The organism is Kitasatospora sp. NBC_01287, from assembly GCF_026340565.1.
GTDB lineage: Bacteria > Actinomycetota > Actinomycetes > Streptomycetales > Streptomycetaceae > Kitasatospora.
The window spans coordinates 4,416,209-4,473,879 of the sequence record NZ_JAPEPB010000001.1 but is presented as its reverse complement, the minus strand read 5'-3'; the positions used below and the strand labels follow the sequence as shown (position 1 = coordinate 4,473,879).

Genomic DNA, 57,671 nt, shown 5'->3' with positions numbered 1-57,671 from the left:
CAGGACGAGGGCGGCGGTCAGCGCGTGGATGCCGAGCGCGGTGGCCAGGGTGCCGCCGTGGGTCAGCACGATGGTCGCGTCGCCGAGCGGGGTGAACGCCTCGGCGAGCAGCGCCCAGCCCAGGGCACGGCGCTGACGGGTGATCAGCAGGGCGATCGCGACCAGGCCCGAGGCGATGTCGCGCACCCCCTTGACGTCGTAGAAGCCGGTTCCGGCGCCCTGCGGGCCGGGGATGCCGAAGCCGGCCGCGGCGCCGTGCGGGTCGAGGACGAAGCGCACCCCGACGACGATGATGAAGGCGCTGAGCAGGCCCGTGAGGCCGGTGGTGAGGCGCTTGGACGTCATGGGATCCCCCGATGATGAAGTGGTGAGCGCTGCTCGTTTTCCTAGCGGCGCTAGAACATGTGCTGACGCTAGCACTGCCCTCGCTCGGAAATCTAGCATCGCTAGACTTTCAGTGCTCGAAGTTCTAGCGCTGCTAGGATCAGAGCATGCCGACCCAGCCACGCAGAGAACGCGACCGCGCCGAACGCCACTCCCTCATCCTTCGGGCCGCCCGCGAGCTGGCCGAGACCGAGGGCTGGGATGCGGTCACCACCCGCCGCCTGGCCGAGCGGATCGAGTACAGCCAGCCGGTGCTGTACACCCACTTCGCGAACAAGGGCGCGATCATGGACGCGGTGGCCCTGGAGGGCTTCGGCGAACTGGCCGCCGTGCTGGAGCGGGCCCCGGCTGGCCTGGCGGCCCCGGCCGACCGGCTCTTCGCCGCCGCCCGCGCCTACCTGGACTACGCGGGCGCCAACCCGGCGCTCTACGAGGCGATGTTCAGCCTCGGCACCAGCCTCTCGTTCGGCACCGAGGAGTCGCCCGCCGAGCTCAAGCGGGCCTTCGGCGCCTTCCTCGCGGTGGCGGCGCCGCTGGCCGGCGGCGCGGGGGCCGAGACCTTCGTCGAGGTGGTCTGGAGCGCCCTGCACGGGCAGGTGCTGCTGGCCCGGGGCGGCCGGCTGCGTCCGGGACTGGAGCGCGAGCGGCTGGCGGTGCTGATCGGTGGGCTGCTGGCCGGCGGGGCACCGCTGCCGGACTGACCGGGCAAGGACATCGGGTGCGCCGACCCGGTGCCGAACAGGTCCTGATGTGGCATCGTCCTGGCAACTGCTGTGACAGTCCAGCGGGGAGGCGCCAATGGCGGGGGACGGGTTCGGTGTTGACCTGGGAGCGCTGGAGAGTGCTGCCGAGGGCATCAACGCCACCTTGTGTGACGATGTCTGAGAACCCCCAAGAGATCCGCGCCCTGTTCACCGGGGCGGAGCTCGCGCAGATCGCGGAGCACGCGATCACCGTCGGCGCCACCACCACCAGGCGTGATGCCGCCTCCGGGCCGATCGCCGAGGACCTGGCCCGGTACTGACGCGGGGCACGGTGGCCGCCCGCCGGGCGCTCGACCCTGCCCCGGGCCCTGGCCGCCGACGGCGGTGCGGTGCCGCCCTGACGGACGGTCAGGGCGGTGCCGCACCTCGGTGTCGGCGGCTACTGCTTGAGCGCGGTGTACGCTTCGTCGCTGCTGTCCTTGAGGAACTGCCAGCAGCGGGCGGCCTCGTCGGTCTCCTTGATGCTCTCGGCGGCCCGGGCCAGGGCGGCCAGGCAGCGCAGGAAGCCGCGGTTGGCGCGGTGCTCCCACGGGACCGGGCCGTGGCCCTTCCAGCCGGCCCGGCGCAGCGAGTCCAGGCCGCGGTGGTAGCCGGTGCGGGCGTAGGCGTACGACTCGACGACCCGGCCCTCGGTGAAGGCGTCGTCGGCCAGCATGGCCCAGGCGAGGGAGAACCCGGGGTAGTCCGCCGCGAGCTGGGTGGGCGACGCGGACTCCTCGGCGAGCCGGCGGTACGGCTCCTCTTCCTCGGCGAGCAGCGTCGGCTCCGGACCGGAGAGCAAGTTCTTCCGTTCAGTCATGCCTCCCAGTCTGCCAGCCCGCCCTCGGCGCGCGGGAGCGCCCGCGGACCTGGGGTCCGCGGGCGCTCGGAGAGGGCTCAGGACGAGCACTGGTACAGCAGTTGCGCATCGGGGTTGTCCACCGACTGCCCGTAGTCGCCGGGCGCGACCGGGGCGCAGCTGCCGCGCACCCAGCCCACCACCGCGGAGGTCGGCGCTCCCTCGCCACCGCTCCCGCCGAAGCCGCCGAGGCCGCCGGCCTCACGGCCGGCTCCGCCGAGCAGCACGTACTTCAGCTGCCCGCCGCGGACCAGGGCCTGGAACTGGGCCAGGCTCGGTGAGGGCACCTTGCCGGTGAACCCGCCCATCGGCAGCACCTCCTTGCCGGTGGCCAGGATGTACGGCGAGGAGGCCGACCAGGTGGTGGTGGCGAAGAGGTAGCGCGCGCCGCCGGCGTGGGCCTGGGCGTAGTCCAGGATCCGCCGCTGGGCCGTGGTCAGGGTGGTCCCGGACTGGCCGAAGCCGCCGCCGGGACCGGCCCGGCCCCCGGCGTTCGCGCGCGGGCCGCCCTGCCCGGCCTGCCCGCCCTGCGCGCCGCCGGCTCCGGGCCGGCCGAAGCCGCGGGAGGCCTGCGGGCCGACCGTGCCCATCCCCGAGTTGCCGTACTTGGCGTCGAGCACGGAGGCGGCCCAGGCACCGGGCGCGAGCAGCATCGCGAGGAGCGAGGCGGCCAGGCCCACCGTGGCGATCCGCAGCCGGCCGATCCGCCGCTCGCCGAACCGGGTGCTGCGGGCCAGGCCGAGCAGCAGCAGCGCCAGCGCGCCGACCCCGAGCGCGGCCGGGGCCAGCCAGGGCAGGAACCCCGGGTAGAGCCGGGCCAGGTAGGCCGCCCACCCGGTGGTCGCGGCGACCGCGGCGGGCAGCGCCCAGGCCCTGCGGCCGCCGGCCCGGAAGGCCTGCCAGAGCAGCACCGTGCCGGCGCCGCTGAGCGCGGCCAGCGGGGTGGCGATCACGCCCATGTAGTAGCTGTGGCCGCCGACGCTGCCCGCGCTGAAGACCAGGAAGAAGACGGCCAGCCAGCCGCCCCAGAGCAGGTAGCCGGCGCGCAGCCGGTCGGTGCGCGGCTCGCGGCGGCGCCAGGCCAGCGCGCAGAGCAGCGAGATCGCGGCCAGCGGGTAGAGCCAGCCGGTCTGCGGGGCGAACTGGGCGCTGAACATCTTGGTCCAGCCGCCGTCGCTGCCGGCCCCGCCGCCCTGGGCGCCCTGACCGCCCTGGCCGCCCTGACCGACCGGGTCGCTCTGACCGACCGGGCCGCTCTGGCCGCCCCGCGGGGGCAGCTGGGCGCCTGTGTCGGTGCCGGCCCGCTCGCCGGCGCCGCCGCGGCCGCCCCACATGCCGCTCTGCCCGGCGGTCACGCTCCCGGTCTCACCGGCGTTGAGCCCCACCGAGGTGAAGCGGTTCAGGAAGTTGTAGCCGACCACCATGCTGTAGGCCGAGTTGTCGGTGGTCCCGTCGATGTACGGCCGGTCCTGGGCCGGAGTCACCGTGGCCAGCAGTATCCAGGAGGCCGACACCGCGGCGGTGACCAGCCCGGCCAGCGCCAGGTGGCCCAGCCGGCGGCGCAGCCGGGTGGGCGCGGCCAGCAGGTAGACGGCGGCCAGCGCGGGCAGCACCGCCCAGGCCTCCAGCATCTTGGCCTGGAAGGCCAGCCCGACCCAGACGCCCGCCAGCAGCAGGGTGCGCGGCCTGGCGCTCAGCGCGGCCCGCAGCGCGGCGTCGGCCGCCAGCAGGAGCAGCAGGGTGAAGAGCGGGTCCTCGACCGAGGTGCGGAACAGCCCGGCCAGCACCGGCGTCAGGGTGAAGGCGCCGGCGGCGAGCAGGGCCGCGTCGGCGCCGGCCCAGCGGCGCACGCCGCGGAAGAGGACCAGGACGGAGAGCACCCCCTCGACGGCCTGGGGCAGCGTCAGCGCCCAGGGATGGAAGCCGAAGAGGCGCGCGGACAGGGCCTGCGGCCAGAGGAAGCCGGGCAGCTTGTCGAGGGTGATGGTGTTGGCGGGGTCGTAGGAGCCGAAGACGAAGGCCTTCCAGCTCTCCGTCATGCTCCGCACGGCATCGGCGTAGAAGGTGTGGTAGCTGCTCTGACCGATCCCCCAGAAGTACAGGAGCCCTGCGAGGATCGCGATGCCGAGCAGGGCCGGCCTGGCGTAGGCGGGCTGCCCCTCGGGTGAGCGCCACGGGGCTCTGCGGATCGGCCAGGCGCTGTCGGGCAGCTCAGGAGCGATCGGTAGCACGGTGGTAGCCATGCGTGACAGCCTTCGTCGCGACCATGAGAGAAACGCGACAGACAGGGCATTTCGGCGAAATCCATACCGGGACCTGGGCAAGATTTTGCCGTTCGGCCTCTTGGCGGCCACCCGCGCCGCATGATCGGCAGCCGGCCGCCGGGTGGTGCGCCCGGCCGCGACCCGCACGCCCCGTTCCGCCGCCGATCGGGGCGCCGGCACGCGAGAGCCCCGGCCGGCGGGTGCCGACCGGGGCTCGCGGCGAGGGGGCCGCCGCCGTCCGCCTACTTCAGGCGGGTGCCCGCGGAGCGCAGCGCCTTGGTGGCCTCGACCACGCGGGCGGCCATGCCGGCCTCGGCCAGCTTGCCCCAGGTGCGCGGGTCGTAGGTGTTCTTCTTGCCGACCTCGCCGTCGACCTTCAGCACGCCGTCGTAGTTGCGGAACACGTGGTCCACGACCGGGCGGGTGAAGGCGTACTGGGTGTCGGTGTCCAGGTTCATCTTGACCACGCCGTTCTCCAGCGCGGTGGCGATCTCCTCGGCGCTGGAGCCGGAGCCGCCGTGGAAGACGAAGTCGAACGGGTCCTTCTTGCCCGAGGTGGCGCCGATCGCGTCCTGCAGGTCGCGCAGCAGCTCGGGGCGGAGCACCACGTTGCCGGGCTTGTAGACGCCGTGCACGTTGCCGAACGAGGCGGCCAGCAGGTAGCGGCCCTTCTCGCCCAGACCGAGCGCCTCGGCGGTGCGCACCACGTCGTTGACCGAGGTGTAGAGGTTGTCGTTGATCTCGTGCGTGACGCCGTCCTCCTCACCGCCGGTCGGGGTGATCTCGACCTCAAGGATGATCTTCGCGGCGCGCGCCTGGGCCAGCAGCTCCTCGGCGATGGCCAGGTTGTCGGCCAGGGTCTCGGCCGAGCCGTCCCACATGTGCGACTGGAAGAGCGGGTTCAGGCCCTTGGCCACGCGCTCGGCGGAGACCGCGAGCAGCGGGCGGACGTAGCCGTCCAGCTTCTCCTTGGGGCAGTGGTCGGTGTGCAGGGCGATGGTGACGTCGTACTTCGCGGCCACGATGTGGGCGAACTCGGCCAGCGCGACGGCGCCGGTCACCATGTCCTTGCTGTGCTGGCCGCCCAGGAACTCGGCGCCACCGGTCGAGATCTGGACGATGCCGTCGCTCTCCGCCTCGGCGAAGCCGCGCAGCGCCGCGTGCAGGGTCTGCGACGAGGTGACGTTGATGGCCGGGTAGGCGAACTTGCCTGCCTTGGCCCGGTCCAGCATCTCGTTGTAGGCCTCGGGGGTTGCGATAGGCATGCGAAAACGCTCCTGTCGGGGGGATTTTTGTGCGCCGCGGCCCGGACGCCGGGGCTATCTTCCCAGACTCGCCCGTCGGCTTCATCATGCTGCTCGCCACACGGGACAGAAGGCTCGACCTTTCGGGACGAAAGGTAGGGTTCGGGCAGGTCGGAGGCGGTATTGCCGGGTCTCGCCGACGCGGCCCCGCCCGCCGGCGAGGGCCTCGGGGAACCGGTGCCAGGGGCCGGTGACCCCGCCGACGGGGCCGGGCTCCACGGCCCAGGACACCCGGCCGCGCTATTCTGCGCGCGTGAACACCACCACCGACCTAGCGGTCAATCTCCTCGATGCCAAGTCGCTGATCAGCTCGGTCGGGACGGTCGGCCTGCTGGCGATCATCTTCGCCGAGACCGGTCTGCTGATCGGATTCTTCCTACCCGGGGACTCGCTGTTGATCCTGGGCGGCGTGGCCGCCTCCTCGGCCGCGGCCAAGGCCTTCGGGCCCGGCGTGCAGATGCCGATCGCCGTGCTGCTGATCGGTGCGCCGATCTGCGCGATCGCGGGTGCCCAGCTCGGGCACCTGCTCGGCGCGAAGGTGGGCGGCAGGCTCTTCGACAAGCCGGAGTCACGGATCTTCAAGCGCGAGTACGTGCAGAAGGCCGAGGAGTACTTCCAGAAGTTCGGGCCGGAGAAGGCCGTGGTGATGGCCCGGTTCATCCCGATCGTGCGCACCTTCCTCAACCCGGTCGCCGGGACGCTGGAGATGCCGGCCCGCAAGTTCTTCGTCTGGAACGCGATCGGCGGTGTGCTCTGGACCGAGGCGATGCTCAGCATCGGCTACTTCTTCGGCGACTCGATGGCCCCGGTGATCGACAAGTACCTGATCCCGGCGATGGCGCTGATCATCCTGCTGTCGATCTCGCCGATCCTGGTCGAGGTGGTGCGCGACCGCAAGAAGCGCAAGGCGGCGGGCCCGGCCTACGCGGGCGGGGCGGCCGCGCCGGGCGAGCCCGAGGCCGACGCGCTGCAGAGCGGCGGCCGGCACCGCCGCGGCTGAGGCCGAACCTCCGGTGCCCCTGACCCGCGCGCGCGGGTCAGGGGCACCGCTGCGTCCAGGGCGGGCAGGCTCGGGTTTCACGTGAAACAACGCGGCACCGGGCGTCGCCCCCGGGCGGGGCTCAGGCGAGGTCGAGGTCCTGGGCGGTGAAGACGGTGTAGTACGGCAGGCCGGCGTCCTCGATCGCCGGAGCGGCACCGCGCTCGACGATCACCGCGACGCCGACCACCTCGGCGCCCGCCTCGCGCAGCGCCTCGACGGCGGTCAGCACCGAGCCGCCGGTGGTGGAGGTGTCCTCGACGGCCAGCACCCGGCGGCCCTTGACGTCCGGGCCCTCGATCCGGCGCTGCAGGCCGTGCGCCTTGCCGGCCTTGCGGACCACGAAGGCGTCCAGCTCGCGGCCGCGCGCGGCGGCGGCGTGCAGCATCGCGGCGGCGACCGGGTCGGCGCCCAGGGTCAGCCCGCCGACGGCGTCGTACTCCAGGTCGGCGGTGGCGTCCAGCAGCACCCGGCCGACCAGCGGCGCGGCCTGCGCGTCCAGGGTGATCCGGCGCAGGTCGACGTAGTAATCGGCCTCGCGGCCGGAGGAGAGGATGACCTTGCCGTGCACCACGGCCTTGGTCTTGATCTGCGCCAGCAGGGCGTCGCGGTCGGTGCTCAGGTCGTTGGTCGGCTCGTTGCTCATGGACAGTCAGTCTAAGTGGGTGCTGATCAGCGCTTGCGCAGGGCGCGGGCCACGATGACCGCGCCACCGAGCAGGGCGACGCCGCCGCCGATCACCCAGGGCGTGCTGAGCCGCCCCGAGACCCGGGCGGCCACCGGGGCGGCGGCGTGCTGGTCGCCGTACCAGCGGCTGGCGGCGCGGGCCCGGGCGCTGCGGGCGGGCAGCGTGGGGGCGTAGCGGCCGCGCGGCGGGGCGTGGTCGACCTCCTCGGCCGAGCGGCCGACGATGCTGCGGCGGACCGGGCCGCCGCTGATCAGCTCGTCGCCGGGGAGCATGTCCTCGACGGCGCGCGGGTAGCCGTGGGGCGCGTCGGCGCGGGCGGCGGGCTCGGCGGACTCGGGCTCCTCGGGGCGGGCCGGGAGCTCGGGGGCCGGCGGCTCCTCGGGGGAGAAGGCGATCAGATCGGAGAGGTCGTCGGCGAAGAGGTCGTCGGGGAGCTCGTCGTCGTCGGTGAGTCGACCGTCGGTGAGCTGCTCGTCGGTGGGCTGCTCGTCCTGGGCCGGCGCGTCCTCGTCGCCGCCGCTGCGGGTGCCCTCGTCGTCGGGGACCACGCTCAGCACGGGGGTGCCGTTCAGCTCGGCGGCCAGCGCGGTGGCGAAACGATCCAGCAGGCGGCACCCGAGGGCGTCGAGGGTCTCGGCGTCGGCCTCGGCCAGCCGGCCGCCCGCGGTCAGGTCGCCGCTGAAGCGCAGCACGGTGCGCTCGGCGCCGTCCGCCTCGACGCGCAGCCGAAGGGTCGCGGTCGCCTCGCCGTCACCGCGGGCCTCCTGCCCCTCCAGGAAGGCGGTGAGCACGCCGGCGCCGCCGCTGCGGATCAGCGAGACGGTGCCGCGGTAGGTGATCGTGGAGCCGGGGATCCGCAGCCGCAGGCGGCCGGTGAGCTCCTCGGGGCCGGCCTGGGCGGCGCGCTTGGCGCTGGTGCGCCGCTCGGTGGTGTCGGAGGCATCGGTGCTCAGACCGGGCACGCAGCGCGCGAGCAGCACCGGGTCGGCGAGGGCGGGCTGGACGAGTTCGGCCGGCAGCTGGATGACAACCTCATGCTCCATGCCTCTGAGCCTACTGGGCTGTCCCGCACGGTGGCGGGCACGGCACCGCCTCGGCATGCGGACGGGCGTACCGCGAGGTCAGCGGGGGTGCAGCAGGGTGCTCGGCGGGGGCAGCGGGGTGGGGCGCTCGGCGGCCAGGGCGGCGGCCGCGGCGGCGAGCCGCTCGGGGGTGAGCGAGCGCGGCGGCGGGGCGTCCGGGGCCAGCGCGAGGGCGGGCCGCTGATCGCGGGCGGCCAGCAGCACCGCCGCCCGGTCGCCGCTGCCGTCCGGGTCGCAGGCCGGGCCGCGGCCGGGCACCGGGAACGGCACGGTGGCCAGCCCCGCCGCGCGCAGCCCCGCCTCCACCGTCCACAGGCCGGGGCCGGCCGGGGCGGGCACCGCGAGCCGCCCGGCCGGGGCCAGCCGGGCGGCGGCCAGCTGGTAGAACTCGGTCGCGTGGTACTCGCTGCGGGCGGCCCGCTCGGGCGCCGGCAGGTCGGCGAGCACCGCGTCGAAGCGCTCGGCGCCGCCGTCCGCGCGCAGCCAGGCCAGCGGGTCGGCCGGCACCAGGCGCACCCGGGGGTCGGCGAAGGAGTGCCCGCCGAGTGCGGCCAGCGCCGGGTCGGTGCGGGCCAGTGCGGGCAGCGCCGGATCGAGGGTGACCACCAGCACCTCGCGCACCCCGCGGTGCCGCAGCACCTCGCGCAGCGCGAGCCCGTCGCCGCCGCCGAACAGCAGCACCCGGCCGTCGCCCGCCCCGGCCAGCGCGGGGTGCACCAGCGCCTCGTGGAAGCGGTACTCGTCCTGGCCGCAGGCGGCGAGCCGGCCGGCCAGGTAGAGCCGCAGCGGCTGGTCGGCGGCGCCCTGCGCGGGGACCCGGGCGGCGCCGGTCAGCACCAGCTCGCCGTAGCGGCTCTGCACGGCCTGCCGGGTCGGCCCGCCGTAGAGCGCCTGGCGGGCGGCCCGTTCGATCGCGCCGGTGCAGGCGGCCGCCAGCGCGAGGACGGCCAGCACCGCGCCGCAGCCGGTCCAGAGGAGCGGCCTGGCCCGGCGCCCTGGCTCGTCGCGGAACAGCCAGAGCACCACGGCGGCGCCGGCCACAGCGTTGACCGCGCCGGTCAGCAGCGCCCCGGTGGCCTGGCCGAGCAGTGGCAGCAGCACGAACGGGAAGGCGAGGCCGCCGATCAGCGCGCCGATGTAGTCGGCGGCGAACAGGTCGGCGGCGGCCCGGCCCGCCTCCTCCCGGCGGATCCGCTGCAGCAGGGTGAGCAGCAGCGGGATCTCGGCGCCGATCAGGACGCCGATCGCGCAGGTCAGGCCGATCATCGCGACCTGGTAGCGGCCCAGCCAGGCCCAGCAGCTGTAGAGCGCGAGCACCGAGAGTCCGCCGACCACCGCGAGCGCGCACTCGACCACGGCGAAGAAGGTGGCCGGGCGGTGGGTGAAGCGCTTGGCGGCCAGCGAGCCGACGCCCATCGCGAAGACCATCACGGAGAGCACCACGGAGGTCTGGGTGACGGAGTCGCCGAGCAGGTAGCCGCCGAGCGCGACCAGCTCCAGCTCGTACACCAGCCCGCAGGCCGCGCAGACGAACGCGGCCAGCAGCACCAGCGGCCGGGCCGCGCGGGGGCGGCGGCCGGCTCGGGCGGGGGTGGGGGTGTCGCCGGGTGCCTGGTCCCCGTGCCGGCTCGGCCTGCGGCTCGGCTCCGGGTCCGGGGCGCGCTCCGGGGCACGGTCCGGGGCGTGGGCGCCGGTGGTGTCGGCCCGGGCGCGCTCGGCCGTTCGGGCAAGGCCAGCCGTTCGGGTGCGGCCGTCCGGGCGAGTCTGATCGTCCGTCCGGCCGGACGATCCGGGAGCGGCTGCCGCCCCGGGTGCGCCGGCCTGTGCGGCGCGGTCACCGCGGGGCCGCAGATGGACCCGGGGGCCGGGGTGCCGCACCGGGCCAGGTGGGGTCTCGGTGCGGCGTTCGGCCCGGGTCCGACCGCGGGTACGGGCCCTGACCCGGACGGCCCGCGGCCGGGCCGGCCTGGCGGGTCCTTCGGGGTCGGGGCCGGGCTGGACGGGTGGCTCCGCCGGCTGGTTGATCACGAAGAAACGCTAGGCGACCCGTGCCGCGAATAGTCGCACTCGTTCGAGGGGTAGCGTCCTGGGTCGAGTTGACGAATCGTCATGGTGTTCGGGGCTGATGGTCTGTCGGCTGGGTCGGGCTGGGTCGGGCTGGGCCGGGGGCAGTGGTCAGGTGGGCGGTCGGTCGGTCGGTCGGGCGGGCGGTCGGTCGGTCGGTCGGTCAGGTGGGCGGCCGGGCGGCCGGGTCGGTGGTCGGTCGGGCGGCGGGTCAGCCGGCGGCCCGCGCGGGCTGCTCGGCCGCGGGCCCGCGCAGCACCAGCGAGGAGCGGGTGCAGACCAGCCGGCCCTCCTGCGGGTAGGCGTGCCAGGTCCGCCAGAGCACCCGCTCCGCGCTGCCCTGGGCGACCAGGGCGGTGAAGGCGCTCGGGTCGCCGGGGAAGACGCCGGCCAGGCCGCGGGGGTGCTCGTCCACCAGGGCCAGGATCTCCTGCGCCCGCGCGGCGAACACGTGGGGCGGCAGGGACTCGATCCGGGCCGCGAATTCGTACTCCCATCCGGCGACTTGCTCGGCAACCCGGGCCGGCAGCGGGGTGCGCCGCCCGGGCATGCAGGCCACCGTCTCCAGGCACTCGCCGGGGCCGGCCGCGATCACCACCTGGTGCGAGGCGCCCAGCAGGCGCAACTGCAGGGTGCCCGCGGCGCGGCCGACCGGGGTGCGGTGGCCGCCGGGGGCGTCGGAGTGGGGCGTGCTGGTGGGCCCCGGGGTCCGGGTCGGCCCGCTCGGCCCGCTCGGCCCGGTCGGCCTGCTCGGCCCGCTCGGGCTGTTCGGCCCGGTCAGGGCGTTCGGGCCGGGCAGCAGCAGGTCGCGCACCGCGAGCGCGGGCAGCGGTCCGCCGCCGAGACACCAGGCCAGGTCACCGGCGCGGGTGTCGGAATAGGAGGTCTGCAGTGTGGTGAGCATGCTGGGCTCCGCATTTCAGCTCCGTACGCGCCCCCCGTGCAGCGCCCGACTCGGCCGAAGGCGAGGTGGTTCGTGGCTGTGCGGTCCAGGACGCGGCCGACCGTGGAAGGAAGGATTCCGGCTGGAGATTCAGCAGCAGAGAAGCACGAATTCTCCGGGTCCGTCAGGGATTTACCCATTCTTGTTGCACATTCACCGTTCTGGGCGTAGTGCCTGGTCGGGTGTGACCGGCCCGGTGAACGAGATTGCTCACTGTGCGCCGTTCGGGCTGGAGCGCGCGCCCCGCACGCCGGTCGCACGATTGCGCCGCGCGTGCGTGAGGCCGGCAGGGCGCGCCGGGGGCGCCGCCGGGGCTCAGCGGGGCTCAGCGGGCTCGGGCGGCTCGGGCGCGCGGGCAGCGTGCGACCGTCCCCGGGCCGCCGATGGGCAGCCCGTGCGGAGTCGGCGCGCCCGTCCCGGCGGACGCCGCAGATCCCGTGGACGCCGCGGCAGCCGTGGTGACCGCGTCGGCGGCGGCGTTCGCCGGTGGCGGCCGGAGTTGGAGCCGGCGGCCGGGCCGGGTTGACTGTCTTGACTGTCGGCACGCGATGAGCAGATGAGCAGATGAACGGGGGAGGGCGATGACCGGCCTGCAGGGGCTGACGGAGTTCCGGGTGGCGTTCGGCTACCGCCGGGAGGGCACCGGCTGGGAGATCCGCGGGCGGGACTCGGCCGACCCGGTGGCCCGGCTCTGGAAGCCGGGACCGCCGCGGGGTTCGGTGCCGTTCGAGGTCTACGGCGGGGCGGCGACGGCCGAGTTGATCGGCCTGGTCACCTCGCGGGACGCCGCCACGCCGGACCGGCAGGTGGTGGGGCGGGTGCGCCGGTACTCCGGCTCGAACCCGTTCGCCGACTGCTGGACCTTCGAGCAGTTCGGCCTCGGTGAATTGGAGGGCAAGGCGGCCGGGTTCGGCTCGGTCGTGCGCAACTCCGTGAGCTGGTACAACTCCGACACGTCGATCGGCGACCTGGTGGCCCCGCTGAGCCTGCGCTTCAGTGGGGCCGGCTCGGCGGGATTCCGGATCACCAGGCCCGCCGGGCCGCTCACCAGGTTCCAGGTCGCGGTCGAGGATCCGGCCGTGGACCGCCTGCTGGTGCTCTCGGTGGTGCGGCTCTTCGAACTCACCACCGGCGACTGGGACGCCCGGCGGCTGGTGCCGCGACTGGGCGGGCTGCTCAGGCGCCGCGACGGCGACTGAGCAGAGGGCGGGCCTACCAGGTGGACCAGGGCACGTTCCAGCCGCCCAGGCCGTTGTCCGGCGCGACCTGCCCGCCGACCGAGTTCTTGACGATCACCACGTCGCCGATGATCGAGTCGGTGTAGTACTTGCCCGCCACCGAGTTGTCGTCACCGGTCGGTGTGTCGGGCAGGCCGATGCAGCCGTGGCTGATGTTCTCGTGCCCGGCGGCCTCGACGGCCTTGGGGTTGCCGTGCACGTAGGAGCCGGAGTCGGTGATCTTCAGCGCGTGCGGTTCGTCGGCGACGTAGGCCGGGCCCTTGATGTTGGTGGTGGCCGAGTCCATGTGCGCCATCCGGTCCTTCTCGAAGACCACCATGGTGCCGTTCCACGAGGGGTTGTCGTCCGCCCCCGCGGTGACGGCGATGGTCTGCGGCGCGAGGCCGTCCTCGACCACGTTCATCTGGTGGGTCTTCGCGTCCACCGTGCTGATCTTGGAGCGGCCGATGGTGAAGGACTCGTCCCGGTCGGAGTTGCCGTAGACCCCGGGGGAGAGCTCGACGTTCGAGGTGCGGTAGTGGATGGTGACCTTGGTGCCCGGCTTCCAGTAGCTCTCCGGGCGCAGGTCGAGCCAGTTGTCGTCGTCGAGCCAGTGGCCCTTGACCTGGGTGCCGTCCGAGGCCTCGACCGTGATCGCCTGTGCCGCCGCGGCCTTGTTGGTGACCTTCTGGCGGAAGTCGACCCGGATGATCATGCCGACGCCGTAGGTCGAACCGGTGCTGATGTTGTCCACCGTGCGTGTGGTCCGCTTCGGGGTGAGCGTGGTGAAGGAACTGCTGGTGCTGGTCGCGACCCCGTTCGCGTCCACCGCCTTCGCCTCCACCGTGTAGGCCGCGCCCACCGCCAGGCCACCCGCCGGCGCCCAGCTCAGCCCGTCGGCGGCGACCGCCCCCTGGACCGCCTTGCCGTCCGGCCCGGTCACGGCCACCTCGGTCAGCTTGCCGTCGGCCACCGACACCTTCAACGCGCCGTTCGGGGCCACGTCCTGGCTGCCGTTCTTCGGCTCCACGTCGACGACCGCGGCCGAGGTCTTCGGCGCCGCCGAACTCGCGGCGGCGGCGGGAGCGCCGATCGCGGGCCCGTTCCCCTTGGCGCCCCCACCCGCGTTCGCACCGCCACCGCTCTGCGACCCGCCGCCGGAACCGCAGGCCGTCGCCAGCAGCAGCACCCCGCCCAGCAGCAGCGCCGTTCCCGCCCGCCGGCCCGTCGGCCGCATCCGTATCGCCTGCATCGCCCGCATCGCCCCCATCGCTCTTCTCCCCTGGCTGATCGCCTCACCCATCTGACGCTGTCGGACGGCGAGCCGTGGCACCGGGGCGGCGACTGTCACAGAATCGGGACGTTCAGCGGCCGGCGCGCGGCGCGCGGCTGTTGCTGCCGCGGGCACGGGCAGGCGCTCTGACCGCCCGCGCCCGGGAGGAGGGGTCAGAGTCGACGCAGCCGTGCGACCGCCTCCTGCAGCACCTCGTCCTGCTTGCAGAAGGTGAATCGGACCAGGCTGCGCCCCACGTCGGTGTTGTCGTAGAAGACGACGTTGGGGATGGCGACGACGCCGCAGCGCTCGGGCAGCGTGCGGCAGAACTCGATGCCGTCCTTCTCGCCGAGGGGGGTGATGTCGGTGGTGATGAAGTACGTGCCCTGGGGGCTGAACACCTGGAACCCGGCGGCCGACAGGCCCTCGGCGAGCAGGTCGCGCTTGCGCAGCAGGTCGGCGCGGAAGTTGGCGAAGTAGCTGTCGGGCAGCCGCAGGGCCTCGGCGACCGCGTACTGGAACGGGCCGGCGCTGACGTACGTCAGGTACTGCTTGGCGGTGCGGACGGCGGCGACCAGTTCGGGGCTTGCCGTCACCCAGCCGACCTTCCAGCCGGTGAAGGAGAAGGTCTTGCCGGCCGAGGAGATCGACACGGTGCGCTCGCGCATGCCGGGCAGCGCGGCGAGCGGGTGGTGGGTGCCGGTGAAGACGAGGTGCTCGTAGACCTCGTCGGTGATGACCAGGAGGTCGTGCTCGACGGCGAGTTGGGCGATGGTGGCGAGCTCGTCCGGGGTGAGGACGGTGCCGGTGGGGTTGTGCGGGGTGTTGAGCAGCAGCAGCCGGGTGCGCGGGGTGATCAGCGCGCGCAGCTCGTCCAGGTCGGGGCGGAAGGCGGGTTGACGGAGCGTCAGGGGAACGCGGACCGCGCCGGCCATGGCGATGCAGGCGGCGTAGGAGTCGTAGAACGGCTCGAAGGCGATCACCTCGTCGCCGGGTTCGAGCAGCGCGATCAGCGCGGCGGCGATCGCCTCGGTGGCGCCGGCGGTGACCAGGACCTCGCGGTCGGGGTCGTAGCCGAGGCCGTAGAAGCGCCGCTGGTGTTCGGCGATCGCGGTGCGCAGCTCGGGGATGCCGGGGCCGGGCGGGTACTGGTTGCCGCGGCCGGTCAGCACGGCGTCGGCGGCGGCCTGGGCCACGGAAGCGGGGCCGTCGGTGTCGGGGAAGCCCTGGCCGAGGTTGATCGAGCCGGTGGCGGTGGCCAGGGCGGACATCTCGGCGAAGATCGTCGTACCCAGGCCCGCCAGGCGGCGGTTCAGCAGCGGCCTCGCACTCATCGTCCTGCTCCTCACGGTTCGTCCTCGGGAGCCATCCTCCCGGGTCGGGAGGAGCCAGGACAAGGCTGCCGCGTGGCGCGCGGGGACTCGCGGGCCCGGCGGGTCGGTGGCCGGCGGGTCGGTGGCCGGACCATGAGGACGAGCTCAGTAGTCCTCGGCCTCGAAGACGGTCAGTCCCGCGCCCTCCAGAGCCAGTGCGGTGAGGCCGGTGTCGGTGCCGCAGGTGTGCTCCTCCTCGGCGGACCACAGGACGGCGGTGCCGGCGGCGATCGGGACCCGGATGTCGTCGGGGCCGGTGATCCAGCCCTCGCCGGTGATCACCAGGAAGAGCTGCTCGACCGGCGCGGGGTGGGTGCCGATGGTGCCGCCGGGCTCGATGCTCAGGCAGGTCAGGTAGTACTGCCCGGTCCCGGCGGCGAGCCGGGTGGCGTGCGCGCCGGTGCTGGCGAACCGGGTGATCAGGTGCTCGGCGCGGTCGATCGGGAGGAGGCGCATGGTGGTTCCCTGGGCGAGACGGGCCGACCCGGCCTGCTGGGAGGGCGGGCCGGGCCGGGAGCTGTGCGGGTACGGGAGCTGGGACTCAGTCCTCGTCGCCCTCGGGAGTGTCCTCGCCGGCGTCGCCCTCGATCTCCTGCTGCAGGCCGAGGCGCTCGACGATCCACTGCTCGAAGCCCACGGCCGCCTGGGTCCAGTTGGCGGTGGTGTTGACGAAGTAGTCCAGGTTCACGCCGTTGGCGATGATCATCTGGGACTCGCCGATCAGCCGCACCACACCGTCCTCGTGGGTGTGCGTGTAGACCTTGGGCCAGAGGGTCTCGCGGTTCCACTCGTCGATCAGGTCGAGGATCTCACCCTTCTGCTCAAGGGTGTACGAGCGGTCGTAGAAGGAGCGGACCGCGAAGAGCTCCTTGTTGTCGCCGCGGAACATGTAGTAGACGCGGAAGCCCTCCCAGGGGGCGGTGAGGTCGCCCTCCTCGTCCACCACGTGCTTGAGCTGCATCTGGTCCAGGAGCTGCTTCACGAGGTCCTGGTTGGGGACCACGATCGGCGGCGGTCCGGCCGGCTGACCGCCAGGCTGCCCGCCCGGCTGGGACGGCTGGGGCGCGCCGAAGAACGGGATCGACGACGGGTCAACACTCACGGGAGGTCCCTTTCACAGTGCACGAGGGTGGCTGGTGATCCAGGGGCCGCCCTTCCATGTCTCCATCCTGCCTCATCGCGAGCTTCGGGCACAGGCCGTGCCCTGGCCGGCGGCCCTGGCCGGTGGCCCGCCAGGCGGGCCGCCCAGCAGGGCCGCCGCGGTGGCGGCGAGCCCGCCGCGGCGATGGTCAGTCCGCCGCGGCGATGGTCAGCCTGCCGCGATGACGGTGAGCCGGTCGGCCGCCTCGTCGCGGTCCACCCGCACGGTCTCCCCGTCCCGCACCTGGCCGGAGAGGATCGCCCTGGCGAGCTGGTCGCCGATCGCCGACTGCACCAGGCGGCGCAGCGGCCGGGCCCCGTAGGCGGGGTCGTAGCCGGTCAGCGACAGCCAGTCGCGGGCGGCCGGGGTGACGTCCAGGGTGAGCCGGCGCTCGCGCAGCCGTTCGGCCAGCTTGGCCACCTGGAGGTCGACGATCCGGCTCAGCTCGGCCGAGCCCAGCGGGTCGAAGACCACGATGTCGTCCAGCCGGTTGAGGAACTCGGGCTTGAAGGCGGACCGGACGCTGTCCAGCACCAGTTCCTTCTTCGCGGCCTGGGGCACGGTCGGGTCCACCAGGTACTGCGAGCCCAGGTTGGAGGTGAGGATCAGGATCGCGTTGCGGAAGTCGACGGTGCGGCCCTGGCTGTCGGTGAGGCGGCCGTCGTCCAGCACCTGGAGCAGCACGTCGAAGACCTCCGGGTGGGCCTTCTCCACCTCGTCCAGCAGCACCACGCTGTACGGGCGGCGGCGGACCGCCTCGGTGAGCTGGCCGCCCTCCTCGTAGCCGACGTACCCGGGCGGGGCGCCGACCAGGCGGGAGACCGAGTGCTTCTCGCCGTACTCGCTCATGTCGATCCGGACCATGGCGTGCTCGTCGTCGAAGAGGAAGTCGGCCAGGGCCTTGGCCAGCTCGGTCTTGCCCACGCCGGTGGGGCCGAGGAAGAGGAACGAGCCGGTGGGGCGGTCCGGGTCGGCGATGCCCGCCCGGGTGCGGCGCACCGCGTCCGAGACGGCCTGGACGGCGGCGTGCTGGCCGATCAGGCGCCTGCCGAGCTCCTCCTCCATCCGCAGCAGTTTGGCGCTCTCGCCCTCCAGCAGGCGGCCGGCCGGGATGCCGGTCCAGGAGGCGACCACGTCGGCCACGTCGTCCGGGCCGACCTCCTCCTTGACCATCGCGGAGTGGCTGTCCTGGTCGGCGGCCCTCTCCTGGGCGTCCCGCAGCTCCTGCTCGGCGGCCGGGATCTCCGCGTACATCAGCTTGGAGGCCTGCTCGAAGGCGCCGTCCCGCTGGGCCCGCTCCAGGGCGCTCTGCAGGCCGTCCAGGCGCTCCTTGAGCTCGCCGACCCGGTTCAGGCTCTTCTTCTCCTGCTCCCAGCGCGCGGTCAGGCCGCTGAGCTGCTCCTGCTTGTCGGCCAGGTCGCGGCGCAGCCGGGCGAGCCGGTCCAGCGACGCCGGATCCGAGCCTCTGGTCGCGCTCGGCGCGTCGCTCGTACCTCGCTCCTTCCCGCGCCGCTCGACCTCTTTCTCCAGCGCCAACTCCTCCATCCGCAGCCGGTCCACCGAGCGCTGCAGCTCGTCGATCTCGACCGGCGAGGAGTCGATCTCCATCCGCAGCCGGGAGGCCGCCTCGTCGACCAGGTCGATCGCCTTGTCGGGCAGGAAGCGGGCGGTGATGTAGCGGTCGGAGAGGGTGGCGGCGGCGACCAGCGCGGCGTCCGCGATCTGCACCTTGTGGTGCGCCTCGTAGCGGCCCTTGAGGCCGCGCAGGATCGCGATGGTGTCCTCGACGTTCGGCTCGCCGACCAGCACCTGCTGGAAGCGGCGCTCCAGCGCCGGGTCCTTCTCGATCCGCTCGCGGTACTCGTCCAGCGTGGTGGCGCCGACCATCCGCAGCTCGCCGCGGGCCAGCATCGGCTTGAGCATGTTGCCCGCGTCCATCGCCGAGTCGCCGCCGGCGCCCGCGCCGACCATGGTGTGCAGCTCGTCGATGAAGGTGACCACCTGGCCGTCGCTCTGCTTGATGTCGTTCAGCACGGCCTTCAGCCGCTCCTCGAACTCACCGCGGAACTTGGCCCCGGCCACCATCGCGCTCAGGTCGAGCGAGACCAGCCGCTTGCCGCGCAGCGACTCGGGCACGTCGCCGGCCACGATCCGCTGGGCCAGGCCCTCGACCACGGCGGTCTTGCCGACCCCGGGCTCGCCGATCAGCACCGGGTTGTTCTTGGTGCGCCGGGAGAGCACCTGGACCACCCGGCGGATCTCCTGGTCGCGGCCGATCACCGGGTCGAGCTTGCCGTCCCTGGCCGCCTGGGTGAGGTCGGTGCCGTACTTCTCCAGCGCCTTGTAGGTGCCCTCGGGGTCGGCGGAGGTGACCTTGCCGCTGCCGCGCACCTCGGTGAAGGCGTCCAGCAGGGCCTTGGGGCCGGCGCCCTGGCGGGTCAGCAGCTCGGCGACCGCGCCGCCCTCGGCGGCCAGGCCGACCAGCAGGTGCTCGGTGGAGACGTAGGCGTCGTCGAGCTTCTCGGCCCGGCGCCCGGCGTCCTCCAGCACCGCCAGGGTGTCGCGGCCCAGCTGGGGGGCGGCGACGGTGGAGCCCTGGGCGCTGGGCAGCGCGCGGAACTGGCGGCGGGCATCGGCCAGCACCTGGGCGCCGTCCGCCCCGACGGCCTCCAGCAGCGGGCGGGCGATGCCCTCGGGCTGCTCCAGCAGGGCGAGCAGGATGTGCACCGGCCTGACGTCCGGGTTGCCGGCGCCGCCGGCCTGCCGGATCGCGGCGGACAGGGCGTCCTGCGTCTTGGTGGTGAACTTGCTCGCGTCCATGGCCACTGGTCCGTACTCCTCCTGCGCAACTGGGGTTCAGATAACTTGAGTCTAGCGCGCTCAGTTTTTCTTGGTAAAGGCCAGCAGGTCCCGCGCCGGGCCGACCGGGCGGGTGCCGGCCGGCCAGACGGCGCGCAGCGGGCGGCGCAGGTCCAGCGCGGTCAGCGGGACCTCGACCAGCCGCCGGGCGGCCAGCTCGTCGGCCACCGCCAGCTCGCTCAGGCAGACCGGGCCCGCGCCGCTCATCGCGGCGGCCTTCAGCGCGGTGCTGGAGGCCAGCTCCAGCAGCGGGGTGGCGGTCACCCCGGCGGCGGCGAGCGCGCGGTCCAGCACCTCGCGGGTGCCGGAGCCCGGCTCGCGCAGCACCAGCGGGGTGGCGGCCAGCTCGGCGGCGGTGACAGGGGCGCGGCGCCTGGCCCACGGGTGGGTCGGGGCCACCACCAGCACCAGCCGGTCGGTGGCGACCACCGCGCCGGCCAGCCCGGCCGGGGCGCGGGAGCCCTCCACGAAGCCGAGGTCCGCCTCGCCGGCCAGCAGCTGCTCGGCCACCGCGGCGGAGTTGGCGGTGCGCAGGGTGACCGCGGTCTCGGGGCGGGCGGCGGCCAGCGCGAGCAGCCAGCCCGGCATCAGGTACTCGGCGACGGTCAGGCTGGCCACCACCCGCAGCCGGGCGTCGCGGCGCCCGCGCAGCGCGTCGATCCCCGCGTCCAGCGCCTCGGCGGCCTCGACCACCCGGCGGGCCCAGCCGACCACCAGCAGGCCGGCCGGAGTGGGCCGGGAGCCGCGCGGGGAGCGGTCGAGCAGGGGGACGCCGAGCTGCCGCTCCATGCCCTTGATCCGGGCGCTGGCGGCCGGCTGGCTGATGCCCAGCTCGGCGGCGGCGCGGCCGACGCTGCCGTGGCGGTCGACCGCGAGCAGCAGTTCCAGGGCGCTGAGCTCGGGCACCCGGGGGGAGAGAGCCATAGGCCCAGGTTATGCCCTCATAGATCGCGGGCGGCTACCGGCGGGCTCGGGCGCGGCGGAGGGTGGGCACATGGCCACCCTCACCGCCCCCACCCCTCCCGGCCCCAGCAGCGCCGCCGCCGGCCCCGGCCCCACGGCTCCCGGCCCCGGCGCCACCGCTCCCGGCCCCGGCGCCGCCGCGCCCGCCCGTCCCCGTTGGGATCTCGGGCAGCTCGGGCCGAACTGGTACGCCGCCGTGATGGGCACCGCGATCACCGCCAACGGTGCCTTCGCGCTGCCCCACCGGGTGCCCGGGCAGCTGCTCTTCGCCCAGGCGGTCTGGGCGCTGGGACTGACCGGCCTGCTGGTGCTGGTGGCCGCCCGACTGGCGCACCTGACCCGGCACCGCGCGGCCGCCCGCGAGCAGTTGCTGGAGAACCCGGCCACCGCCGTCTTCTACGGCTGCCCGCCGATGGCGCTGCTGGCGGTCGGCTACGGCACGCTGGTGATCGGTGGACCGCTGCTCGGTACCGGACCCGCCGTGGCCGCGGACGTGCTGCTCTGGACGCTGGGCACCCTCTACGCCGTCCTGGTGGCCGCCGGGATCCCGTACCTGATGGTCACCCGGCACGACCTCTCCGCGCTGCGCGCCAACCCGACCTGGCTGCTGCCGGTGGTCGCGCCGATGGTGTCCGCCGCGCTCGGCCCGGTGCTGCTGCCGCACCTGCCGGCGGCGCTGCGCCCGGGGCTCTTCTACGGCTGCTACGCGCTCTTCGGGGCGAGCCTGCTGGCCGTGCTGGTGCTGCTGCCCGTGGTCTTCGCCGGCTTGGCGCACAGCAGGCTGCCGGTGATGCTGACCCCCTCGCTCTTCCTGGTGCTCGGCCCGCTGGGCCAGTCCACCACCGCCGTCGGCAACCTGGCCGACGCCGCCCACCCGGTGGCGCCGCGGCTGGCCGCCGCCGCGGCCGGCTTCGCGGTGCTCTACGGGGTGGCGGTGATCGGCTTCGCGCTGCTCTGGCTGCTGATCGCGGGCGCCGCCAACCTGCGCGCGCTGCGCCGGGAGCGGATGCCGTTCGCGATGACCTGGTGGGCCTTCACCTTCCCGGTCGGCACCTGCGTGACCGGCGCCGCGGGCCTGGCCCGGCACACCGGCTTCACGGGCTTCGGCTGGCTGGCGGTCGGGCTGTACGCGCTGCTGGTGACCGCCTGGGCGGTGGCCGGTGTGCGGACCGTGGCGGCGCTGGCCGGCGGGCGGCTGCTGCGGGCGGCGTGAACGGGTCTGGCGTGAACGGGTCTGGCGTGAACGGGTCTGGGGTGAACGGGTCTGGGGTGAACGGGTGCCGCGTGAACGGGTGCCGCGTGAACGGGTGCGGGGTGAACGGGTGCCGCGTGCGGTGCGTTGAACGGGTGTGGGGTGAACGGGTGCCACGCCGTGGACCACGCGCGGACCCGGCCGCACCCCCTCGCGTCCGCCGGGCCCGACTGGCAGGATGGCGGCGGACAGTCAACTTCCGGTGACGCAACGGTGCGTCGGGGGGCGACCCGAGGGGGAGTGGTTCCGATGTCGCGGGCACGGCCCGGTTGCCTGTCGGTCGACCTTGCGCTCGACCCCGCCGCCCGCGCGCTGTATCTGGCGGTGGTGGCCGACGGCGGCTGGGTGAAGTCCGCCGAGGTGCCCACCGCCGACGCCGACGCGCTGGGCCGGCTGCTGGAGATCGGCCTGCTCCGCGGCCTGCCCGGTGGCGCCTTCTACTCCGCGGTGAGCCCGCGCGCCTTCCTGGGCCGGACCACCCACCAGTTGCGCGGGCGTGCGGTCGGTCTGCTGCGGCAGGCCGACGAACTGCCCGCGCTGCTGGACGAACTGGCCCAGGCCTACGACAGCGCGCCGCGCCGGATCGACCGCACCGGCGTGGTGGAGACGGTCCAGGACCGGGACAGCATCCGGCACCGGATCGCCCAACTGGTCGCCGACACCGAGGCCGAGATCCTCACCGCGCAGCCCGGCGGCGACCGCGCGCCGGACCACCTGGCCTGGGCGATGGCCCAGGACGTGCCGTTCCTGCGAGCCGGCGGCATGATGCGCACGCTCTACCAACCGGTGGCCCGCGTCGACCCGGCGACCACCGCGTACGCCGCCGCCGTCACCCCGTACGGGGCGCGGATCCGGGTGCTGGACGAGGACTTCCAGCGGATGCTGATCTTCGACCGGGCGGTGGCGGTGATCCCGGCCTCGGTCGACATGGGCAGTGCCGCGTTCGTCGCGGACCCCACGGCGGTGGAGCTGCTGGTGGAGCTCTTCGAGCGGGACTGGCAGCGGGCCCAGCGGGTGGCCTGGGGTTCGGCGCACGCCGTCGCGGACAGCGGCGCGGTCGCCGACCGGATCGCCCGGCTGCTGGCCGGCGGACTGAGCCGACGCGGGATCGCGGCCCGGCTGGGCCTGAGCGAGCGCACCGTGGCCGCGCACATCGCCCGGCTGCGCCAGGACTACGAGGCGCAGACGCTGTTCCAGCTCGGCTGGCTGATGCGCGGCGCGGGGGAGGGCCGCCCGGACGAGGCCGGGCCGGCGGCGGTCCGGTCGGCGGCGCCGGGGGCGGCCGGGGGCCGAGCGGGACGGGGCGGCCGGGCAGGGGCGGCCGAGGAGGGATGAGCGGGCTGGGGTGACCGGGCAGAGCGGGACGCACGAGTCCCGCGGCGCCGGTCGGGAAGCGCGATCCAACTGCACGATCACGCAGCTGCGAGAACGCGCACCGGCCGGTGCCTTGTCGCCTGCCCGCACACTGAGTCAGCCTGATGTTTCGGACCATGGCCTGAATCTGCTCAAGTCATGATCCGGCAAGCAGATCTGATGGGCGATCAGAGATCTGCCGGGGTGGCGAATCGGGGCTCCGCGCGCTGGTGTGCGGAGTTGGCCTCCCCGCGGTGGCAGGACGGGGAGGAGCACACGATGGCCGGACGTTCGCACGTACTGGTTGAGAGCAAGGCGGTCTGGGGCAAGCCCGGGGCCGACGGCTTCCTGCGGGAGGCCGTGTCGCTGGCCGAGTCCGGCGACCGGGTGATCCTCTACCTGGTCGAGGACGGCGTCTTCGCCGCCGTCTCGGACGGCGTTCCCGAACTCGCCCGGCTGGTCGAGCTGGGCTCCGAGGTCTGGGCCGACGACCACTCCCTGACCCATCGCGCGCTGGCGGCCACCAGACTCTCGCCCTACGTCAGAGTGAAGGGCGCCGAAGCCCTGGACGGCGCGGTGCGCGGCTCGAACGGGCGCGTCGCGATGCACTAGCAGGGCTTGGTGGACAGGCCCGGACATCGGATCGGTACCGGCCCGACGGGCCGTCGCCGCGGGGTCGCCGAAGGCGGACCGCGGCCTTCGGCATGCCCTCGCGGCGACCGCGAGCGGCGCCCGGCCCAGTGCCACGCGAGACCGAACGTTCTCTCATCGTCCCAGCTCAGGGGGTGTGCGAACGGACTCCCGCGGCGCGATTCTGCACGTTCGTGCAGTTGCGGGAACTTGAAGGTGGAACAACCTTGTCCGTACGGGCGCGCGCTGTGAGGCTGTGAGTACGCCAAGCCGCCCGGGCACCGCAGCCCGTCGGTGGTGACTCGTCCGTCCTCTTCGCACAGGGGCAGAGGTATCTGCGCGGAGAACCGACGGGCGCCGGGTGGTCAGCCATATGTGGTGATGGCGGCCGGGCCCGGTACCAGCGAGGCGTTGCTGCTCCGCCTCGCTGGAAGCACCTTGGATTTGGCGTCATGGAAGTGGATCCGCCCGGAGCGCAGGAGACTGCGCGTCCCTGGCTCCGGGCCGGATCCGCTGCCCGCGGACCACCTGGACCGCGCCCGCACGGGGGCGGGCAGTCCAGGTCCTCGGTCCCCGGGCCCTTTCGGCTACCCCGGTTTCGACACCCGGGACGGTGCCACCCCCACCCTGATGAGATGATGCGGACCATGCGGTCGTTCGACCGCTGCCGGTCCAGCGTGCAGGGGGGACGGGGTGGCCCACGCCACGGCGCAACTGCGGGGTGCCGTGCCGGCGCCGAGCGCCGACGCCGCCTGCCAGGCCTCGCGTGCCGCCCGCGCCTGCCGCGCCCCGCGCGCCTGCCGCGCCTGCCAGGTGTCCCGCGCCAGCGGTGACCGCCGCCGCCCCTTGGCCGCGCGCCGCCCCGCCGCGCGCCCCGCCGCCGAGGATCCCGACCGCGCGGGGAACCGGTCCGGCGTTCAGGCCCTCTTTCATTTCGCCCGCGCGGTCCGCGGCGCGGCCGGGCCGCACGACCACACGCCCGCGCACGACCACACGCCCGCGGACGACCACGCGTCCGCGAAAGAGCACCGGCACGCGCACCAGCACGCGCAGGAGCAGCAGCACCAGCGCCACGAGCAGACGGACCATGACCCGGGGGAGCGCACGCGATGACCGAGGTGGACGGATCGGCGGAGAGCACCGGTGGCGGCGAGGCGGTCGGCCCGCCGGTGCCCAGCGAGGCGGCCCGGACGCTGTACCTGGCGATCCTCGGCGCCGGCGGTCGGCTCGCGTCGCAGGAGGCGGACCCGGCCGACCAGGAGTCGGTGGCGGAACTGCTCGACCTGGGCCTGCTGACCGCCGAGCCCGATCAGTCGGGCTACACCGCCGTGAACCCGCGCTCGGTCGGCGGGCGGCTGAGCGAGGAGCTGCGATCGGCCGGCACCCGGCTGCTGGTCCAGGCCCAGGAGATGCCCGCCCTGCTGGAGGACCTCACCAAGGCGTACGACCTGACACCGCGCAAGGTGGACCGCTCCGGCGAGGTGCGGCACCTGCACAGCGCCGAGGAGATCCGGCTGCTGCTCGACCGGCTGAACGAGGAGGCCCGCGAGGAGATCCTCTCGGCCCAGCCCGGTGGCCCGATGCCGCCCCACCTGGCGGAGGAGGCGATCGGCCGCTCGGCCGCCTTCCTGGCCCGGGGCGGCGGCGTCCGCGCGCTCTACGAGCCCGCCGCCCGCTCCGACGGCCCGACCACCGCCTATGTGCTCGCCGCCACCGAACTGGGCGTCCGCTTCCGGGTGCTCGGCGAGTCGTTCAAGCGAATGATCATCTTCGATCGCGCCACCGTGCTGATCCCGAGCAGTCCCGACTACGCCAGCGCCGCCCTCGTCGAGGACCCGGCGGTGGTCGCCTTCCTGGTCGGCATGTTCGAACGCGACTGGCAGCGCGCCGAGCCGGTCCAGTGGAGCGCCGCCACCCCCGACACCGGCGGCCTGCCGGTCCACGCCCAGGTCGGCCGGCTGCTCTCGCAGGGCCTCACCCAGCGCATGATCGCCACCCGCCTGGGGCTCAGCGAGCGCACCGTGGCCGGCCACATCTCGCGGCTGCGCGAACTGTACGACGCCGAAACGCTCTTCCAGCTCGGTTGGCTGATGCGCTCGGCGGCGGGTGAGGGGCGGCAGGCGTGACGCCACCGGAGGCGGCGGAGGCGATGGCGGAGGCGATGGCGGTCGGGCCGGTGGTGCCGGACGAGCGGGCGCGGGCGCTGTACCTGCGGTTGCTGGGCGCGGGCGGGCTGTTCCGGCTGAGTGATCTCACGGTCGGGGACCGTGAGGTGGCCGAGCGGTTGAGGGTGGCGGGTCTGGTGCTGAAGCAGCAGGACGCGCTCTTCTGGACGGTGGTCAATCCGCGCGCGGCGGTTGCTCGGCTCAGCGCCGGACTGCGGGTGGCGGGGCACGAGTTGCTGGCGCGCGCGGACGAGCCGGTGCCGGTGTTCGAGGAGCTGGCCGCGGCCTACGACCGGGTTCCCCGGGCGGGGCGCGGCATGATCGTGCACCTCGACGACCTGGCGCAGATCCAGCAGCGCATGGACCAGTTGGGACTCGAGGCCGAGCGGGAGATCCTGGCCGCACAGCCAGAGGTCCGGCGCACCCCGGAGGTCGCGGAGGAGGCCAAGGAGACCGCCCGCGAGCTGACCGCGCGAGGGGTCCGGATGCGCGTCCTGTACCAGCCCGAGGCCCGGCACGATCCGGTGATCACGGACTACGCGACCGAGGTCAGCCGGATCGGGTTCCGACTGCGGATCCTGCGCGAGGACTTCCGGCGCATGGTGGTCTTCGACGGCGAGGTCGCCGTCGTCCCCGGCAGCGAGGGGGCCGGGACGGCGACGTTCATCGAGGACCCGTTCCTCGTCGGTGTCCTGGTGGCGGGCTTCGAGCGGGACTGGGCGCGGGCCGAGCGGGTGCGCTGGGAGGAGCCGGTCGCGGCGGAGTCCGACGGTCCGCTGGTGGCGCTGCTGGCCCGGGGGTTGACGCAGCGGGCGATCGCGACCCGGCTCGGGCTGAGTGAGCGGACGGTGGCCGCGCAGATCTCCCGGCTGCGGGAGAGGCATGACGCGCGGACGCTGTTCCAGCTGGGGTGGCAGATGTGGGACGGCGGATGAGCGGATGGGAGGGCGGCGGCGATGGCGGTCGGGCCGGTGGTGCCGGACGAGCGGGCGCGGGCGCTGTACCTGCGGTTGCTGGGCGCGGGCGGGCTGTTCCGGCTGAGTGATCTCACGGTCGAAGACCGTGAGGTGGCCGAGCGGTTGAGGGCAGCGGGTCTGGTGCTGAAGCAGCAGGACGCGCTCTTCTGGACGGTGGTCAATCCCCGCACGGCGGTTGCTCGGCTCAGCGCCGGACTGCGGGTGGCGGGGCACGAGTTGCTGGCGCGCGCGGACGAGCCGGTGCCGGTGTTCGAGGAGCTGGCCGCGGCCTACGACCGGATGCCCCGGGCGAGCCGCGGCACGGTCGCGCACCTCGACGACCTGGCGCAGATCCAGCAACGCCTGGACCAGCTGGGTCAGGGCTGCCGACGCGAGATCATGCTCGCGCAGCCGGGGAAGCGGAGCACGTTCGTCGCGGAGCACGCCAAGTCCGCCGCCCGTGATCTCAAGGAGCGCGGCGTTCGGATGCGGGTGCTCTACCAGCCGCCCGCCCGGCTGGACCCGGAGCACCGCGACTACGCCGCTTGCGCGACCCGGCTCGGTTTCCGGCTGCGGATCCTGGACGAGCCGTTCCGGCGAGCACTGATCTTCGATCGGGAAATGGCCGTCGTCTCCGCGGTGGAGGGCCACTGGACGGCGACCTTCATCGAGGATCCGGTGCTGGTCGAGGTCGTGGTGGCGGGCTTCGAGCGGGACTGGGCGCGGGCCGAGCGGGTGCGCTGGGAGGAGCCGGTCGCGGCGGAGTCCGACGGTCCGCTGGTGGCGCTGCTGGCCCGGGGGTTGACGCAGCGGGCGATCGCGACCCGACTGGGGCTGAGTGAGCGGACGGTGGCCGCGCAGATCTCCCGGCTGCGGGAGAGGCATGACGCGCGGACGCTGTTCCAGCTGGGGTGGCAGATGCGGGACGGCGGATGAGGGGTGATGGCGGGTGACGGGGGTGACAGCCGGGCGGTTGGTGCCGGATGACGAGGCCAGGGCGCTGTACCTGGCGCTGCTGCGGGCCGGCGGCATGTTCCGCGTCGAGGATCTGCGCCCGGATGAGCAGCCGTTGCTGGAGCAACTGCGCTCGGCCGGGCTGGTGTCGTTGGTCGCGGACACGCTGTGGACGGTGGTGAGTCCGCGGGCGGCCGCCGAGCGACTCCGTGACGATCTGCGGACCATCGGTCTGGACCTGTTCGACCAGGCCCGCGCGCTACCCGCGGCGCTGGCCGACCTGGCCGAGTCCTACGACCGCTCGCCCCGGCCGCCGGTCGGCGCCGGCACCATCCAGCAGTCGGACACGAATACGCGGATCCAGGCGCGGCTGGAGCAGCTCCTCATGGAGGCCGACCGTGAGATCCTCGCCATGCAGCCGGGCGGGGCCCGACCGGCCCACGCCCTGCCGATGATGCGCAGGCAGGCGAACATGATCACGGCCCGCGGCATCCAGCTGCGCACCATCTATCAGCCCGGGGCCAGGACGGACCCTGGCACCGCCCGGTACGCCGCCTTCGCGACCCGGCTGGGGCAGCAGGTCCGGGTGTTGGACGAGCCGTTCCGTCGGGTGCTGGTCTACGACCGCCGGGTGGCGGTGCTCGGTGGGTACACTGATCAGCGGATCGCGGCTTTCATCGAGGATCCGGTGCTGGTGGAGCTGGTGGTGCACAGCTTCGAGCGGGACTGGGCGCGGGCGGAGCGGGTGCGCTGGGGTCAGCCCGAGGCGGCCGGTGACGGCCAGTTGGTGGCCTTGCTGGCGCGGGGGTTGACGCAGCGGGGGATCGCGACGCGGCTGGGGCTGAGCGAGCGCACGGTGGCGGCTCAGATCTCGCGGCTGAGGGAGCGCTACGACGTGCGGACACTCTTCCAACTCGGTTGGCAGATCAGGGATGGCGCGGATGAGTGAGCGTCAGCCGACGCCGGTGGTGCCGGACGCCGTGGCACGGGCGCTGTACCTGCGGTTGCTGGCCGAGGGTGGCGTGTTCCGGTTCGCCGACGTGGCGGCGTCGGACCCCGGCCCGCTGGAGCAGTTGGTGGCGGCGGGGCTGGTCGCGCAGCAGATGGAGGATCGGTTCTGGGCGGTACTGGACCCGCGGAGCGCGACGGACGCGCTCAGCTCCGGGTTGCGCGCCGCCGGTATCGGTCTGCTGCTGCGGGCGGAGGAGTCCTCCGCGGTGCTGGCAGGGCTGGCCGGCGCCTACGAGTCGGCGTCCCGCGCGCGGGACGCCGAAGGCGCGATCCAGCAGGTCGAGGACATCCGGCAGACCCAGCGGCGGATCATCCAGCTGACCCAGGAGTGCACGCGGGAGATCCTCATGATGCAGCCGGGCGGCGCCCGTCCGGCCGAGTACCTGCCGCGCATGCGCGCGGCGGCACGGGAGATGACCGACCGCGGCATCGCCCAGCGGACGATCTACCAGCCCGGCGCCCGCACCGATCGCGGCACGGTCGGCTACGCCGCGTACGCGACCCGGCTGGGTGCCCGGATCCGGCTGCTGGACGAGCCGTTCCGTCGGACCCTCGTCTTCGACCGCCGCGTTGCCGTGGTCGACGGCTTCGGGGGTTACCAGGCGGCGTCGTTCATCGAGGACCCGGTGCTGGTGGAGCTGGTGGTGCACAGCTTCGAGCGGGACTGGGCGCGGGCGGAGCGGGTGCGCTGGGAGGAGCCGGTCGCGGAGGCCGGCGACGGCCAGTTGGTGGCCCTGCTGGCGCGGGGGTTGACCCAGCGGGGGATCGCGACGCGACTGCGGCTGAGCGAGCGCACGGTGGCGGCCCAGATCTCGCGGCTGCGCGAGCGGTACGAGGCACGGACGCTGTTCCAGCTGGGATGGCAGATGAGAGGCACGGCGGATGACTGAGGACCTGGCCCATCCGAGGCCGGCGGGCGGAGCGCTGGACCCGGCGGCACGAGCTCTGTACCTGGAGCTGTCGGCACGCGGCGGCCAGTTCAGCCTGGCCGCGGTGGCCGAGGCGGATACCCCGGCCCTTGCCCGTCTGCAGGCGCTCGGCCTGGTGCTGAAGCAGCAGGACGGCCTGTTCTGGACCGTGGTGAACCCGCGAACGGTGGCGTCCCGGATCAGCGCCGAGCTCCGGTCCTCGGGTGCGGCTCTGTTGGACCGCGCGGACCAGCTCGACCCGATCATGCTGGAGCTTGCCTCGGTCTTCGACCGGGCGCTCGCGCGACCGCGGACCGGGCGCGCGATCCAGGAGATGGACCAGAAGGAGCACATCCAGCAGCGCCTGGAACAGCTGGGACTCGAGTGCCGGCAGGAGGTCCTGGCGGCGCAGCCCGGGGGCGCCCGCCCTGCCGGGCACCTCCCGCAGGCGAGGACAGCGGCACGGGACTGGCGCCGACGCGGGGTCCTGCTGCGCACGATCTACCAGCCCGGAGCCCGAACCGATCCTGGGACCGCCCGGTACGCGGCGTACGCGACCGGCTTGGGCGCGCGGATCCGGATCCTGGACGAGGAGTTCCTCAGGGTGCTGGTCTTCGATCGCCGGGTCGCCGTGGTGGCGAGCTATGAGGACGGCCTGACCGCGTCGTTCACCGAGGACCCGGTGCTGGTCGAGCTGGTGGTGAACAGCTTCGAGCGGGACTGGGAGCGGGCGGAGCGGGTGCGCTGGGAGGGGCTCGGCGAGCCGGGCGAGCCCGTGGAGGCCGGTGACGGTCCACTGGTGGGCCTGCTGGCGCGGGGGTTGACCCAGCGGGTGATCGCGACGCGGTTGGGGCTGAGCGAGCGCACGGTGGCCGGGCAGATCGCCCGGCTGCGGGATCGCTACGAGGCGCGCACGCTCTTCGAGTTGGGGTGGCAGATGAGGGGTGGGGCAGATGGATGAGGAGCAGTTGCGCGCGAGTTCCGACGGTCCGCTGCTGGCGCGGGGGTTGACGCAGCGGGGGACCGCGAAGCGGCTCGCGGGGTGAGCGGGCGGACGGTGGCGGGGCAGATCTCGCGGCTGCGGGAGCGCTACGACACCGACACCCTGTTCCAACTCGGCCGGCAGCTGCGCGCCGCCGCGCGCACCGCCGATGGGCCGGCCGGGAGTTGAGGGTCAGCCGGTGGCCGCACCGGTGCTCGGCCAGGTGTCGTAGGCCGTCCGGGCCGCCGGCACGGGCTTGAACTGCTCGCCGGGGGCGGTCCAGAAGCCCTCGCGCAGCGAGAGCGCCATGCCGGCCCAGTCCAGCGCGGTCTCCACGATGTGCCGCAGGCTCTCCTGCGACCAGCTGTCGTCGAAGACCAGCGGCAGCACCGGGGCGACCTGCTCGATGGTGGCGATCAGCGGGTTGTGCGTGATCGCCTCGTCCACCAGCAGCACGATCGGCTTGCGCAGCGCGGAGCCCCAGCCGAGCTCCAGCGAGACGCCGGCCGACAGCGGCGAACCGACGTAGGCGAAGACCAGGTCGGCGGTCTGCATCGCGCGGAAGTCGGACGGCACCCGCGGCTCCGGCGCCCGGCCCTCCACCGTCCACGCGTCGCTGTGGTGCGCGCTGAAGACGGCCGCGCCGCTGCGGAGCAGCGAGCTGCGCAGGGCGGTGAGCCGGGTCCGGCTGGCGAGCGTGACGACGCTGTCGGCCGGCCCGGTCAGCCGCATGAGCGGTGCGGCGAGGAAGACACGGGCCCGCCGGCCTTCGGGGGCCTGGGCTGCGTGCTGGCGCATGTAGGGCTCACTCATGGCGATGGCTCCGGGGGAGTGGACGATCCTGCGCAGTGTGGTCTCCGCAGGTCAAGCGGGGGGCATGGGACGGGGGGAGGCGGTTGCTGACGCCGCTTCGGAGCCGGGGAGCTCGGAGTCCGTCCGCCCACTGATCGTCACCGCTGGCGGCACATGCCGTCCACAGAACCGGTGTGTCATCTCGCTGACTGGCATTTGGATGACACCGAAGGCGCGGGTGCCGACTCTGATGGCACTTCGACAAAGGCGTGTCATATTTATGCCTGGCAGCACGATGCCAGGTGTATCTCGATACCTGAGCTTGCCCTGAGGGCAGAGTATGGCTTTGATAAACGTTGTTCGCCTGGTGTGCGAAGGCGGGTATCAATGGCCGTTATATCACGTTCATGACAAGGAGGCACCGCATGCGTCGTGCACCTCGATCCGGGGTCCGAGCGCTGGCGACGGCTGCTGCTATCGGTGTAGCCGCGCTGGTGCCGAGTGTGACTTCGGTGCTGATAGTTCACGCGGCTGTCGTGAGGCCCGATGACACTGTCTGGCACACACAGCCGGCCATGGTCGTGTCACCGGACGACACTGTCTGGCATACGGACATGGTCTCGGGCGCAGCCTGAGGAGCGCGGCTTACATCGCTGCGCGCACGCGAGGTTGCTCAGCGTGCAGATGCGTCAGGGAGGAGGGACGGTTCGTCCTGAGGCGGGGGTTCCATCTCTTCGTAGAGGCTGCTCGGAGTGTTCAAGGCCATGCGCCAGCCGAGTTGGAACAGCGTCTCGGAACCGTACTCCTCTCTGAACTCTGCAATGTGCCGGGCAAGCGTCCGTTCGCTGATTCCGAGATTGCGGGCGATGACTCGATGGCCGACGCCTTGGATCATCATGCGCAGGATGTTCGTCTTCATGCGGGAGATGACCTCCGGCGGGACTTCGGTTGCCCCGAGAAATGGGCTGGACCGGTCCCAGAGGCGCCCATACGATTCAACCATGTAAGCGACGATCGCCTTGTCGCTGATGAAGGCGGCTTTCTCCAGGTCACCCTGGACCGGAATCACGGCCACTCTCCGGTCGATGATGAAGAGCCTGGTGAACGGCTCTTCCAGGGTCCTGACCTCGCCGCCTTCCTCGGTCACGCGCTCGACATAGTGCCTGGCGGGTGCGGAGTACCGGGAGCTCGGGTGGTAGAGAACCCGCCGGGCCACTCCCCTGCGCAGCAGGGACAGGTCGCTTTCCAGCGCTGCGTCGTCGACGTGGGCCTGGCGCCGGCTTCCGCCCGGTTGAGCGGTGAGGATCTCAAGCTGGGCACCTTCGACAAGTGACACCACGCGCTGGCTGATCTCCACTACACCGTGGATGTGCTCCACCGGCCCGCCTGGGTGGAACTGCTGTTCCAGCGACTGGTATGCATGACTGAGTTCCTGTACGGCACCTGGTATGGACACGGCCTGGCGCAGTAGGGAAAAGGCCTGCTTCTGCCATGTGGAACTGAGCCGGTTGGCCAATCGATGGGGATCCGTAACGGTCGCGGTCGATGGCCTTTCCTGGCTGAGGACCAGCAGACCGAGCTGGGCGAGTTCAGCTCGGGCCTCGCTGGCGTCCGACTCGTCGAACTCGATAGTTCCGCCTGCTGATATGACTTGTAGATACAGGGCCTTGGCCTCGGCAGACAGGAACTCGACGTGGTCCTTCTCCACCTCGCCAGATCCGTTGCCTGTCGAACTCATCCCTGTTTCTCCCTCCCGGGAATCTTGGTCGCCTCCAGCTCTCAGCACTCTACGCAAGCACGGCAGCGCTTGGCACCCCACCATCCGGTGGGGTTCCAAACGCTCCCGTTCGTTCCACTTTCCCGCCGCCCCGCTACCGCCGAGGCCGCCACACCACCAGCGCGCTCGACTGCTGTGCCGGCTGGTACGGCACCAGGTCGCGCCGGTAGGAGGCGTGCACCGCGGCCTCCCTGGCCTGGAGCGCCGCGCCGGCGCCCTCGACCGCGCTGGCGAGCTCGGCGACCCGGGACTGCAGGGCGGCGACCTGGTTCTCCAGCTCGATGATCCGCTTGATCCCCGCCAGGTTGATGCCCTCGTCCTGGGAGAGCCGCTGGACCTCGCGCAGCTGCTGGATGTCCCGGGCCGAGTAGCGCCGGCCGCCGCCGCCGGTGCGGTCGGGGCAGACCAGGCCGAGGCGGTCGTACTGGCGCAGCGTCTGCGGGTGCAGCCCGGAGAGCTCGGCGGCCACCGAGATCACGTAGACCGGGGTCTCCTCGGTCAGCACGTAGGCCGGCCCCGCCTGGGCGGCCCGGCGGGCCCGGGGGCCGGGGCCGCCCGGCAGGCCCTCGCCCAGGCCGACGCCGATGGAATCGGGGGTCATGGTCAGATCACGCTCCCTCCGCCGCCTTGAAGAGGGCGGCACGCGGGTCCTCTGATGCGGTGGCGTCGCGGTACTGCTCCAGTGCGCTCAGGGCCTCGCCGCTGGTCTCCGGCGGAACCGTCACCTCGACGGTGACCAGCAGGTCGCCCCGGGTGCCGTCCTTGCGGGTGGCGCCCTTGCCGCGGGCCCGCAGGGTCAGGCCGTTGGCGCTGCCGGCCGGGAGCCGCAGTTTCACGGCGGGGCCGTTCAGGGTCGGCACCTCGATGGTGCCGCCCAGCGCGGCCTCCGGGAAGGAGACCGGCACGGTCACCGTGAGGTTGTCGCCCTTGCGCCCGAAGACCGGGTGGCTGGAGACGTGCACGGTGACGTAGAGGTCGCCGGGCTGGCCGCCGCGCTCGCCCTGGGCGCCCTTGGCCTTGAGCCGGATCCGCTGGGCGTCCTGCACCCCGGCGGGGATGCGCACCTGCATGGTGCGGGCCGAGCTGGCCCGGCCGCTGCCGTGGCACTCGGTGCACGGCTCGTCGACGATCATGCCGCGGCCCTTGCAGTCGCGGCACGGGTCGGAGAGCGCGAAGGCGCCCTGGCCCCGGCTGACCGTGCCGGCGCCCACGCAGGTCGGGCAGACCCGCGGGGTGGTGCCGGCCTTGGCACCGGTGCCGGAGCAGACCCGGCAGGCGGCCTGGCTGGTCATGCGCAGCGGTACGGTGGCGCCGTCCACCGCCTCCTCGAAGCTGAGCGTGACCTCGGTCTCCACGTCCGCGCCGCGGCGCGGCTGGGCCTGCCGGCCGCCGCGGTTGAACAGGCCGCCGAAGACATCGCCGATGCCGCCGCCGCTGCTCGTCTGCGAGCCGTTGAACAGGTCGCCGAAGTCGAAGCCGTAGCCGTTGCCGCCCGGGCCGCCCGAGCGCATCCCGCCGGCGCCGAAGAGGCTGCGGGCCTCGTCGTACTCCTTGCGGCGCTTGTCGTCCGACAGGACGTCATAGGCCTCGGAGATGTCCTTGAAGCGGTCCTCCGCCTTGGTGTCGCCCTTGTTGGCGTCCGGGTGGAACTCGCGCGCGAGCTTGCGGTAGGTCTTCTTGATCTCCGCGGTGGTGGCGTCCTTGGGCACACCGAGGACCTTGTAGTAGTCCTTCTCCACGTAGTCCTTCGTGCTCATGGCTGCTGCCACCTCCCGGGCTGGGTCGATACGGCGCTGCGGAGCCGCGCGTCACCGAAGGCGACGCGCGACCCCGCAGCGCACAGCGTGTCAGTTCTCGGCCGCACCGTCAGCCTCGGGGCCCTCGTCGCCGGCCTCGGCGGAGGGGCCGTTCGTCGACTGGGTGCCCGGCTGGGGCTCGGCCACGGCCACCATCGCCGGGCGGATGATCCGCTCGCCGATCCGGTAGCCGGGCTGCAGGACCTGCACACAGGTGTCCTCGGTGACGTCCGAGGAGTAGCTGTGCATCAGCGCCTCGTGCAGGTTCGGGTCGAAGGGCTCGCCCTCCTTGCCGAACTGCTGCAGGCCCAGCTTGGCGACGACCGTCTCCAGGTTGTCGGAGACCGACTTGAAGCCGCCGGTCACCTCGCCGTGCTCGCGGGCCCGGCCGATGTCGTCCAGCACCGGGATCAGCGACTCCAGGATGTTGGAGATGGCGATCTCGCGGACGGTCAGCCGGTCGCGCTCGACCCGCTTGCGGTAGTTCTGGTACTCGGCCTGCAGCCGCTGGAGGTCGCCGGTGCGCTCGGTCAGCTCGCGCTTGGCAGCGGCCAGTTCGTCGCCGTCCGCCGCGGAGGCGGCGCCCTTGAGCGCCTCCTCCGCGGCCTGCACGACGGCTTCGTCGGCGTTGGAGTCGTCGCCGGGCTCCACGCCCCGCGCCTTCTCCGTCATGCGGCACCGCCCTTGGGCTTCTCGTCGTCGATGATCTCGGCGTCGACCACGTCGTCCTCGGGCTTGGCGTCGCTGTCGGCACCGCCCGCGGCACCCGCCGCACCGGAGGCGTCGGCGTTGGCGTAGAGCGCCTGGCCGAGCTTCTGGGCGGTGGTGGAGACCTTCTCGGTGGCCTCGCGGATGGCCGCGATGTCCTCACCCTTCAGGCTCTCCTTGAGCTCGCCGATCGCCGTCTCGACCTCGGTCTTGACGTCGGCCGGGAGCTTGTCGGTGTTGTCCGCGATGAACTTCTCGGTCGAGTAGACGAGCTGCTCACCCTGGTTGCGGGTCTCCACCGACTCGCGGCGCTTGTGGTCCTCCTCCGCGTACTGCTCGGCCTCGCGCATCATGCGCTCGATGTCGTCCTTCGGCAGCGCCGAGCCGCCGGTGACGGTCATCCGCTGCTCCTTGCCGGTGCCCAGGTCCTTGGCACCGACGTGCATGATGCCGTTGGCGTCGATGTCGAAGGTGACCTCGATCTGGGGCAGGCCGCGCGGGGCCGGCGGCAGGCCGGTCAGCTCGAACATGCCGAGCTTCTTGTTGTACGCCGCGATCTCGCGCTCGCCCTGGTAGACCTGGATCTGCACGGAGGGCTGGTTGTCCTCGGCGGTGGTGAAGATCTCCGAGCGCTTGGTCGGGATCGTGGTGTTGCGCTCGATCAGCTTGGTCATGATGCCGCCCTTGGTCTCGATACCGAGGGAGAGCGGGGTGACATCGAGCAGCAGGACGTCCTTGACCTCGCCCTTCAGCACACCGGCCTGCAGCGCGGCGCCGATGGCGACGACCTCGTCCGGGTTGACGCCCTTGTTGGCGTCCTTGCCGCCGGTCAGCTCCTTGACCAGCTCGGCGACGGCCGGCATGCGGGTGGAGCCGCCGACCAGGACGACGTGGTCGATCTCGGAGAGCGAGATGCCGGCGTCCTTGATCACGTTGTGGAACGGGTGCTTGCAGCGCTCCAGCAGGTCCGCGGTCAGCTGCTGGAACTGGGCCCGGGTGAGCTTCTCGTCCAGGTGCAGCGGGCCCTCGGCGGAGGCCGTGATGTAGGGCAGGTTGATCGAGGTCTCGGAGGACGAGGAGAGCTCGATCTTGGCCTTCTCGGCCGCCTCGCGCAGGCGCTGCAGCGCCATCTTGTCCTTGGCGAGGTCCACGCCGTGGCCGGCCTGGAAGACCTTGACCAGGTGGTCGACGACCTTCTGGTCCCAGTCGTCGCCACCGAGGTGGTTGTCGCCGTTGGTGGCCTTCACCTCGACGACGCCGTCGCCGATCTCCAGCAGCGAGACGTCGAAGGTGCCGCCACCGAGGTCGAAGACCAGGATGGTCTGGTCGTCCTTGTCCAGGCCGTAGGCCAGCGCGGCCGCGGTCGGCTCGTTGACGATGCGCAGCACGTTGAGGCCCGCGATCTCACCGGCCTCCTTGGTGGCCTGGCGCTCGGAGTCGGAGAAGTAGGCCGGGACGGTGATGACGGCGTCGGTGACCGTCTCGCCGAGGTAGGCCTCCGCGTCGCGCTTCAGCTTCTGCAGGATGAAGGCGCTGATCTGCTGCGGGTTGAAGTCCTTGCCGTCCAGGTTGATCTTCCACCCGGTGCCCATGTGGCGCTTGACCGAGCGGATGGTCCGGTCGACGTTGGTGACCGCCTGGCGCTTGGCGACCTCGCCGACCAGCACCTCGCCGTTCTTGGCGAAGGCGACGACGGACGGCGTGGTCCGGGCGCCCTCGGCGTTGGTGATGACGGTGGGCTCACCGCCTTCGAGAACACTGACGACCGAGTTCGTCGTGCCGAGGTCGATACCGACCGCGCGTGCCATCGCAAATACCTCCACGTAAGAGTTGAGCTGTACGGGCTCAAGCATGCCTGAGGCCCGGGGCAGCGTCAACAGGGCTGAGCCGGAGGGGCTCAACTTTATTGCGCCTTTATGTGCAATCGGCGGCCCGCGCACTGCGAAGGAGTGAGGCGGGGGCGACGTGACTGCCGCCATAGCTTGCGCATCTTCTGAACCAGCGTTAACGCGCGGTAGTGTCCGGCCCGATCCCCGAATTAAGTTACCGGCGAGTACACTGCCGGATCGGGGGACCGCTGTACCCGGAAGCCGGGTACCGGACCCCCGTGACCCAAGACCGCCATCGCCCCTCGCACCCGCAGGAGACGGAGAGCCGATGCAGCTAGCAGCGATCGTCATCTCGCTGATCACCACTGTGATCGGCATCGCGCTCGCCACCCGTGCGGGCATGTTCATCTACCAGGTCGTCAGGACCGGCCAGTCGGACGGCACCCGGACCGGGCAGCCGGTCCAGCGGGCCAAGACGGTGGGTGTGGAGTTCCTGGGCCACACCCGGATGAACCGCTGGGGGGTCGTCGGCGTCGCGCACTGGTTCGTCGCGGTCGGCTTCTTCACCCTCTTCCTCACCCTGGTCACCGCCTTCGGCCAGCTCTTCGACGCCGAGTTCGTGCTGCCGGTGCTCGGCGGCTGGCTGCCGTACGAGCTCTTCACCGAGCTGATCGGCACCTTCACCACGCTCGGCATCCTCACCCTGATCGTGATCCGGCTGCTGAGCCTGCCCTCCCGGGCCGGGCGCAAGTCGCGGTTCGCCGGCTCGATCGCCTGGCAGGCCTTCTACGTCGAGTACACGATCCTCGGCATCGGCATCTGCATCATGATGCTGCGCGGCATCGAGGGCGCGATGGCGGGCGTCGGCTCCTACGAGGTCCGCTACCTGGTCTCGTACCCGCTGGTCGCCGCCTTCCACGGGCTGGCCCACGGCACCCTGGTCAACCTGATCTACATCTTCGCGATGCTGAAGATCTGCATCTCCTTCGCCTGGGCGATCACCATCGGCGTCAACCCCTCGATGGGTGTGGCCTGGCACCGCTTCCTGGCGTTCTTCAACATCTTCTTCAAGCGCGAGGAGGACGGCTCGGTCGCGCTCGGCGCGCTGCGGCCGATGACCAGCGGCGGCGCCCCGATCGACTTCGAGGACCCGGCCGAGGACGCGGTGTTCGGCGTCTCCCAGGTCGAGCACTTCTCCTGGAAGGGCATCCTCGACTTCTCCACCTGCACCGAGTGCGGCCGCTGCCAGTCGCAGTGCCCGGCCTGGAACACCGGCAAGCCGCTCTCGCCGAAGCTGCTGATCATGAGCCTGCGGGAGCACGCCTTCGCCAAGGCGCCGTACCTGCTGGCCGGCGGCGGCAAGGACGCCGAGGGCAACGAGCTGGCCACCGCCGAGCAGCTGGCGGGCGTGCCCGCGGCCGCGCTGGCGGAGGCCGAGCGCCCGCTGATCGGCACCGCGGAGGAGAACGGGGTCATCGACCCCGACGTGCTGTGGTCCTGCACCACCTGCGGTGCCTGCGTCGAGCAGTGCCCGGTGGACATCGAGCACATCGACCACATCGTCGACATGCGCCGCTACCAGGTGATGATCGAGTCCTCGTTCCCCACCGAGGCCGGCACGATGCTCAAGAACCTGGAGAACAAGGGCAACCCGTGGGGCATGGCCACCAAGGCGCGCCTCGACTGGGTCAAGGAGCTCAAGAAGGAGACCGGCATCGAGGTGCCGGTGATCGGCGCTGACATCGAGCCCGCCGAGGTCGAGTACCTCTACTGGGTCGGCTGCGCCGGCGCGTTGGAGGACCGGGCGAAGAAGACCACCAAGGCCTTCGCCGAACTGCTGCACACCGCGGGCGTCAAGTTCGCGATCCTCGGCAAGGAGGAGTCCTGCACCGGTGACTCGGCCCGCCGCCTGGGCAACGAGTTCCTCTTCCAGATGCTCGGGGCTTCGAACGTCGAGACGCTCAACGCGGCGCTGGAGGACGCTCCGAAGAAGCGGATCGTGGCCACCTGCCCGCACTGCTTCAACACCATCGCCAACGAGTACCCGCAGCTCGGCGGCCACTTCGAGGTGATCCACCACACCCAGCTGCTGCAGCACCTGATCGACGAGGGCAAGCTGGTCCCGGTCAACCCGGTCGAGGGGCTGATCACCTACCACGACCCGTGCTACCTGGGCCGCCACAACAAGGTCTACAGCCCGCCGCGCGAGATCATGGACAAGGTCCCCGGGCTGCGCCAGCAGGAGATGCACCGGCACAAGGAGCGCGGTTTCTGCTGCGGTGCCGGCGGCGCGCGGATGTGGATGGAGGAGCGGATCGGCAAGCGGATCAACACCGAGCGGGTCGAGGAGGCGCTGTCGCTCAACCCCGACATCGTCTCCACCGCTTGCCCGTTCTGCCTGGTGATGCTCTCCGACTCGGTCAACGGCAAGAAGGCGTCGAACGGCGGCTCCGCCGCGGGCCCGGGCGTGGCGAAGGAGCACCTGAAGGTCGTCGACGTGGCGCAGTTGCTGCTGGACTCGGTGAAGGCGCTGCCGACGGAGGTCGCCGAGCCCGCGGAGGTCTAGTCCTTCCGCACGGGTATTCGGCCCGGGCGCTAATGCGGTCGCGCCCCGATGTCTCACATATGATGCCTGCCCCGGGTGCTGTTCACCCGGGGCAGGCTGCTGAATGACAAGAATGCATATTCTGAACGAAATCGGGATCGCGGCCCGGGTCGCGCCCACTCGGAGTGGGGGTCCGACCGCGCGTGCTTGGCAGGCAGGTCGGCGCCCCGACGAGCACCACGCACCCAAGCGACGGCCCTGGCACCACTCCGAGCCAGGTCGCTGACCGGAACCAAGGGGAGAAACGCGAAGATGACCCAGGCGATCATGCTGGTCGGCGGTCAGGGCACTCGGTTGCGCCCACTCACCACGCACACCCCCAAGCCGATACTGCCGGTCGCGGGCGTGCCGTTCATCGCGCACCAGCTCGCCCGGGCCGCTGCCGCCGGGGTGACCCGCGTGGTGCTCGCCACCTCCTACCTGGCCGAGGTCTTCGAGGAGCACTTCGTCAACGGCTCCCCGTACGGCCTGGAGCTGGTCTACCTGACCGAGGTCGAGCCGCTGGGCACCGGCGGGGCGATCCGCAACGCCGCCGAGGGCCTGACCTGCGGCCCCGACGAGCCGGTGCTGATCTTCAACGGTGACATCCTGTCCGGCCTGGACATCGCCGCGCTGCGCGAGGGCCACGTGGTCTCCGGTGCCGATGTCACCCTGCACCTGACCCGGGTCGAGGACCCGCGCGCCTTCGGCCTGGTGCCGACCGACGTGACCGGGCGGGTGCTGGAGTTCCTGGAGAAGCCGGAGACGCCCGAGCAGATCGTCACCGACCAGATCAACGCGGGCTGCTACGTCTTCACCCGTTCGGTTATCGATCGCATCCCGGCCGGCCGGGTGGTCTCGGTCGAGCGCGAGACCTTCCCCGAGCTGCTGGAGAGCGGCGCCCTGGTGCGCGGCGTGGTGGACAGCTCGTACTGGCTGGACCTGGGCACCCCCGCCGCATTCGTGCGCGGCTCGGCCGACCTGGTGCTCGGCCGGGTCGACTCCCCGGCCGTTCCCGGCCCGACCGGGGACGCGCTGCTGCTGGACGGCGCCACCGTGGACCCGGCGGCGGTGCTCAGCTCGGGCACCGTGGTCGCGGCCGGCGCGGTGGTCGCGGCCGGCGCGATCGTCGAGGGCAGCGTCGTGCTGCCCGGCGCGGTGATCGGCGCGGACGCCTTCGTCAAGGACTCCATCGTGGGCGCCTTCGCCACCATCGGCGCGCGCACCTCGCTGGACGGTGCGGTGATCGGCGACGGCGCGGTGGTCGAATCCGACAACGAGCTGCCGAACGGCATCCGGATCGCCTGCGGCACGCTGCTGCCGGTCGGCGCGGTGCGGATCAGCGCGGGCCCCGGCGGCTGCCCGGCCGGTGAGACCTCGGCGGCCGCCGTGCACGGCTCGGTGCTGCAGAAGTAGCGGGCTCCGGCCGCCTCCGTGGCCGCCTCCGTGGCCGCCCCCGTGGCCGCCTGCTGGCGGCCGCGGGGGCGCCGCGTCACAGCCCTGCTGCAATCCCCTTGGGTACGCGGGACGGTGGGGCCGCCGGTCACCTTTCCGGGTACCTTCGGAGGGTGGCTGGCAACGGATATCTGAGCGGGAGCGGTTGGGGCGGCGGCGAGCGCGACCACGCCGCTCCGGCGGCGGCGTACGAGCCGACCGAGCCCTACGGGGTGGACCCGTACCGGGCGGACCAGCCCGGGCACACGCGGGCGTTCGCGGTCGACCCGGCGGGGCAGCCGCTGGGGGAGTCGCCGGGTGAGCCGTACTACTACGGCGAGCAGCCGCAGCAGGGCTACCGGCGCGACCAGCCCGAGGCCACCTACCCCGACGCCACCTACCCCGACGCGCCGGCCTACGGGCAGCAGCCGCCGTGGTCGCGGCCCGCACCCCGGTCGCGGGCCCAGGGCCGGCCGGAGTCGCCGGACCACGTCGCGACCTACCGGGCCGGTGGCCGCACGGCCCCGCGCACCGGCGGGCCGCGGCTGCGCTGGCGCGAACTGCTGGCGGGCCTCTACCGGTCCCCGACCCGTACCTTCGACCAGATGCGCGACCACCAGGTCTGGCTGACCACGATCACGGTCTCCCTGCTGTACGCGGTGCTCGCGGTGCTCGGCTTCGGCGACACCCACGACGAGGTGGTCAACTCCACCTTCCCGGTCGCCGCCTGGTCCCTGTTCGGGGCCGCGCTCGTCTTCACCCTGGCCGGTCTGATGCTGGGCTCCGTGACCTACGCGCTGGCCCGCCAACTCGGCGGCGACGGCCCGTGGGCCTCGACCGTGGGCCTGTCCGTGCTGCTCGGCTGGACCAGCGACGCGCCGCGGCTGGTGCTCGCGCTCTTCCTGCCCTCCGACAACGTGCTGGTGCAGGCGGTCGGCTGGGCGACCTGGGCGTTCTTCGCGGTCCTGCTGACCACGCTGGTCCGCCGGGTGCACGACCTGCCCTGGGGCAAGGCGGCCGGCGCCGCCTCGCTGCAACTGCTGGCCCTGCTGGTGCTGATCAAGCTGCCGACGCTGGGCTGACGGTCGCGCGCGGCGGGCTCGGGTGCGCCCCCTGCCCGGCTCGCCGCTTCGATTCCGCTGTTCTTCAGCCCCTCCCGATCTTTTTCATCCCCCTTGATCCCCACTGCACGGAGCAACCGAATGACCCTCCCCACCACCCGAGTCAGCTTCCCCGGCGGCGCGGTGACCGGTGAGTCCACCGTCCTGGCAGGTCACCCGCTGGGCGACGGCCGGTACGGCGTCGTCACCGCGGACACCCCCTTCCACCCGCTCGACCACACCTGGCCCGACCAGCCCGCCGACACCGGCACGCTGACCGCGGGCGGCGTGGCGCTGGCGGTGGTGGACTGCCTCACCGCCGCGGTCGATCAGCAGGGCGGGGAGCTGCTGGTCGGCGCCGACATCCCGGTGCGGCGCGGTGACGAGGCCTGGTCCTGGCTGGTGCTGCACGTGCTCGCCGAGGAGCCGGCCGAGCCGCTGGTGGGCCGCACGGTGACGCTGGCGGTGGACGCCGAGCGCCGCACCGCGCTGAGCGCCGCGCACACCGGCTGCCACCTGCTCGCGCTGGCGCTGAACGCCGCGCTGGCCGACCGCTGGCGCAAGGACCCGGGGCGGGCGGACGCCTTCGGCAACCCGGACTTCGACAGCCTGGCGATGGCCTCCTCGGTGATGGACACCGAGGCCAGCACCGACGTCTACCGGCTCGGCAAGTCGCTGCGGAAGAAGGGCTTCACCACCGAGGCGGCCGACGAACTGCCCGCCCTCGCCGAGGCGCTGCCCGCGATCACCGCCGACGTCAACGAGCGCCTCGCCGCCTGGGTCGCGGCCGACGCGCCGGTGCGGGTCGAGGTGCCGTCCCCCGAGCTGACCGCCCGCCGCCGCTGGCGCTGCGAACTCCCGGTCGGCCCGGCGGACATCGCCTGCGGCGGTACCCACCTGCACCGGCTCGGCCAGCTCTCCGCACTGGAGACCGAGTTGACCTTGTCGGCGGACGGCGCCGAACTCACCGCGGTGACCCGCCCCAAGCGGGTCTGACCGGCCGGGCTCCTCAGCTCCTTGCCATTGCCCCTGTCACTGCTCCTGTTACTGCTCCTGGCCGCTACTTCTCCGAGATGTCGGTGCGGTGGAAGTTCAGGAACGAACGCGACGGCGTCGGCCCGCGCTGCCCCTGGTAGCGCGAGCCGTACCGCGCGGAGCCGTACGGGTGCTCGGAGGGCGAGGAGAGCCGGAACAGGCAGAGCTGCCCGATCTTCATCCCCGGGTAGAGCTTGATCGGCAGCGTCGCGACGTTCGACAGCTCCAGCGTGACGTGCCCGCTGAACCCCGGGTCGATGAAGCCGGCGGTGGAGTGCGTCAGCAGCCCGAGGCGCCCCAGGCTCGACTTGCCCTCCAACCGGGACGCCACGTCGTCCGGCAGCGTGATCACCTCGTACGTCGAGGCGAGCACGAACTCGCCCGGGTGCAGGATGAACGCGTCATCGCCGTCCGGTTCGACCAGCCGGGTCAGGTCCGGCTGCTCCTCGGAGGGGTCGATGTGCGGGTACCGGTGGTTCTCGAACACCCGGAAGAAGCGGTCCAGTCGGACGTCGATGCTCGACGGCTGGACCATGGCAGGGTCGAACGGGTCGACCACGACCCGGCCCTTGTCGATCTCACTACGGATGTCTTTGTCGGAGAGCAGCACGCCACGAGGTTACGTGCTCGCGAGCGCGTCCTCCCAATCCGTTCACCATCCGGTGCCCTCCCGCACACGCGTTCCGCATCCAGGAGGGCACCGTACGACCGGCCCGCTCAGGCCAGGAACGGCGCGGCCTCCAGCCGCAGCGCCCGCGCCAGTTGCGGTGCCGTCAACGCGCTCACATCCGCCGGCACCGAGCTGCGCATCCGTCCGCACCGCGGACAGCGGATCAACCGCCCCGGCCCGAGCCGCCCGGCCCCGAGATGCTGCATCGGGAACGCGCCGGTACTGAACAGGTGCCCTTCGGCACAACGAACAACGGTCCGCTGACCCATCGATCCCCTTCCCACACTTCCCCAACACGGCCGAACCCCCACCAGAGCCGGGGCCTCGGCCGCACCACGACAGCGTCACATTAGGGGATCTTCCGGACACCCTTCACGACGCCTCGCCGCCTGCCGCGCGGCGCCACCGTATCCGCGGCAGGTGTTTCGGCGCAGGGCGGGGGATGGGGTAGCATGATGCATGATCGAGCCGTCGCTGACGGGTCATCACGCGGGCGTAGTTTAATGGTAGAACATGAGCTTCCCAAGCTTATAGCGCGAGTTCGATTCTCGTCGCCCGCTCAGAGGTAAAGCCCCAGGTCAACGGCCTGGGGCTTTCTTGTTGTCTGGATCAATTTGAGGCTGGCGCACGACTGGCGCACGACTGTGTACCTCGAAGAGGGGCAGTGGGCGTCGGATGCAGGCTTGGTCGAATATTTGATCGATCCCTCGCGGCCGGGCGACTGGTCATGGCCTCGGTGCACAAGGAGATCCGCCAGCCCGACCGGCCGGCGCCCGCCAAGGGCGGCCACCTGGCCGTCATCACCGGCCATGAGGACGGAACCCTCACATTCTGCAATCCGTCCGGCCGTACAACTCAGACACCGGATGCCGAACTGCCCGTGGAGACGTTCGCTCAGTTCTACGCAGAACGCGGAGCCCCCCGGATCTGACGCGGCGGAGCGCTGGGGGAGGAGAGCACTCCGCCCGGCGCGGACCTTCGGCGCCATGCCGGGCGGAGGCGGCCGGTCGGCTACTCGCCGCCACACTGGCAGCCGCACGAGCAGCCGGGGGCGCACGTACATGCTTCCGATGCCGGGGCGTCGATCCCACGTATCGCCGGCTCGGCTTCGGCCCCGCCGGTGGCGCGTCCGGTCCTGGGTCGATGTGCCGCCGAGCTATGTGATGGGGAGTCAGGACCGCAGGGAGCCGTCACATTGCCTGGTGGGCCGGGAGGATGAAAGGTCAGTGCGGTGACAGCTGTCGTGTCTGATGTCATGTTAGTTCTATGTGACATGCGACCATCTCGTGGCGTGAAGCGCTCCGTCACAGTGCCGGGTCTGTTGGTGCTGACAACGTTGGCCCTGACGGCTGCGGTTGTGCCGTCGTCGTCCGTGGGCTGGGCAGGTGCCGTGCGCCAGGCTCCGGCGGGGGCGGTCATGGCGGGTTCTGCGGCGGGCCGCTCCGCTGACGGGCAGCGCGTGCTGCGGTCGGCGGACATCCGCTGGCGTCTCGGGGAGGTCCGGTCGCTTCTGTGCGACCCGGAGCACGTCGCGGAGAAGAGCCCGGAGACCACGCTGAGGCTGTTCCCCGATGTCGCGGTGGACCTGACCGGGGGCGAGGTGCGGCCGGGTCCTGCGGGCGAGGTCGACTGGGCGGCGCAGGTGAAGGGGGATGCGGACGGGTCCGCCGACTTCCACTTCGACGCCCTGTGCACGGACCCGGCCTCGGCTCAGGTGGCCGGGCAGATCTCCACCGGCGGTCGCATCTATGCCCTGGCATCGACGTCACCGGGGACGGTGCGCGTGGAGGAGCTCAACCCGGCGTTCAGCGAGGAGGTGCCGGGTCAGTCGGACGAGGAGGTCGTTCCGCCGGACGACCCGTCCGCAGCGGGGCCCGGTCCCGGGGCTACCGCGGCGAAGCCGTCCGTGCGCGACGACCCGTCGGCCGACTGCGAGGGTGCCAAGGACGTCAACACCATCGACATGGCCATCTTCTACACCAAGGGGGCCGTGGCCAAGGCCGGTGGCGAGGACAAGGTCAAGGTCCAGGCGAAGCTGGGTGTGGACCTGACCAACCGGGGGTTCATCAACAGCGGGCTGGTCCTGCGGGTCCGACTGGTCTACCTCGGTCCGGCCGACGACGAGCCCGGGCTCCCGGCCGAGAATCCCAAGGAGACCGCGGAGTACCGGAAATGGGCGTCGGACAACGAGCTGTGGACCAAGTACTCGGTGGACGATGTCGCGGTGTTCCAGAGCGTCGGGGTGGGCACCGGATCCTGGGTGGAGGACCCGAAGCCCTCCAGCGGCAAGCGCATGTTCCTGATGATGAACGTCAACGCCGTCTCGAACTTCACGCTCGGGCACGAACTGGGCCACAACCTCGGCCTGGACCACGACTGGGTGGCTGAGCCGGCGCCGGGCAAGTATCCGCACGCCCACGGCTGGATCGCGCCGAGTAAGAAGTGGCGCACCATCATGGCCTACGACGACGGCTGCGACGGGTGCCGGCGGATCAACCGCTACTCCGACGCCACCGCGACCTACGAGGGCGAGCCACTGGGCGCGCCGGATTCTGCGGCCCAGCCCTCCGACGCGGTGCGGGTGGTCCGTAGGAATGCGCCGGTCGTGGCGGCGATGCAGCCGGAGAAGGTCCCGGCCGTCTACTGCCGCCTGACGGTGAAGCCCACCCCCGACACCGGTGGTAGCGCGACGGTCGACGTTCCCGGGCCGTACGACAAGGGGGCGCTGGTCCGGGCCACCGCCACGCCAAACCCGAACTTCCGGCTGATCGGCTGGTCGCTCGACGGCAAGCCCCTGGAGCCGGCCACCACCAGCACCTCGGTGAGCGTCCCGGTCGACGCCGACTCGACCCTGGAGGCCCGCTTCGGGCCGGTCGACTGCGCGCTGACCCTGCGGGCGCAGCCCGCCGAGGGGGGGACGGTTGCGGCCGACCGTCCGGCGCCGTACGGGTGCGGCTCCACGGTGACGGTGACGGCCACCGCAGCACCGGGCTGGACCTTCGCCAACTGGAGCGACGCGAACAGCCCGAGGACACGCGGCATCGTTGCGACGACGCCGGTGTACCAGTTCACGCTCGACCAGAACACGGCGATGACCGCGACCTTCACACAGACCGCCCCGACACCGACGCCGACGCCTCCGGTGCCGACGCCGACTCCCACGCCGACTCCCACGCCGACACCGACGCCTCCGGTGCCCACGCCGACGCCTCCGGTGCCCACGCCGACACCGACGCCTCCGGTGCCCACGCCGACACCGACGCCTCCGGTGCCCACGCCGACACCGACGCCGACTCCCACGCCGACACCTCCGGCTCCGACACCTCCGGCTCCGACGCCTCCGGTCCCGACGCCTCCGGCTCCGACACCTCCGGCTCCGACGCCTCCGGTCCCGACACCTCCGGTCCCGACACCTCCGGCTCCGACGCCTCCGAAGCCTCCGCTCCCCGACACAGGAGTGAACATCCTCTGGGCAGAGGTCGCAGCTGCAACCCTGCTCGCCGGTGGCATGGTGACCATCGTGGTGACGCGCAGGCGTAAGGCCAACGACGGGTAACCACCACACCGCCAAGCCCGGGGCAGGACCATCAGACCAACGGTCCTGCCCCGGGCCGACCCATGTAACCGGCATTCCAAGGAAGTTCGGGTGAACTCGTGGTGGTACCGCATGGCCTGGGACGCACGACTGGCGCACAAGTACGGCGGGTATGCAGAGGCCGGCAGAGGTCAGGAACGTATGGCCATCGGTCATCTTGTCGAACTACAACTTGCCTAAAGGGTTTAGCAGTTGACGGTCCAAGCGTTCGAGATTCCCAAGCTTATAGCGCGAGTTCGATTCTCGTCGCCCGCCCAGAGGTAGAGCCCCAGGTCAATGGCCTGGGGCTTTCTTGTTGTCCGGACTGATTCTGCAAGGTGATCCAGCGCCTGCTCCGGGCCGATCGGGAGTGTCTCCGGTCCGTGGCGCCAACTCTATTGGTGAGTAAGCGATATGGGGAGCACGACCTCGGCTGCTCTTATGGTGAGTCCGATCGGCGGCGCTGAAGCGGCGATCGCGTGACTTCCCCGTAAGTGCTGACACTCTGCGTTGTGGCCGCCCGCACCGTAGCCCGCCTTGGCCGGCCGTCCGGGCGGGCTCCGGCCGCTCGGGAGGGGTAGGGCACGGCCGGGTGTTCCGGCTGGGGCGGCCTCCCGCGTTTTAAGTGGGGCATAACGGACAATCGGCCCGTTGGTGGGTGTTGAGAGGCCGTATCCGAGGGAGCCCCTATGAACTGTCCGCGTCTGTCTTCGGGACTTGCCTGCGCCGCCGCGGTGACCGCTGCAGTCGTGGCGTTGCCGCTGTCGGTGACGCCGACCGCCTCCGCGGTGACGGCGTCGAGCGCTCAGGCTGTGCCGCGCTCCTCCGCTGCCAGGGCGCTGTCCCAGCCTGAGCCCGCGGCGAGCGCGGGCGGCTCCGCCACCGGGCCCGCCGCGACGTCCCACCCCGTGGAGGTGACTGTGCGGCACTCCGGCTCCGCGCTGACCGAGGGCACCGACATCGACTACACCGTCACCGTTCGCAACGCCACCGCCGGCCGCATGGAGCACCTCCAGGTCGCCCAGATGCTGTCCGCGGCGGTCCTTCCGGCGGCGATCTCCGATGGTGGCCAGAACACCGGTGCGCAGGTCCTGTGGGGCATCGACCTGGATCCCGGTCAGAGCCGCGACCTCCACGTGACCGGCCACCTGGGTACCCGCGCCCAACTCGCCGCCGCCCGAGCCCAAGGCATCCAGGTCCAGCAGCCCAACTCCGACACGGCGCGCCACTCCGCGGACACGCTGTCGAGCACCGCCTGCGTCCAGCGGGGCGACACCGGTCTCCTGCTGAGCTGCGCCTCCGACTCGGGCAGGGTCCAGGTCAACCCGCGGTTGGCCGCCGGGCATGGCAGCTGGTCCGGCCGGCTCGCCGGCGGGTGGCCGTGGGCCGTAGCCGCTGCGGCACTCCTCGCGGGGCTCGTCGCCGTCCGGACGGTCGTCCGCCGGCGCGGTAGGTCCGCTGCCGCCTAGTCCTGGGCCGGCCGGAGGGGCGGCCGCCATCGGCGGTCCGTGGGGGTACAGGTCCGCCGGGCGCTGTGCGCGGCCGGGTCCGCGCAGGCGCGGCACTTCGCGCGGCGCCTGCGCGCCTTCGACATCCAGGACAGGGCGGCCCGGGGCCCGGAGGCACCACCCACCCGAGTCCCGGGTGACGCGCCGAGCTGCCCTCGAGGCCTGCTCGCCGGGAAGCGGTCGCACGCCCGCGGCACGGCCCTGCGCTCGCAGGGCACGTTCCTGACGGGTAGTCAGCAGACGGAATCCCGGTCGGCGCCCTGAACGCGTCTGCACCGCCGGCGTTCTCTGCGCCGGGCATCGGTCAGTGCCGTGAGAGATCCAGTGTGTCGGTGTCCTGCTGCGGCGTTGTCTCGCCGGCCCGCGGCCCGCGGGGCACTGACCTGACTAGTCGTCATATCAGCGCACTGATGCGCTGAACGGGTTCATCTTTGCTGATCATCGCGCCGCCCTGGGGTGTCCGGCGATATCTGCGTCCTATAGGGCTCTCATATTTAGAAAGTCAGTTAATGCCCTGATGTGGACAGAACGGGAAGTCGATGCTCGACAGGTTGAAGCGTCTGACCGCGATGGCGGTGGCCTGCTTTCTGGTCTCGGCCGTGGCGCCGTTCTCGTCCTCAGCGGTGGCCCCCGCGGTTCCCCCCGCGTCTCAGCCGCGTGCCGCGGCGGGCACCTGTACGGCGAAGACGCCGGGCTTCAACCAGTGCCAGGTCTTCCGGACCGGCGCTTCCCCGCAGACGTTCACGCCGCCGGCTGGGACGCCCGCGGTGCGGTTCCATCTGTGGGGCGGCGGCGGTGGCAACTCGGCCGGCAGCACCGGGGTCGGGTTCGGGGGCGGCGGTGGCTACACCCAGGGGACCGTCTCGGCGCCGGTGGCGTCGTCGTATTCGATCAACGTGCCCGCAGGGGGCGGCGGGGCCTTCAACGCGGGGACCGGCGGTGGTGCGGCCTGGGTGAAGGACGCGTCCGGGGCGTTGCTGCTGGTCGCAGGGGGCGGGGGTGGCGGCGGCCGGGGGATCGCGGCGGTCGCGGGGGGTAACGGCGGGGCCGGTGGTGGCGCGAACGGTGCGAACGGCAGCGATGGTGGCGGCGCTGCGGCTGCCAAGGGCGGTGCCGGTGCGACCGGAGCCGTCGGAGGCGCGGCAGGGAGCGCAGGCACCCTCTCGGGCAAGGCGGGGACTGCGCAGCCGACCGGGGCCGGCGGTGCGGGCGGAACGGACGGGAACATCGCCACCAGCAACGCCGGCGGCGGCGGGGGAGCCGGCTATGCCGGTGGCGCGGGCGGTGACGCCGGCATCGTGACGCAGAGCGGCGCGGGCGGTGGCGGCGGCAGTGGCTTCGTGGACACCGGCAAGGTCCCGGACGGCACCACCACCGCGGGGGCGGGGCAGACCGCCGGCGGGACGGACGACCCGTTCTACGACAGCGACAAGTACGGTGCCCCGAAGACGGGCGGCGCGGTGGTCGTGGAGTGGTCGATCACGCCGGTGGACATCGTCTCGGCGAAGAACGGCGACACCATCGGGACGAGCACCGAGTTCAGCGGAACCGGTCTGCCGAAGTCCACGGTGACGCTCACGCGCGGCACGACGACCGTCGGCACGGCGACCGTCGCGGCCGACGGTACCTGGACGATCCTGGCCTCGGGCCAGTCGACGGGCACCAACGTGGTCTATACCGCGACCCAGACGTCCACCGGGAACCAGCCCGTCACGGACAGTGTCTCGGTCACGGTGGTCGCCACCGGCACCATCACGGGCAAGCCGGTGACACAGATCCAGACCTCGCCGACCGGCGCGTGCCAGGCGTTCTTCAACAGCGTGGCGCAGTTCTACGGCAGCCCTCAGAGCTGCGCCACGGCCATCAGTACGGGGAGCTCCCTCTGGGCGGGAGCCTTCTTCAACAGCGCGACCGCGCCGAGTGCTGTCAGCCAGACGCCGACCACCGGCTCGGGCACCTCGGCCGACCCGTTCACGATGACGACGGTGTTCTCGGTCGGGTCCGGCGCGCTGCGTCTGTCGCAGACGGAGACATACGTCAATGGCGAGAACGGCTTCCGGGTGGACATCACGGTCACCAACAGAAGCGCCTCCGCGCAGGCGGGCAATCTGTACCGGGGCGGCGACTGCCTTCTGGCGGGAGTCGACAGGAGTTTCGGCGCGGTGCTGCCCGCGGCGCCGGGGATGGGCAACGGCATCGCGTGCGTGCAGAAGGTCGACGGCACCGGGCAGGCGATGCTGCTCGTGCCGCTCACCGCCGGAAGCTCGTATGCCGAGGGGGCTCTCAGCAAGGTCAGGGACCCGGCGTCGACCGGCAAACCACTGCCCAACACGTGTGATTGCACGACGGAGCTCGACAGTGGGATGGGGATCTCGTGGCCGTATTCGCTGGCCCCGGGTACGTCCAAGACCTACAGCCTCTACAGCGGGTTCCGCCCGGACAAGGTGGCGGCGTTGACGTCGTCGAAGACGGTGACGCCGGGTAAGGTGCAGCCGGGCGAAACGGTCACTTACACGGTGAGTTTCAGCAATCCCAACACCTTTCCGATGAACACGTTCGGATTCACCGACACCCTGGACCCGCGGCTGGACTACGTGCCCGGTTCGACCAGCGGCAGCGGCACCAGCAGCGGCCTGCACGAGCCGACGGTCACCGGCTCCAAGGTGGCCTGGGGCGGCTTCTTCACCCTGGCCAAGGGCCCGGACCCGGGGAAGACCCCGGACCCGGCGTCGGTGTTCACGTTCACGTTCCAGGCGAAGGTGAAGGACACCGCGACACTGGGCACAGCCACCAACGACTTCTCCGGCGACGGTATCGCGCCGCTGTCGCAGGTGGCACCGGTCCTGATCGCGCCGCTCGCGGACCTGACGGTGACCAAGTCCGTGGACAAGCCGTCGGTGCTGACCGGCGGGCAGGCGGTGTTCACCCTCACCGCGCGGAACGACGGCCCGAACGCGGCGGCCAACGTCGTCCTGACGGACAAGTTGCCGACCGGTCTGACCTACGTCTCGGACGACTCCGGCGGCAAGTACGACAAGACCGCCGGCACCTGGACGGTCGGCGCGCTCGCCAAGGGCGCGACGGCGACTCTGAAGATCACGGTCAAGGGGACGACGGAGGGCGACTACGTCAACGCCGTGACGGCGCTGACCTCGGACACGACGAACACCAAGCCGCTGTGCGCGGATGCCACGGACCCTTCGACGTGCCCGAACGCCAAACTCTCGGTGCGTTCCAGTGACCTGGTGATGACCGCGGCCACCGCCCCGAACCCGGTGGCGCCCGGCGGCACGTCCGTGGCGACGCTGACCGTGACCAACAACGGCCCGTCCACGACGGCGTCCCCGGCGACCGTGACGTTCACGCTGCCGCAGCGCACCACGCCCGGCTCGCCGCTGCCGGCCGGCTGCGTGGCGGCGGCCGACGGGAAGTCGGTCACCTGCACCGTTCCCGCGGGCCTGGCCAAGGGCGCCAAGACCGACCTCCCGGTCCCGCTGGTCGTCGCCTCGAACGCCCCGCTGGCGACCGCGCTCACGGGCGGTTCGGTGGTGGTGGCGTCCGCCGACGATCTGAACACGGCGAACAACACGGCGGCCGTCCCGCTCTCCACGACGGCCAGGGCGTCGAACGACCTGGCGATGTCGGTGACCGCGCCGACCGCGCCGGTGATTCCGGGCACGACGACCACCGTGACCGGGACGGTGACGAACGGTGGTCCGTCGGACACCACGTCGGTGTCGGCGGTGACGTTCACGCTGCCGGGCAGCACGACGGCCGCCGCGACGCAGCCTTCGGGCTGCACCGTGGCGGCGGACAAGAAGTCGGTGACGTGCACGATCCCGGCCGGGCTGAAGAACGGCGCCGCGGCCTCGTTCGCCATCTCGGTGGTGGTGGACTCGGCCGCGCCGCTGGGCGCGACGTTGTCGGGTGGCAGCGCCGCGGTCGTGAACAGCGAGGATCCGCTGGCGACGAACAACGTGGTGAACTTCCAGTTGACGACCACGGCGGCGGCGTCCGCTGATCTGTCGATCACGAAGAAGGCCGAGGGCACTGGCTCTGTCGTGCCCGGTGGGAACCTCGTGTACGACATCGTCGTGGCGAACGCCGGGCCGTCGCAGGCGACCAATGTCATCGTGACCGATGCGCTCCCGGTCGCCCTGAACTTCGTGTCCTCGGATTCGGGCTGCACGGCGTCGGGTCAGACGGTGACCTGCGGTCCGGTCGCGACGCTGAACGCGGGCGCGACGAAGACCATCAGGCTCACCGTCCAGCTGGATTCGGCGTACTCCGGTGACGGCAGTGACATCAGGAACCAGGCGTCGGTGAAGTCGGACGCCGCGGACCCGAACATGGCGAACAACACCTCGGACGCCTCGACCGGTGGTCTGCCGGGTCCGGGGCCGGGTCCGAATCCTCCGTTGAAGGCGTCGGCGGATCTGTCGATCGCGAAGAAGGCCGAGGGCACCACGGCGGTCGCTCCTGGGCAGTCGTTCGTCTATGACCTCACCGTGACGAACGGCGGTCTCTCGCAGGCGAAGAACGTGACGGTGACGGATGTGCTGCCGGCGGGGCTGCTCTTCCAGCCGTCCGCGGGCTGCACGGCGTCGGGTCAGACGGTGACGTGTGGTCCGCTGGCGACGTTGGATGCCGGCCAGGCGCAGGTCTTCAAGGTGGCCGTGCAGCTGGATCCGGCTTATGCCGGGGATGGCAGTGACATCAGGAATCAGGCGTCGGTGAAGTCCGACACCGCGGACCCGAACATGGCCAACAACACCTCCGACGCGTCGACTGGTGGTCTGCCGGGTCCGGGTCCCGGTCCGAACCCGCCGGCGAAGCCGAGTGCGGACCTGTCGATCATCAAGAAGGCCGAGGGCACCACCGCGGTCGCGCCCGGCCAGACGTTCATCTACGACATCACCGTCACAAATGGCGGGCCGTCGCAGGCGAAGAACGTGACGGTGACGGACGCGTTGCCGGCGGGACTGATCTTTCAGCCGTCCGCGGGCTGCTCGGCGTCGGGTCGGACGGTGACCTGCGGTCCGGCGGCAACGCTGGGCGTCGGCAAGACCCAGGTCTTCAAGGTGACCGTCCAACTGGATCCGGCCTACGCCGGTGATGGCAGTGACATCAGGAATCAGGCGTCGGTGAAGTCCGACACCGCGGACCCGGACACGTCGAACAACACCTCGGACGCCTCGACCGGTGGTCTGCCTGGTCCGGGTCCGGGTCCGAATCCTCCGTTGAAGCCGAGTGCGGATCTGTCGATCACGAAGAAGGCTGAGGGCGCCACCGCGGTCGCGCCTGGTCAGTCGTTCGTCTATGACCTCACGGTGGCGAACGGCGGGCCGTCGCAGGCGAAGAACGTCGTGGTCACCGACACGCTGCAGAAGGAGCTGAAGTTCGTCTCCTCTGCCGACGGCTGCACTGCCGCAGATCAGATCGTGACCTGCGGTCCGCTCGCGACGTTGGACGCGGGCAAGACACAGGTCTACAGGATCACCGTGCTGCTGGATCCGGCGTATGCGGGTGATGGCAGTGACATCAGGAATCAGGCGTCGGTGAAGTCCGACACCGCGGACCCGGACAGGTCGAACAACACCTCGGACGCGTCGACTGGTGGTCTGCCTGGTCCGGGTCCGGGTCCGAATCCTCCGTTGAGGCCGAGCGCGGATCTGTCGGTCACGAAGAAGGCGGAGGGCACGAGCTCGGTCGCTCCTGGGCAGTCGTTCGTCTATGACGTCACGGTGGCGAATGGCGGGCCGTCGCAGGCGAAGAACGTGACGGTGACGGATGTGCTGCCGGCGGGGCTGATCTTCCAGCCGTCCGCGGGCTGCACGGCGTCGGGTCAGACGGTGACGTGTGGTCCGCTGGCGACGTTGGATGCCGGCCAGGCGCAGGTCTTCAAGGTGACCGTGCAGCTCGACCAGGCCTACGCCGGCGATGGCTCGGACATCAGGAATCAGGCGTCGGTGAAGTCCGACACGGCGGACCCGAACATGGCCAACAACACCTCCGACGCGGCAACCGGCGGCCTGCCGGGTCCGAACCCCGGTCCGAACCCGCCGTTGAAGCCGAGCGCGGATCTGTCGATCACGAAGAAGGCGGAGGGCACGAGCTCGGTCGCTCCTGGGCAGTCGTTCGTCTATGACCTCACCGTGACGAACGGCGGCCTCTCGCAGGCGAAGAACGTGACGGTGACGGATGTGCTGCCGGCGGGGCTGCTCTTCCAGCCGTCCGCAGGCTGCTCGGCGTCGGGTCAGACGGTGACGTGTGGTCCGCTGGCGACGCTGAATGTCGGCCAGGCGCAGGTCTTCAAGGTGGCCGTGCAGTTGGATCCGGCTTATGCCGGGGACGGGTCGGACATCAGGAATCAGGCGTCGGTGAAGTCCGACACGGCCGATCCGGATCTGTCGAACAACACCTCGGATGCCTCGACCGGTGGTCTGCCGGGTCCGGGTCCGGGTCCGAATCCGCCGTTGAAGCCGAGTGCGGATCTGTCGATCACGAAGAAGGCGGAGGGCACGAGCTCGGTCGCTCCCGGCCAGTCGTTCGTCTATGACGTCACGGTGGCGAATGCCGGTCCGTCGCAGGCGAAGAACGTGACGGTGACGGACGCGCTGCCGGCGGGGCTGCTCTTCCAGCCGTCCGCAGGTTGCACGGCGTCGGATCAGACGGTGACGTGTGGTCCGGCGGCGACGTTGGATGCCGGCCAGGCGCAGGTCTTCAAGGTGGCCGTGCAGCTGGACCCGGCCTACGCCGGTGACGGGTCGGACATCAAGAACCAGGCGTCGGTGAAGTCCGACACGGCGGATCCGAACATGGCCAACAACACCTCCGACGCGGCAACCGGCGGCCTCCCCGGTCCGGGTCCGGGTCCGAACCCGCCGTTGAAGCCGAGCGCGGATCTGTCGATCACGAAGAAGGCCGAGGGCACGAGCTCGGTCGCTCCTGGTCAGACGTTCGTCTATGACGTCACGGTGGCGAATGCCGGGCCGTCGCAGGCGAAGAACGTCGTGGTGACCGATGCGCTCCCGGCCGCGTTGAAGTTCGTTTCCTCGGATGCGGGTTGCACGGCTGCGGCGCAGTCGGTGACCTGTGGGCCGATCGCGACGGTGAACGTGGGCGCGACGTCGACCATCAGGCTCACGGTGCAGTTGGATCCGGCGTACTCCGGGGACGGGTCGGACATCAGGAATCAGGCGTCGGTGAAGTCCGACACGGCGGACCCGAGCACCGCCAACAACACCTCCGATGCGTCGACTGGTGGTCTGCCCGGTCCGAACCCCGGTCCGAATCCTCCGTTGAAGCCGAGTGCGGATCTGTCGATCACGAAGAAGGCCGAGGGCACCACTGCGGTCGCTCCTGGGCAGTCGTTCAGCTACGACATCACCGTGACGAACGGCGGCCTCTCGCAGGCGAAGAACGTGACGGTGACGGATGTGCTGCCGGCGGGGCTGCTCTTCCAGCCCTCCGCGGGCTGCTCGGCGTCGGGTCAGACGGTGACGTGTGGTCCGCTGGCGACGTTGGATGTCGGCCAGGCGCAGGTCTTCAAGGTGACCGTGCAGCTCGACCAGGCCTACGCCGGCGATGGCTCGGACATCAGGAATCAGGCGTCGGTGAAGTCCGACACCGCGGACCCGGACCTGGTGAACAACACCTCCGACGCGACCACCGGCGGCCTGCCCGGTCCCGGCCCGGGGCCGAACCCGCCGGCACCGGCGAAGGCTGATCTGGGGATCACGAAGGCGCCGGTCGGCACAACCGCGGTGGCTCCGGGTGAGATGTTCGAGTACCAGTTGACGGTGGCGAACACCGGCCCGTCGCAGGCGAAGAACGTCGTGGTCACCGACACGCTGCAGAAGGAGCTGAAGTTCGTCTCCTCGACCGACGGTTGCGCGGTTGCGGGGCAGGTGGTCACGTGTACGGGTCCCGCGGCGCTGGACTCTGCCGCGACCAAGACCTACAAGATCAAGGTCCAACTGGATCCGGCTTATGCCGGGGATGGCAGTGACATCAGGAACCAGGCGTCGGTGAAGTCCGACACCGCGGACCCGAACATGGCCAACAACACCTCGGACGCGTCGACCGGCGGCCTGCCGGGCCCTGGTCCCGGTCCGAATCCACCGTTGAAGCCGAGTGCGGATCTGTCGGTCGCGAAGAAGGCTGAGGGTGCCACCGGTATCGCTCCTGGTCAGATGTTCGTCTATGACGTCACGGTGGCGAATGCCGGGCCGTCGCAGGCGAAGAACGTCGTGGTGACCGATGTTCTTCCGGCCGCGTTGAAGTTCGTTTCCTCGGATGCGGGTTGCACGGCTGCGGCGCAGTCGGTGACCTGTGGGCCGATCGCCACGGTGAACGTGGGCGCGATGTCGATCATCAGGCTCACGGTGCAGTTGGATCCGGCGTATGCGGGTGATGGCAGTGACATCAGGAATCAGGCGTCGGTGAAGTCGGACA

General features: G+C 71.9%; 44 protein-coding genes, 1 tRNA gene and 1 pseudogene (2 of these 46 running past the window's edge). 24 read left to right on the top strand and 22 right to left on the bottom strand.

What is annotated here, in order from left to right; genetic code table 11:
• Positions 1–345, bottom strand: the 5' portion of a protein-coding gene (locus tag OG455_RS19025) for a DUF4267 domain-containing protein (protein WP_266295306.1). It extends 117 nt beyond the left edge of the window; the window shows 345 of its 462 coding nt (coding positions 1–345); the start codon lies at positions 343–345; the stop codon falls past the left edge of the window.
• Positions 346–491: 146 nt separating this feature from the next.
• Between OG455_RS19025 and OG455_RS19020 the strand changes: the two genes are divergently transcribed.
• A complete protein-coding gene (locus tag OG455_RS19020) occupies positions 492–1,085 on the top strand; it encodes a TetR/AcrR family transcriptional regulator (protein ID WP_266295304.1) in 594 nt (197 codons plus the stop codon).
• Positions 1,086–1,261: 176 nt separating this feature from the next.
• Positions 1,262–1,408: a hypothetical protein gene (locus OG455_RS19015; protein WP_266295302.1), complete on the top strand. Its 147-nt coding sequence runs from the start codon at positions 1,262–1,264 to the stop codon at positions 1,406–1,408.
• 119 nt (positions 1,409–1,527) lie between these two features.
• On the opposite strand, the gene OG455_RS19010 is transcribed toward OG455_RS19015, so the two are convergent.
• From OG455_RS19010 to fbaA, 3 genes are all read right to left on the bottom strand, one after another.
• Complete coding sequence (locus OG455_RS19010) at positions 1,528–1,947, bottom strand: DUF3151 domain-containing protein (RefSeq protein ID WP_266295300.1); 420 nt, start codon at positions 1,945–1,947, stop codon at positions 1,528–1,530.
• Positions 1,948–2,024: 77 nt separating this feature from the next.
• Entirely contained in the window at positions 2,025–4,229 is a 2,205-nt protein-coding gene (locus OG455_RS19005) for a glycosyltransferase family 39 protein (RefSeq protein WP_266295298.1), read from the bottom strand.
• A 263-nt stretch (positions 4,230–4,492) separates the two neighbouring features.
• Complete coding sequence (gene fbaA / locus OG455_RS19000; RefSeq protein ID WP_266295296.1) at positions 4,493–5,515, bottom strand: class II fructose-bisphosphate aldolase; 1,023 nt, start codon at positions 5,513–5,515, stop codon at positions 4,493–4,495.
• Positions 5,516–5,807: 292 nt separating this feature from the next.
• Between fbaA and OG455_RS18995 the strand changes: the two genes are divergently transcribed.
• Positions 5,808–6,554 carry a DedA family protein gene (locus OG455_RS18995; protein ID WP_266295294.1) on the top strand — a complete coding sequence of 249 codons (747 nt, stop codon included), beginning with the start codon at positions 5,808–5,810 and terminating at the stop codon, positions 6,552–6,554.
• Positions 6,555–6,675: 121 nt separating this feature from the next.
• Here the strand turns inward: OG455_RS18995 and pyrE are convergent, their stop codons facing one another.
• The 4 genes from pyrE to OG455_RS18975 all read right to left on the bottom strand — a co-directional run bounded on the left by pyrE (position 6,676) and on the right by OG455_RS18975 (position 11,331).
• Entirely contained in the window at positions 6,676–7,239 is a 564-nt protein-coding gene (gene pyrE / locus OG455_RS18990) for an orotate phosphoribosyltransferase (protein ID WP_266295292.1), read from the bottom strand.
• 26 nt (positions 7,240–7,265) lie between these two features.
• The gene (locus tag OG455_RS18985; protein ID WP_266295290.1) at positions 7,266–8,324 is read right to left on the bottom strand and encodes a hypothetical protein; all 1,059 of its coding nucleotides are present in this window, start codon (positions 8,322–8,324) and stop codon (positions 7,266–7,268) included.
• A gap of 78 nt (positions 8,325–8,402) precedes the next feature.
• Positions 8,403–10,391 carry a spermidine synthase gene (locus OG455_RS18980; RefSeq protein WP_266295288.1) on the bottom strand — a complete coding sequence of 663 codons (1,989 nt, stop codon included), beginning with the start codon at positions 10,389–10,391 and terminating at the stop codon, positions 8,403–8,405.
• Positions 10,392–10,638: 247 nt separating this feature from the next.
• Positions 10,639–11,331, bottom strand: a complete 693-nt coding sequence (locus OG455_RS18975; RefSeq protein ID WP_266295286.1) for a DUF2617 family protein — start codon at positions 11,329–11,331, stop codon at positions 10,639–10,641.
• Positions 11,332–11,951: 620 nt separating this feature from the next.
• Between OG455_RS18975 and OG455_RS18970 the strand changes: the two genes are divergently transcribed.
• Positions 11,952–12,569: a hypothetical protein gene (locus OG455_RS18970; protein WP_266295284.1), complete on the top strand. Its 618-nt coding sequence runs from the start codon at positions 11,952–11,954 to the stop codon at positions 12,567–12,569.
• 13 nt (positions 12,570–12,582) lie between these two features.
• Here the strand turns inward: OG455_RS18970 and OG455_RS18965 are convergent, their stop codons facing one another.
• The 6 genes from OG455_RS18965 to OG455_RS18940 form a co-directional block, all read right to left on the bottom strand.
• The gene (locus OG455_RS18965; protein ID WP_266295282.1) at positions 12,583–13,857 is read right to left on the bottom strand and encodes an Ig-like domain-containing protein; all 1,275 of its coding nucleotides are present in this window, start codon (positions 13,855–13,857) and stop codon (positions 12,583–12,585) included.
• Between the two features lie 176 nt (positions 13,858–14,033).
• Positions 14,034–15,194 (bottom strand): pyridoxal phosphate-dependent aminotransferase, encoded by a 1,161-nt coding sequence (locus OG455_RS18960; protein ID WP_266295280.1) that lies wholly within the window; start codon positions 15,192–15,194, stop codon positions 14,034–14,036.
• A 144-nt stretch (positions 15,195–15,338) separates the two neighbouring features.
• Positions 15,339–15,689: a cupin domain-containing protein gene (locus OG455_RS18955; RefSeq protein ID WP_266295278.1), complete on the bottom strand. Its 351-nt coding sequence runs from the start codon at positions 15,687–15,689 to the stop codon at positions 15,339–15,341.
• Between the two features lie 85 nt (positions 15,690–15,774).
• Positions 15,775–16,335: a YbjN domain-containing protein gene (locus OG455_RS18950; protein ID WP_266295276.1), complete on the bottom strand. Its 561-nt coding sequence runs from the start codon at positions 16,333–16,335 to the stop codon at positions 15,775–15,777.
• A 207-nt stretch (positions 16,336–16,542) separates the two neighbouring features.
• Positions 16,543–19,194, bottom strand: a complete 2,652-nt coding sequence (clpB, locus tag OG455_RS18945; protein WP_266295274.1) for an ATP-dependent chaperone ClpB — start codon at positions 19,192–19,194, stop codon at positions 16,543–16,545.
• Positions 19,195–19,254: 60 nt separating this feature from the next.
• A complete protein-coding gene (locus OG455_RS18940) occupies positions 19,255–20,157 on the bottom strand; it encodes a LysR family transcriptional regulator (RefSeq protein ID WP_266295272.1) in 903 nt (300 codons plus the stop codon).
• A gap of 70 nt (positions 20,158–20,227) precedes the next feature.
• Here OG455_RS18940 and OG455_RS18935 point away from each other — a divergent pair, with 70 nt between their 5' ends.
• From OG455_RS18935 to OG455_RS18885, 11 genes are all read left to right on the top strand, one after another.
• Positions 20,228–21,409: a TDT family transporter gene (locus OG455_RS18935; protein WP_266295270.1), complete on the top strand. Its 1,182-nt coding sequence runs from the start codon at positions 20,228–20,230 to the stop codon at positions 21,407–21,409.
• Positions 21,410–21,697: 288 nt separating this feature from the next.
• Positions 21,698–22,783, top strand: coding sequence for a LuxR C-terminal-related transcriptional regulator (locus OG455_RS18930; protein WP_266295268.1), 1,086 nt, complete (start codon positions 21,698–21,700; stop codon positions 22,781–22,783).
• Between the two features lie 297 nt (positions 22,784–23,080).
• Entirely contained in the window at positions 23,081–23,413 is a 333-nt protein-coding gene (locus tag OG455_RS18925) for a hypothetical protein (protein WP_266295266.1), read from the top strand.
• 711 nt (positions 23,414–24,124) lie between these two features.
• On the top strand, positions 24,125–24,544 hold the full coding sequence (locus OG455_RS18920; RefSeq protein ID WP_266295264.1) for a hypothetical protein: 420 nt from the start codon (positions 24,125–24,127) through the stop codon (positions 24,542–24,544).
• Positions 24,541–25,557: a LuxR C-terminal-related transcriptional regulator gene (locus OG455_RS18915; RefSeq protein WP_266295262.1), complete on the top strand. Its 1,017-nt coding sequence runs from the start codon at positions 24,541–24,543 to the stop codon at positions 25,555–25,557. The genes OG455_RS18920 and OG455_RS18915 overlap by 4 nt, the downstream gene beginning before the upstream one ends.
• Positions 25,554–26,531, top strand: coding sequence for a helix-turn-helix domain-containing protein (locus OG455_RS18910; RefSeq protein ID WP_266295260.1), 978 nt, complete (start codon positions 25,554–25,556; stop codon positions 26,529–26,531). The genes OG455_RS18915 and OG455_RS18910 overlap by 4 nt, the downstream gene beginning before the upstream one ends.
• A gap of 21 nt (positions 26,532–26,552) precedes the next feature.
• A complete protein-coding gene (locus OG455_RS18905; RefSeq protein ID WP_266295258.1) occupies positions 26,553–27,488 on the top strand; it encodes a helix-turn-helix domain-containing protein in 936 nt (311 codons plus the stop codon).
• 13 nt (positions 27,489–27,501) lie between these two features.
• Positions 27,502–28,455, top strand: a complete 954-nt coding sequence (locus OG455_RS42095) for a LuxR C-terminal-related transcriptional regulator (protein ID WP_323185539.1) — start codon at positions 27,502–27,504, stop codon at positions 28,453–28,455.
• Positions 28,448–29,407: a LuxR family transcriptional regulator gene (locus OG455_RS18895; protein ID WP_266295256.1), complete on the top strand. Its 960-nt coding sequence runs from the start codon at positions 28,448–28,450 to the stop codon at positions 29,405–29,407. Before OG455_RS42095 ends, OG455_RS18895 begins: the two co-directional genes overlap by 8 nt.
• Entirely contained in the window at positions 29,400–30,386 is a 987-nt protein-coding gene (locus OG455_RS18890) for a LuxR family transcriptional regulator (RefSeq protein ID WP_266295254.1), read from the top strand. Before OG455_RS18895 ends, OG455_RS18890 begins: the two co-directional genes overlap by 8 nt.
• Positions 30,387–30,467: 81 nt before the next feature.
• Positions 30,468–30,596 carry a hypothetical protein gene (locus tag OG455_RS18885; RefSeq protein WP_266295252.1) on the top strand — a complete coding sequence of 43 codons (129 nt, stop codon included), beginning with the start codon at positions 30,468–30,470 and terminating at the stop codon, positions 30,594–30,596.
• 3 nt (positions 30,597–30,599) lie between these two features.
• Here the strand turns inward: OG455_RS18885 and OG455_RS18880 are convergent, their stop codons facing one another.
• The 6 genes from OG455_RS18880 to dnaK all read right to left on the bottom strand — a co-directional run bounded on the left by OG455_RS18880 (position 30,600) and on the right by dnaK (position 37,288).
• Complete coding sequence (locus tag OG455_RS18880; RefSeq protein ID WP_266295250.1) at positions 30,600–31,220, bottom strand: hypothetical protein; 621 nt, start codon at positions 31,218–31,220, stop codon at positions 30,600–30,602.
• A 652-nt stretch (positions 31,221–31,872) separates the two neighbouring features.
• Positions 31,873–32,937: a helix-turn-helix domain-containing protein gene (locus tag OG455_RS18875; protein ID WP_266295248.1), complete on the bottom strand. Its 1,065-nt coding sequence runs from the start codon at positions 32,935–32,937 to the stop codon at positions 31,873–31,875.
• 133 nt (positions 32,938–33,070) lie between these two features.
• On the bottom strand, positions 33,071–33,577 hold the full coding sequence (locus tag OG455_RS18870) for a helix-turn-helix transcriptional regulator (RefSeq protein ID WP_266295246.1): 507 nt from the start codon (positions 33,575–33,577) through the stop codon (positions 33,071–33,073).
• A gap of 7 nt (positions 33,578–33,584) precedes the next feature.
• Positions 33,585–34,733: a molecular chaperone DnaJ gene (gene dnaJ / locus OG455_RS18865; protein ID WP_266295244.1), complete on the bottom strand. Its 1,149-nt coding sequence runs from the start codon at positions 34,731–34,733 to the stop codon at positions 33,585–33,587.
• Between the two features lie 90 nt (positions 34,734–34,823).
• Positions 34,824–35,444 (bottom strand): nucleotide exchange factor GrpE, encoded by a 621-nt coding sequence (grpE, locus tag OG455_RS18860; protein WP_266295242.1) that lies wholly within the window; start codon positions 35,442–35,444, stop codon positions 34,824–34,826.
• A complete protein-coding gene (gene dnaK, locus OG455_RS18855) occupies positions 35,441–37,288 on the bottom strand; it encodes a molecular chaperone DnaK (RefSeq protein WP_266295240.1) in 1,848 nt (615 codons plus the stop codon). The genes grpE and dnaK overlap by 4 nt, the downstream gene beginning before the upstream one ends.
• A gap of 349 nt (positions 37,289–37,637) precedes the next feature.
• Here dnaK and OG455_RS18850 point away from each other — a divergent pair, with 349 nt between their 5' ends.
• The 4 genes and pseudogenes from OG455_RS18850 (at position 37,638) to OG455_RS18835 (ending at position 43,423) form a co-directional block, all read left to right on the top strand.
• Complete coding sequence (locus tag OG455_RS18850) at positions 37,638–39,875, top strand: (Fe-S)-binding protein (RefSeq protein ID WP_266295238.1); 2,238 nt, start codon at positions 37,638–37,640, stop codon at positions 39,873–39,875.
• Positions 39,876–40,166: 291 nt separating this feature from the next.
• Positions 40,167–41,240: pseudogene (locus tag OG455_RS18845) on the top strand (sugar phosphate nucleotidyltransferase); the annotation flags it as partial.
• A 221-nt stretch (positions 41,241–41,461) separates the two neighbouring features.
• The gene (locus tag OG455_RS18840) at positions 41,462–42,409 is read left to right on the top strand and encodes a Yip1 family protein (protein WP_266295236.1); all 948 of its coding nucleotides are present in this window, start codon (positions 41,462–41,464) and stop codon (positions 42,407–42,409) included.
• Between the two features lie 120 nt (positions 42,410–42,529).
• Positions 42,530–43,423, top strand: a complete 894-nt coding sequence (locus tag OG455_RS18835) for a metal-dependent hydrolase (RefSeq protein WP_266295234.1) — start codon at positions 42,530–42,532, stop codon at positions 43,421–43,423.
• A 64-nt stretch (positions 43,424–43,487) separates the two neighbouring features.
• Here the strand turns inward: OG455_RS18835 and dcd are convergent, their stop codons facing one another.
• Together dcd and OG455_RS18825 are read right to left on the bottom strand one after the other, a co-directional pair.
• Positions 43,488–44,072, bottom strand: a complete 585-nt coding sequence (gene dcd, locus OG455_RS18830; protein WP_266295232.1) for a dCTP deaminase — start codon at positions 44,070–44,072, stop codon at positions 43,488–43,490.
• A 107-nt stretch (positions 44,073–44,179) separates the two neighbouring features.
• Positions 44,180–44,401, bottom strand: a complete 222-nt coding sequence (locus tag OG455_RS18825; protein WP_266295230.1) for a hypothetical protein — start codon at positions 44,399–44,401, stop codon at positions 44,180–44,182.
• A 220-nt stretch (positions 44,402–44,621) separates the two neighbouring features.
• On the opposite strand from OG455_RS18825, the gene OG455_RS18820 reads away from it, so the two are divergent.
• The 5 genes from OG455_RS18820 to OG455_RS18800 all read left to right on the top strand — a co-directional run.
• Positions 44,622–44,692: transfer RNA gene (locus tag OG455_RS18820), tRNA-Gly, on the top strand.
• A gap of 167 nt (positions 44,693–44,859) precedes the next feature.
• The gene (locus tag OG455_RS18815) at positions 44,860–45,063 is read left to right on the top strand and encodes a hypothetical protein (protein ID WP_266295228.1); all 204 of its coding nucleotides are present in this window, start codon (positions 44,860–44,862) and stop codon (positions 45,061–45,063) included.
• A gap of 360 nt (positions 45,064–45,423) precedes the next feature.
• Complete coding sequence (locus OG455_RS18810; protein ID WP_266295226.1) at positions 45,424–47,688, top strand: hypothetical protein; 2,265 nt, start codon at positions 45,424–45,426, stop codon at positions 47,686–47,688.
• 932 nt (positions 47,689–48,620) lie between these two features.
• Positions 48,621–49,175 (top strand): hypothetical protein, encoded by a 555-nt coding sequence (locus OG455_RS18805; RefSeq protein ID WP_266295224.1) that lies wholly within the window; start codon positions 48,621–48,623, stop codon positions 49,173–49,175.
• Between the two features lie 806 nt (positions 49,176–49,981).
• On the top strand, positions 49,982–57,671 hold the 5' portion of the coding sequence (locus tag OG455_RS18800; RefSeq protein WP_266295222.1) for a hypothetical protein. Its footprint extends 6,065 nt past the window's final position; only the first 7,690 of its 13,755 coding nucleotides appear in the window; it begins with the start codon at positions 49,982–49,984; the stop codon falls past the right edge of the window.

Coding starts and splice junctions, on each gene's coding strand:
- OG455_RS19020 (WP_266295304.1), top strand. CDS start 492: ATGCCGACCCAGCCACGCAGAGAACGCGACCGCGCCGAACGCCACTCC.
- OG455_RS19015 (WP_266295302.1), top strand. CDS start 1,262: ATGTCTGAGAACCCCCAAGAGATCCGCGCCCTGTTCACCGGGGCGGAG.
- OG455_RS19010 (WP_266295300.1), bottom strand. CDS start 1,947: ATGACTGAACGGAAGAACTTGCTCTCCGGTCCGGAGCCGACGCTGCTC.
- OG455_RS19005 (WP_266295298.1), bottom strand. CDS start 4,229: ATGGCTACCACCGTGCTACCGATCGCTCCTGAGCTGCCCGACAGCGCC.
- fbaA (WP_266295296.1), bottom strand. CDS start 5,515: ATGCCTATCGCAACCCCCGAGGCCTACAACGAGATGCTGGACCGGGCC.
- pyrE (WP_266295292.1), bottom strand. CDS start 7,239: ATGAGCAACGAGCCGACCAACGACCTGAGCACCGACCGCGACGCCCTG.
- OG455_RS18985 (WP_266295290.1), bottom strand. CDS start 8,324: ATGGAGCATGAGGTTGTCATCCAGCTGCCGGCCGAACTCGTCCAGCCC.
- OG455_RS18975 (WP_266295286.1), bottom strand. CDS start 11,331: ATGCTCACCACACTGCAGACCTCCTATTCCGACACCCGCGCCGGTGAC.
- OG455_RS18970 (WP_266295284.1), top strand. CDS start 11,952: ATGACCGGCCTGCAGGGGCTGACGGAGTTCCGGGTGGCGTTCGGCTAC.
- OG455_RS18965 (WP_266295282.1), bottom strand. CDS start 13,857: ATGGGGGCGATGCGGGCGATGCAGGCGATACGGATGCGGCCGACGGGC.
- OG455_RS18960 (WP_266295280.1), bottom strand. CDS start 15,194: ATGAGTGCGAGGCCGCTGCTGAACCGCCGCCTGGCGGGCCTGGGTACG.
- OG455_RS18955 (WP_266295278.1), bottom strand. CDS start 15,689: ATGCGCCTCCTCCCGATCGACCGCGCCGAGCACCTGATCACCCGGTTC.
- clpB (WP_266295274.1), bottom strand. CDS start 19,194: ATGGACGCGAGCAAGTTCACCACCAAGACGCAGGACGCCCTGTCCGCC.
- OG455_RS18940 (WP_266295272.1), bottom strand. CDS start 20,157: ATGGCTCTCTCCCCCCGGGTGCCCGAGCTCAGCGCCCTGGAACTGCTG.
- OG455_RS18935 (WP_266295270.1), top strand. CDS start 20,228: ATGGCCACCCTCACCGCCCCCACCCCTCCCGGCCCCAGCAGCGCCGCC.
- OG455_RS18930 (WP_266295268.1), top strand. CDS start 21,698: ATGTCGCGGGCACGGCCCGGTTGCCTGTCGGTCGACCTTGCGCTCGAC.
- OG455_RS18925 (WP_266295266.1), top strand. CDS start 23,081: ATGGCCGGACGTTCGCACGTACTGGTTGAGAGCAAGGCGGTCTGGGGC.
- OG455_RS18915 (WP_266295262.1), top strand. CDS start 24,541: ATGACCGAGGTGGACGGATCGGCGGAGAGCACCGGTGGCGGCGAGGCG.
- OG455_RS18905 (WP_266295258.1), top strand. CDS start 26,553: ATGGCGGTCGGGCCGGTGGTGCCGGACGAGCGGGCGCGGGCGCTGTAC.
- OG455_RS18895 (WP_266295256.1), top strand. CDS start 28,448: ATGAGTGAGCGTCAGCCGACGCCGGTGGTGCCGGACGCCGTGGCACGG.
- OG455_RS18890 (WP_266295254.1), top strand. CDS start 29,400: ATGACTGAGGACCTGGCCCATCCGAGGCCGGCGGGCGGAGCGCTGGAC.
- OG455_RS18880 (WP_266295250.1), bottom strand. CDS start 31,220: ATGAGTGAGCCCTACATGCGCCAGCACGCAGCCCAGGCCCCCGAAGGC.
- OG455_RS18875 (WP_266295248.1), bottom strand. CDS start 32,937: ATGAGTTCGACAGGCAACGGATCTGGCGAGGTGGAGAAGGACCACGTC.
- OG455_RS18870 (WP_266295246.1), bottom strand. CDS start 33,577: ATGACCCCCGATTCCATCGGCGTCGGCCTGGGCGAGGGCCTGCCGGGC.
- dnaJ (WP_266295244.1), bottom strand. CDS start 34,733: ATGAGCACGAAGGACTACGTGGAGAAGGACTACTACAAGGTCCTCGGT.
- grpE (WP_266295242.1), bottom strand. CDS start 35,444: ATGACGGAGAAGGCGCGGGGCGTGGAGCCCGGCGACGACTCCAACGCC.
- dnaK (WP_266295240.1), bottom strand. CDS start 37,288: ATGGCACGCGCGGTCGGTATCGACCTCGGCACGACGAACTCGGTCGTC.
- OG455_RS18850 (WP_266295238.1), top strand. CDS start 37,638: ATGCAGCTAGCAGCGATCGTCATCTCGCTGATCACCACTGTGATCGGC.
- OG455_RS18835 (WP_266295234.1), top strand. CDS start 42,530: ATGACCCTCCCCACCACCCGAGTCAGCTTCCCCGGCGGCGCGGTGACC.
- OG455_RS18825 (WP_266295230.1), bottom strand. CDS start 44,401: ATGGGTCAGCGGACCGTTGTTCGTTGTGCCGAAGGGCACCTGTTCAGT.
- OG455_RS18815 (WP_266295228.1), top strand. CDS start 44,860: ATGGCCTCGGTGCACAAGGAGATCCGCCAGCCCGACCGGCCGGCGCCC.